The 57,671-nt window shown below is 61.0% G+C and carries 40 protein-coding genes (2 of these 40 cut by a window edge); 13 read left to right on the top strand and 27 right to left on the bottom strand.

From position 1 onward, the window contains the following. Positions 1-1,904 carry the 5' portion of a YgiQ family radical SAM protein gene (locus IPM54_03085; protein MBK9258802.1) on the bottom strand. 61 nt of this gene lie to the left of the window's left edge, so only the first 1,904 of its 1,965 coding nucleotides appear in the window; the start codon lies at positions 1,902-1,904; its stop codon lies off the left edge, out of view. A 359-nt stretch (positions 1,905-2,263) separates the two neighbouring features. Here IPM54_03085 and IPM54_03080 point away from each other — a divergent pair, with 359 nt between their 5' ends. Further along, on the top strand, positions 2,264-2,662 hold the full coding sequence (locus IPM54_03080) for an acyltransferase (protein ID MBK9258801.1): 399 nt from the start codon (positions 2,264-2,266) through the stop codon (positions 2,660-2,662). Next, the gene (locus tag IPM54_03075; GenBank protein ID MBK9258800.1) at positions 2,659-3,090 is read left to right on the top strand and encodes a hypothetical protein; all 432 of its coding nucleotides are present in this window, start codon (positions 2,659-2,661) and stop codon (positions 3,088-3,090) included. Before IPM54_03080 ends, IPM54_03075 begins: the two co-directional genes overlap by 4 nt. A gap of 63 nt (positions 3,091-3,153) precedes the next feature. On the opposite strand, the gene IPM54_03070 is transcribed toward IPM54_03075, so the two are convergent. The 8 genes from IPM54_03070 to IPM54_03035 all read right to left on the bottom strand — a co-directional run bounded on the left by IPM54_03070 (position 3,154) and on the right by IPM54_03035 (position 21,332). Further along, positions 3,154-4,641, bottom strand: coding sequence for a L,D-transpeptidase (locus IPM54_03070; protein MBK9258799.1), 1,488 nt, complete (start codon positions 4,639-4,641; stop codon positions 3,154-3,156). A 112-nt stretch (positions 4,642-4,753) separates the two neighbouring features. After that, positions 4,754-9,721, bottom strand: coding sequence for a hypothetical protein (locus IPM54_03065; protein MBK9258798.1), 4,968 nt, complete (start codon positions 9,719-9,721; stop codon positions 4,754-4,756). 83 nt (positions 9,722-9,804) lie between these two features. Continuing rightward, a complete protein-coding gene (locus IPM54_03060) occupies positions 9,805-12,312 on the bottom strand; it encodes a hypothetical protein (GenBank protein MBK9258797.1) in 2,508 nt (835 codons plus the stop codon). Positions 12,313-12,387: 75 nt separating this feature from the next. Further along, on the bottom strand, positions 12,388-14,982 hold the full coding sequence (locus IPM54_03055; GenBank protein ID MBK9258796.1) for a hypothetical protein: 2,595 nt from the start codon (positions 14,980-14,982) through the stop codon (positions 12,388-12,390). Positions 14,983-15,005: 23 nt separating this feature from the next. Continuing rightward, positions 15,006-16,412: a hypothetical protein gene (locus tag IPM54_03050; protein ID MBK9258795.1), complete on the bottom strand. Its 1,407-nt coding sequence runs from the start codon at positions 16,410-16,412 to the stop codon at positions 15,006-15,008. 117 nt (positions 16,413-16,529) lie between these two features. Then, positions 16,530-17,822 (bottom strand): hypothetical protein, encoded by a 1,293-nt coding sequence (locus tag IPM54_03045; GenBank protein MBK9258794.1) that lies wholly within the window; start codon positions 17,820-17,822, stop codon positions 16,530-16,532. Positions 17,823-17,935: 113 nt separating this feature from the next. Then, complete coding sequence (locus tag IPM54_03040) at positions 17,936-19,750, bottom strand: hypothetical protein (GenBank protein ID MBK9258793.1); 1,815 nt, start codon at positions 19,748-19,750, stop codon at positions 17,936-17,938. A gap of 124 nt (positions 19,751-19,874) precedes the next feature. Further along, positions 19,875-21,332 carry a glycogen synthase gene (locus tag IPM54_03035; GenBank protein ID MBK9258792.1) on the bottom strand — a complete coding sequence of 486 codons (1,458 nt, stop codon included), beginning with the start codon at positions 21,330-21,332 and terminating at the stop codon, positions 19,875-19,877. 120 nt (positions 21,333-21,452) lie between these two features. Between IPM54_03035 and IPM54_03030 the strand changes: the two genes are divergently transcribed. Beyond that, the gene (locus tag IPM54_03030) at positions 21,453-22,586 is read left to right on the top strand and encodes an RluA family pseudouridine synthase (GenBank protein ID MBK9258791.1); all 1,134 of its coding nucleotides are present in this window, start codon (positions 21,453-21,455) and stop codon (positions 22,584-22,586) included. Here IPM54_03030 and IPM54_03025 read toward each other — a convergent pair. From IPM54_03025 to IPM54_02990, 8 genes are all read right to left on the bottom strand, one after another. Continuing rightward, positions 22,531-22,833: a hypothetical protein gene (locus tag IPM54_03025; GenBank protein MBK9258790.1), complete on the bottom strand. Its 303-nt coding sequence runs from the start codon at positions 22,831-22,833 to the stop codon at positions 22,531-22,533. The genes IPM54_03030 and IPM54_03025 overlap by 56 nt on opposite strands. After that, complete coding sequence (locus IPM54_03020; protein ID MBK9258789.1) at positions 22,830-23,651, bottom strand: ParA family protein; 822 nt, start codon at positions 23,649-23,651, stop codon at positions 22,830-22,832. The genes IPM54_03025 and IPM54_03020 overlap by 4 nt, the downstream gene beginning before the upstream one ends. 770 nt (positions 23,652-24,421) lie before the next feature. After that, positions 24,422-25,999: a bifunctional phosphoribosylaminoimidazolecarboxamide formyltransferase/IMP cyclohydrolase gene (gene purH, locus IPM54_03015; GenBank protein MBK9258788.1), complete on the bottom strand. Its 1,578-nt coding sequence runs from the start codon at positions 25,997-25,999 to the stop codon at positions 24,422-24,424. 227 nt (positions 26,000-26,226) lie between these two features. After that, positions 26,227-28,716 carry an endopeptidase La gene (lon, locus tag IPM54_03010; GenBank protein MBK9258787.1) on the bottom strand — a complete coding sequence of 830 codons (2,490 nt, stop codon included), beginning with the start codon at positions 28,714-28,716 and terminating at the stop codon, positions 26,227-26,229. A gap of 103 nt (positions 28,717-28,819) precedes the next feature. Beyond that, entirely contained in the window at positions 28,820-30,076 is a 1,257-nt protein-coding gene (gene clpX / locus IPM54_03005) for an ATP-dependent Clp protease ATP-binding subunit ClpX (GenBank protein MBK9258786.1), read from the bottom strand. A gap of 365 nt (positions 30,077-30,441) precedes the next feature. Beyond that, positions 30,442-31,119, bottom strand: a complete 678-nt coding sequence (locus IPM54_03000) for an ATP-dependent Clp protease proteolytic subunit (GenBank protein MBK9258785.1) — start codon at positions 31,117-31,119, stop codon at positions 30,442-30,444. A 296-nt stretch (positions 31,120-31,415) separates the two neighbouring features. Then, on the bottom strand, positions 31,416-32,681 hold the full coding sequence (gene tig, locus IPM54_02995) for a trigger factor (protein ID MBK9258784.1): 1,266 nt from the start codon (positions 32,679-32,681) through the stop codon (positions 31,416-31,418). A gap of 241 nt (positions 32,682-32,922) precedes the next feature. Beyond that, a complete protein-coding gene (locus IPM54_02990) occupies positions 32,923-33,093 on the bottom strand; it encodes a transcriptional regulator (GenBank protein MBK9258783.1) in 171 nt (56 codons plus the stop codon). A 537-nt stretch (positions 33,094-33,630) separates the two neighbouring features. Between IPM54_02990 and IPM54_02985 the strand changes: the two genes are divergently transcribed. The 3 genes from IPM54_02985 to IPM54_02975 are packed head-to-tail and all read left to right on the top strand — an operon-like array spanning position 33,631 to position 35,924. Next, positions 33,631-34,428: a ParA family protein gene (locus IPM54_02985; protein MBK9258782.1), complete on the top strand. Its 798-nt coding sequence runs from the start codon at positions 33,631-33,633 to the stop codon at positions 34,426-34,428. Further along, the gene (locus IPM54_02980) at positions 34,425-35,327 is read left to right on the top strand and encodes a ParB/RepB/Spo0J family partition protein (GenBank protein ID MBK9258781.1); all 903 of its coding nucleotides are present in this window, start codon (positions 34,425-34,427) and stop codon (positions 35,325-35,327) included. Before IPM54_02985 ends, IPM54_02980 begins: the two co-directional genes overlap by 4 nt. A gap of 51 nt (positions 35,328-35,378) precedes the next feature. Further along, entirely contained in the window at positions 35,379-35,924 is a 546-nt protein-coding gene (locus tag IPM54_02975; GenBank protein ID MBK9258780.1) for a VTT domain-containing protein, read from the top strand. A 6-nt stretch (positions 35,925-35,930) separates the two neighbouring features. Here IPM54_02975 and IPM54_02970 read toward each other — a convergent pair whose 3' ends face one another. Genes IPM54_02970 through IPM54_02960 form a run of 3 tightly spaced genes read right to left on the bottom strand, consistent with a single transcriptional unit; the run spans position 35,931 to position 40,549 of the window. Beyond that, on the bottom strand, positions 35,931-36,962 hold the full coding sequence (locus IPM54_02970; GenBank protein ID MBK9258779.1) for a tetratricopeptide repeat protein: 1,032 nt from the start codon (positions 36,960-36,962) through the stop codon (positions 35,931-35,933). A gap of 6 nt (positions 36,963-36,968) precedes the next feature. Then, positions 36,969-39,698, bottom strand: coding sequence for a [protein-PII] uridylyltransferase (glnD, locus tag IPM54_02965; GenBank protein ID MBK9258778.1), 2,730 nt, complete (start codon positions 39,696-39,698; stop codon positions 36,969-36,971). Next, positions 39,695-40,549, bottom strand: a complete 855-nt coding sequence (locus tag IPM54_02960) for a chemotaxis protein (protein MBK9258777.1) — start codon at positions 40,547-40,549, stop codon at positions 39,695-39,697. The genes glnD and IPM54_02960 overlap by 4 nt, the downstream gene beginning before the upstream one ends. Before the next feature lie 323 nt (positions 40,550-40,872). On the opposite strand from IPM54_02960, the gene IPM54_02955 reads away from it, so the two are divergent. Beyond that, on the top strand, positions 40,873-41,784 hold the full coding sequence (locus tag IPM54_02955) for a hypothetical protein (protein MBK9258776.1): 912 nt from the start codon (positions 40,873-40,875) through the stop codon (positions 41,782-41,784). Positions 41,785-41,814: 30 nt separating this feature from the next. Here IPM54_02955 and IPM54_02950 read toward each other — a convergent pair whose 3' ends face one another. Continuing rightward, the gene (locus IPM54_02950) at positions 41,815-42,102 is read right to left on the bottom strand and encodes a hypothetical protein (protein ID MBK9258775.1); all 288 of its coding nucleotides are present in this window, start codon (positions 42,100-42,102) and stop codon (positions 41,815-41,817) included. Positions 42,103-42,238: 136 nt separating this feature from the next. Between IPM54_02950 and IPM54_02945 the strand changes: the two genes are divergently transcribed. Beyond that, positions 42,239-43,099 carry an ATP-binding cassette domain-containing protein gene (locus tag IPM54_02945; protein ID MBK9258774.1) on the top strand — a complete coding sequence of 287 codons (861 nt, stop codon included), beginning with the start codon at positions 42,239-42,241 and terminating at the stop codon, positions 43,097-43,099. A 6-nt stretch (positions 43,100-43,105) separates the two neighbouring features. Here IPM54_02945 and IPM54_02940 read toward each other — a convergent pair whose 3' ends face one another. The 3 genes from IPM54_02940 to rpsB all read right to left on the bottom strand — a co-directional run bounded on the left by IPM54_02940 (position 43,106) and on the right by rpsB (position 46,078). Beyond that, positions 43,106-44,035 (bottom strand): polysaccharide deacetylase family protein, encoded by a 930-nt coding sequence (locus IPM54_02940; protein ID MBK9258773.1) that lies wholly within the window; start codon positions 44,033-44,035, stop codon positions 43,106-43,108. 43 nt (positions 44,036-44,078) lie between these two features. Further along, positions 44,079-45,017, bottom strand: coding sequence for a translation elongation factor Ts (gene tsf / locus IPM54_02935; protein ID MBK9258772.1), 939 nt, complete (start codon positions 45,015-45,017; stop codon positions 44,079-44,081). 155 nt (positions 45,018-45,172) lie between these two features. Beyond that, the gene (rpsB, locus tag IPM54_02930; GenBank protein ID MBK9258771.1) at positions 45,173-46,078 is read right to left on the bottom strand and encodes a 30S ribosomal protein S2; all 906 of its coding nucleotides are present in this window, start codon (positions 46,076-46,078) and stop codon (positions 45,173-45,175) included. 279 nt (positions 46,079-46,357) lie between these two features. Here rpsB and IPM54_02925 point away from each other — a divergent pair, with 279 nt between their 5' ends. The 5 genes from IPM54_02925 to IPM54_02905 all read left to right on the top strand — a co-directional run bounded on the left by IPM54_02925 (position 46,358) and on the right by IPM54_02905 (position 52,905). Further along, positions 46,358-47,788, top strand: coding sequence for an AAA family ATPase (locus IPM54_02925; protein MBK9258770.1), 1,431 nt, complete (start codon positions 46,358-46,360; stop codon positions 47,786-47,788). After that, positions 47,785-48,168, top strand: a complete 384-nt coding sequence (locus IPM54_02920) for a response regulator (GenBank protein MBK9258769.1) — start codon at positions 47,785-47,787, stop codon at positions 48,166-48,168. The genes IPM54_02925 and IPM54_02920 overlap by 4 nt, the downstream gene beginning before the upstream one ends. Before the next feature lie 117 nt (positions 48,169-48,285). After that, positions 48,286-48,711 carry a PilZ domain-containing protein gene (locus IPM54_02915; GenBank protein MBK9258768.1) on the top strand — a complete coding sequence of 142 codons (426 nt, stop codon included), beginning with the start codon at positions 48,286-48,288 and terminating at the stop codon, positions 48,709-48,711. A gap of 73 nt (positions 48,712-48,784) precedes the next feature. Beyond that, complete coding sequence (locus IPM54_02910) at positions 48,785-50,890, top strand: IPT/TIG domain-containing protein (protein MBK9258767.1); 2,106 nt, start codon at positions 48,785-48,787, stop codon at positions 50,888-50,890. Then, the gene (locus tag IPM54_02905) at positions 50,887-52,905 is read left to right on the top strand and encodes an IgGFc-binding protein (protein MBK9258766.1); all 2,019 of its coding nucleotides are present in this window, start codon (positions 50,887-50,889) and stop codon (positions 52,903-52,905) included. Before IPM54_02910 ends, IPM54_02905 begins: the two co-directional genes overlap by 4 nt. A 51-nt stretch (positions 52,906-52,956) precedes the next feature. Here IPM54_02905 and eutB read toward each other — a convergent pair whose 3' ends face one another. The 3 genes from eutB to IPM54_02890 all read right to left on the bottom strand — a co-directional run. Further along, positions 52,957-55,191 (bottom strand): ethanolamine ammonia-lyase subunit EutB, encoded by a 2,235-nt coding sequence (gene eutB, locus IPM54_02900; protein MBK9258765.1) that lies wholly within the window; start codon positions 55,189-55,191, stop codon positions 52,957-52,959. A gap of 538 nt (positions 55,192-55,729) precedes the next feature. Beyond that, positions 55,730-56,002, bottom strand: a complete 273-nt coding sequence (locus IPM54_02895; GenBank protein ID MBK9258764.1) for a hypothetical protein — start codon at positions 56,000-56,002, stop codon at positions 55,730-55,732. Between the two features lie 320 nt (positions 56,003-56,322). Then, positions 56,323-57,671 carry the 3' portion of a hypothetical protein gene (locus IPM54_02890; GenBank protein MBK9258763.1) on the bottom strand. It continues 448 nt past the right edge of the window, so only the last 1,349 of its 1,797 coding nucleotides appear in the window; its start codon lies off the right edge, out of view; the stop codon is at positions 56,323-56,325.

Raw genomic sequence — 57,671 nt, 5'->3', positions numbered from 1 at the left:
TGCGCTCGATGTCCACGACGCAAAGCAATTGGCAATGCACCCTTGCCCGTAGCAGGCGGAACGAGGCAATGGGGCTTCGAGCCAATGAGATCCGCTCGTCCGGCTCGAACCAGCGCTTCTCGGGCTTCGTCGTGATGGGCCGGGTCCCAATAAAGCAAGAGCGCTTTTTGCAGTCGTTTTTCGTAAAGATCCTTGGCCGTATAAACGTTTTTCTTGGTAAATGGATCGATGCCAGTGTGATACATGCACGTGGCCATCGACATGGGCGTCGGAATGAAATCTTGCACTTGCCTTGGGCGCATTCCGCGTTTTTTGAGCCATAGCGCCAAATCGACCATGTCGGCGAGCGTCGAGCCGGGATGGCCGGAAATGAAATACGGCACGAGGTATTGATCTTTGCCCAGGTCGTCGCTCGCGCACTTGAACTGCTCGGCAAAACGTTCATAGCTGCCCACGGCAGGCTTTTTCATGCGATCGAGCACTTCCTTCTTGGAATGCTCGGGCGCTACGGATAGCTGCCCTCCGACGTGCCATTTTGCCAGCTCACGCACGAATTCCGGTGAACGCTCCGCCAAGTCGTATCGAATTCCGGATGCAATGAGCACTTTGTTGACGCCGTCTTCTTCGCGCACGGCGCGCATGAGCTTCAAAAGTGGCTGATGGTCGACGTTCAAGTTTTCGCAGACTTCGGGATGAACGCAGGAAAGACGGCGACATCGGCGTTCAATTTCGTCATCCTTGCACGTCATCATGTACATGTTGGCCGTCGGGCCACCAAGATCCGTAATGGTACCTCGAAAATCATCCATTCGACGCAAGGCGCGGATTTCACGTAAGACACTTTCCGCTGATCGAGATTGAATGACCCGCCCCTCGTGCTCCGTAATCGAGCAAAATGTGCAGCCACCAAAACAACCTCGCATGGTGACGATGGAATGCTTCACGGTTTCGAATGCGGGAATCGCTTCGGTGTAGGAAAAATGAGGCTCGCGCACGAACGGCAAGTCGTAGAGCTGGTCCATGTCGGAGGTTTCGAGCGGCAGCGCGGGCGGATTGAAATACGCGGCGGCGTCTCCATGGGGCTGAATCAGCGGACGAGCATTGCCGGGATTGGTTTCATATTGAAACTTGCGGCTCATCTCCGCAAATGCGGACTTGTCTTGTAAAACCTCCTCGTAACTCGGAAGCACGACGGGTTTCCCATCCCCCACGTACCTGGATGGCTCGATGTCCTCCCATTCGCCTTTGCGAAGAATGTACGACGTACCGCGCACATCGCGTATCGAGCGGATGTCTTCACCTTTGGCGAGCCTTTGCGCCACTTCCCATACGGGGCGTTCGCCCATGCCAAAAATGAGCAAATCGGCTTTGGAATCGAAAAGAACGCCACGACGAACCTGGTCGGACCAATAATCGTAATGAGCAATCCGGCGCAAAGACGCTTCGATGCCGCCGAGAATGATGGGAACTCCGGGGAACGCTCGGCGGCAGAGGTTTCCGTACACAATCGTGGCGCGATTCGGCCGAAGACCCGTTCGGCCTCCAGGGGAATATTGATCCTGACTGCGCACCTTTTTCTGGGCAGTCAATTTGTTGAGCATGCTGTCCATGTTGCCGGCAGTAATCCCGACGAAGAGACGCGGCACACCCATGCGCAAGAGGTCGTCCGTCGTTTGATGGTTCGGCTGTGAAATGATTCCGACGCGGAGCCCTCGGCCTTCCAGAAAGCGCCCGATGAGCGCCGCGCCAAACGCTGGATGATCGACGTAGGCATCACCGTTGACGATGAGCACATCGAGCTCGGTCCATCCTCGCGCCTCCATTTCGGCACGCGTCGTCGGCAAAAACCGACGAAGATCCCACCCCGATGCCTGCGCGCTTTTTCGAGCTCGTACGAGATTCACGACGACGTCGACACTAGCAATTTTTACTAGGTAGGCCCGTCAAATACGGGTTCGAACCGTTCAGTTCGAATGCAGGCCAAGATTCGAACGATCGCTTCGCGCGTAGAACGCGTCCCCCATAGCCCCCGATCTTGCGTTATTCCAAACTGAACGGTGCTCAAGGTCTTGCAGGCGGGGCGCATTTCAGCCAAACATCGTGCTCTTGAAAAAGCGTGGCATCGTGGCTCGGCACTTGATGTGTGACAGTCGAGCCAGAGCGCCGCGGTGAACGTCAAAAACTCGCCTTCGCCGGGCGATCGCGATAATCCAGGACCAACATGAACCACTCGCGCATCCTCACCGCCCTCTGTGCCGCCGTCATGCCCTTCGCCTTGGCGTTTGCCGTCCAAGGTTGCGAGAAGAAGGAAGATGAAGCGCCGCCGCAACCGACGGCTGCGCCAACGCCGACGCCGGCCCCTTCGGCTGCACCACCGGTCCAATTGCAAACCGAAGAAGATGCAGGCTCCGACGCTGCTGACGACGCGGACGCATCGGATGCCGCACCGAAAGCAACGGGCGGAGGCGATCCGACGGGCGTTCGCAAGTGCTGCGCAGCGCTTCGCCAAAACGCCAACTCCGCTCCGCTCGATCAGAAGGGCTCGTACCTGAGCGCTGCTGCGATGTGCGACGGCCTCGTGAATTCACCGCAAGGGCGCCAGGCTCTGTCGGCCATCCGCGGCGTTCTTCGTGGCGCCAACATGCCCTCGGCCTGCCAGTGAAACTTCACCACCACGCACAGAGCACGTCGGTTCGTCCGCGAACATGCGTGCGTGCGTGGATCGCATCGTCTTTCTTGGCGACTGCCATCGTCGCGACGGCGACGAATTCCTTTGCACTCGAACCAGTTCCTCCGCCCGGCGGCGAAAAAATCAAGACCGGTTTTGCGCTGATGGCCGGTGGCGCCATCGTCACCGGCGTTGGCGTCGCGATCTACGTCGCGAACGAGAACTCGGGGAAGTCGTCGTGCGTCCCCTGCGCGCAGTCATCGTGGGTCTTGCCTGCGGTGCTCATGGGCATCGGCGGCGCAATGTTCGCCACGGGCGGGACGGTCTTCACGATTGGTCTCGTACAGCGCTCGCGAGCTACGGCGCCATCGGCAACGCTGATGGTCGGACCGCTGAGCGTATCGGCACGCCTCTCGTTCTAAACTCCAAACCCTTGCACGAAGGTTTCATCAGGCGTCGCAATGCGCAGCGATCTGACGAATCCCTCATCCGCCGTGCACCCATATCAGGGTGCCGCCTTCTAGATTCACCGCTCCGTGCCATTCGGGGGGCACGACGGGGTCTGTCCAGTCAAACAGCCACTTGGCATCCTGTGGTGCGAGGTTGACGCAGCCATGGCTCCGCGCCTTGCCGAAGTCGTCGTGCCAATACGCGCCGTGCAGGGCGTAACCTTCGTGAAAGTACTGGATGTAGGGGACGTCGCGCAGATCGAAGCTGTCCGATCCTTCTTCGCCGTCCATGGTGCCCGAGACGTGTTTGGCGTGAACGAAGAAGGTGCCGCGAATCGTCGCCGTGGACTTGCTCGGGTCGCTCATTTCACCGCGTCCCGTCGAAACGATCGTCGCGAACACGGGGCGCGTGCCTTCGTACGCGACGAGAAATTGTTTGCGTATGGAGACGTCAATCCATTTTTTACCGCTCTTGGCGTAGCCGTGTTGGTCTTGACGAACCTCGGCGATTTTCATCGCATCGCCGGGGAGCCAATAGCCGTCGACGGTCTCCCACAAACCATGGTTTCCGCCGCTTTTTTTGCCGGTGAGCACGACGCCGGATCGGAACGGAATTTTGCCGTCTTTGCGCATGCGTCCGGTGTCTCCGGGCACGAGCTTCGCGACGTCGTGACGTATGACGATGGCGGGGATGCCGGGTTTGTCTTTGTCGACGACGGCTCCGTGAAGGGTGCTGATCTTGGCGGGTTTGGTGCGATCGAGCGCGATGAGATCGAGCTCGGTGGTGAGGCCGAAGGTGCGGTTTGTCCACTTGAACGCCGTGATGAGCCCAAACGCAGATGCTTCCTTCGCTCGCCCGGCGTGAACGCTGTAATGCAGGGCTTTTGCAGCTCCGTACGGTTTGGGCAAGTCGTTGCCTTCGGCGAGAAACGGCGGCACCTCGTCGATGGAAACATCGGGAACGCGGGCAATGCGTCCCATGACATTGCCTTCGGTTCGACGTTGATCGGCTTCGGTGGGCAAACGGAAGTAGAGGTGCGGCGGGGGCGAACGTGACATCACGTAGCTGTAGGGCAACGTGGCGTTGCGCTCGGGGCCGCGGAGCGCTGCTTGCACGACGTGATGATTGACGTCCAGCGTCGCGCCTTTGCCGACGCAGACGTAGCCGCGCGGAGCGATGCGATACCAGCCGCCTTCGCAACCTTTCGTGCCTGCTGAGGCTTCTGCGCGATCGACGACGGCACCTGCGCGCAGGTAACCGAGCTTCGTGGATCTGTCGCTCGGCGCGACGTAGATCCACGTGCGCATGGCGATGCTGGCGATCTTCGCGCCGTGACCAGGTTCGTCGTCTGGGGCCTTGCGTTCGACCGGAGCTTCGGATGCAGCGGCCTGTGGCGCTGGGAGCTCGAGCTTGGGGACGACGGGCGCACGATCGACGGCTCGGCCAGGAGGGTCTTCGACGTTGCCGCAAGCGGCGAGTGCGAGCGGTACGGAGAGACGAACGGCGCGAGCGAGAGGTGACATCGGGCGAGCTGCGGAGCGATTGCAGCACGGACAAGATCACGCAGCGGCGGGCTGGGTCAAGTTCGCGGGGGCGATTGGAAAGACGAACCAGGATGAGTTTGCTGGAATGGCGTCAGTTGCACATGCCGGCGCCGTCGCAGGTGGACGGGTCGGCGCAATCGTCGTAGGGGTCGGTGTTGACGAGGATCGGGCCGCATATTCCGTCGACGCCGCCGACATCTTGATCTGCGGCCAAGCAGCTTCGGCAGGTGCCGCTGCACGCTTCGTCGCAGCAAACGCCATCGGTGCAGAAGCCGCTCGAGCATTCGTTCATCCCGGCACACGTTGCGCCTTCGCTCAATTGCTCGACGCACACGCCCGCGTCACAGAAGTAGCCCGTGGCGCAATCCGTATCGGCTGCGCACATCGCAAGGCATGCGTCCATGCCGCAGATGTAGGGCGAGCATTCGACGGTGCCGTTGTCGATGCAGGTGCCGCTGCCGTCACAGACATCGAGATTGCTTTGAACGCCCATCGAGCACGTTGCAGGCGAGCATTCCGTGCCGAGGACGTAAAGCTCGCATGCGCCGGCGCCATCGCAGAAGCCGCTGGTACCGCACGTGGCTGCACCTTGATCGGCGCATTCGTTGTCGGGATCGAATCCTGCGGTGATGGGGCCGCAAACGCCGTCGGCTCCAGAGCCTTTCTTGGCCATCGAGCACGCTTGACAGTCGCCCGTGCAGGTCGTGTCACAACAGACGTCGTCGACGCAGCTACCGCTGATGCATTCGGTGCCGGCGCCGCAAGCCTGACCATCGGCCGACTTGCAATTGCCATTGCCGTCGCACGATTGCGCTACGCCGGAGCACGTCATGGTGGCATTGGTATCGTCGTCTCCGACGGGAACGTTGGAACAGGTTCCAACGAATCCCGTCACATTGCAGGCATTGCACGTGCCCATGCAAGCGGTGTCGCAGCAGACGCCGTCGACGCAATTGCCGCTCGTGCATTGCTCCGTCGCGGTGCACATCGCGCCATTGGCGAGCATGCCGACGCAGGTGCCGCCGGCACAGAAGAAGCCGGCCACGCAATCGCTGTTCATGGTGCAAAACGTTTTGCACGTCGTAGCGTCGCAAATGTACGGGGAACAATCGGTGCTGCCGCCATCGGCGCACATGCCCGTGCCATTGCACATGTCTGCATTTTGCTGCGTGGATCCTACGCAGGACACAGCCGCACATTCCGTCGCGGTGTCGTAGAAGGCGCACGTTCCGCCTGCGGCGCAAACGCCCGTGGTGCCGCATGTCGTGGGCGATTGCGCGGCGCAATCGTCGTCGGGATCCGAGCCTGCGATGACGGGTGCACACATTCCCTTTGGTTGTCCCGTGAGGTCATTCGAGCACGCGCTGCAGATGCCATCGCAAAGCGAGTCGCAACAATTGCCGTCGACGCAGAAGCCGCTCAAGCATTCGGCGCCGGCCATGCAGGTTTCACCGTTGATCACTTTGCATACGCCCATTCCGTCGCACGCTTGGTTTGCCCCGGAACAGGTGTCGGCATCGTTTTGGCTTGCCGTCACGTTCGAGCACGTTCCTTGGAAGCCGGCGAGCCCGCATGATTTGCAGGTATCCGTACAAGCCGTGTTGCAGCACACGCCGTCGACGCAGAAATTGCTCGAGCATTGATTGTCGCTCGCGCAGACGACCCCGTTGGTTTTCTTCGGTGCGCAGACCACTCCGGCGCAATAATGGGTCGACACGCAATCGGCATCGCCCGTGCATGACGTCTTGCATGCCGTCGCGCCGCAATTGTACGGCGAGCAATTGGTGGTCCCGTTGTCGACGCAGGTGCCCGTGCCGTCGCACGTATCGGTATTTTGCTGGGTCGTACCGGTGCACGATTCTGCGCCGCACGTGGTGCCGGACGAATAGAGCGCACAGGTGCCCGAGCCGCTGCAGAAGCCTGTCGTACCGCACGTCGCTGCGGCTTGCGTGGCGCATTCGTTGTTGGGATCGGTGCCGGCATCGATGGGACCGCACGTGCCGTTGCTGCCTTGTCCCTTGATTGCCGCGGTGCACGCTTCGCAAATACCCGTGCAAGCCGAGTTGCAACAGACGTTGTCGACGCAGAATCCGCTCAAGCATTCGGCGCCGGTCGCGCAGGTTTCACCATTGGCATCTTTACACGCGCCCAACCCGTCGCAAGATTGGTTTGTCCCGGCACACGTATCGGCATCGTCTTGGTTTGCAGGCACGTTGCTGCACGTGCCAGCCATACCGCTCACGCTGCATGATTTACACGTATCGGTGCACGCGCTATCGCAGCAGACTCCGTCGACGCAGAAGTTGCTCAAGCATTGGGAGGCACTGGCGCACGTTTCACCGTTGACTTTCTTGCACACGCCGTTGCCATCACAGGATTGGTTCGTCCCCGAGCACGTACCCGTATCGTCCTGATTGGCGGGCACGTTCGAGCACGTTCCTTGCGAGCCGGTGAGTCCACACGATTTGCAGGTATCGGCGCACGCGGTATCGCAGCAGAAGCCGTCGATGCAGAAGTTCGACAAGCATTGTGAATTCATCGTGCAGGCAATGCCCTGGTCGAGCTCGCAAGCGCTGGCACCATTGCAGGCGCCGTCCATGCATTCATTGTCGGGATCGGTATTCGTGATGATCGGGCCGCACGTACCGTCCGCTCCCTGGCCCTTCACGATGTTCGAGCAAGCTTGGCACGTGCCGGTGCACGCGGTGTTGCAACAAACGCCGTCGACGCAGAAGTTGCTGAGGCACTGTGAACCGACGGAGCACGCGCTGCCGAGGTCGAGCTTGCATGCTGCGCTGCCATTGCACGATCCATTGGCGCATTCGCTCTGCGGGTCGGTCCCAATGGCGATGTTGCCACAGACGCCATCGCTGCCGCCCCCCTGGAGCGCCGCCGTGCACGCCTGACATATGCCGGAACAAGCGCTATCGCAGCAAACGTTGTCGACGCAGAATCCGGAGAGACACTGCGCATTGACGGTGCAAGGTTCGGCATTCACGCTCTTGCATGTGCCCATTCCGTCGCAGGATTGGTTTGCCCCAGTGCACGAGGGTACACCATTGGCGTCGTCCTGACCGGATGCGACATTCGAGCAAATGCCGATGGCGCCCGCGATATTGCAGGACTTGCACGTGCCGCTGCAAGCAACGTCACAGCAAACGCCGTCGTAGCAATGGCCGCTGAGGCATTCGCTACCGGCGGTGCAAGCGCTGCCGTCCTTGGTCTTGCAGACGCCGGACATATCGCAGGCTTTCGTTCCGGTGCAGACATTGGCCGGAACGTTGTCTTCACCCGATGTGATGGGCGTGCAAATGCCGATGCTGCCCATCAGGTTGCAAGCGCGGCATGCCGTGGTGCATGCGCTGGCGCAGCATATGCCGTCGATGCAGAAGCCGCTTACGCATTCGGATCCGCCCGCGCACCCTTGAGCATCGTCTTTTTTGCACGAGGCTGCGCCGTCGCACGAGTTCGGCCCGGTACAGCCAAAGTCTTCGGTGCCTTTGGGGACGTTGGTACACGTTCCGACGCTGCCCGGCACATTGCATGATTTACAGGTATCGCCGCACGTCGTATCGCAGCAGACGCCATCGACGCAATTGCCGTTCAGGCAGTCGGCTGCCGCCGCGCAAACTTCTCCGTCGGCCTTCTTACATGCGCCCGCGCCGTTGCACACGGTCCCGCCCGATTGATTGCAGGGGAAATTGACGCTTTCGAATGGGTTCGACGGAACGCCTTGCATACTGCAAACGTCTTGCGTGCATTGATTGCCGTCGACGGGTTTGTCCAAGCCATCGACCGACGTAATGATGTTGCCCACTCCGTCGCATTCGACGACCTTGCAATCCTGGGCCGTTTGCCCGTCGGGAAGGTCGGTGCCGGCGGGAGTGAAGTCATACCCGCAGACCTTGTTGATGCAGGTGCGCGTTTTGCAGAAATCGTCGGTACCTTCACATTGATCCGCCGTATTACAACCGACGCATTGGCCCATTCCGTCGCAATACTGATCGACACCGCAGACGAAGTTCAGGGCTTCATCCGGATTGTCGGGCACGCCTGCATTACAAACGTTCATCGTGCAGGGATTGTTGTCTTCGGGGACGTCGGTATCGAGGTTTTCGATGGCCGTTCCGCCGGTGCCGTCACATACGACGCGTTTGCAATCGCCCGTCGTTTGCGCCGTAATGGGCGTGCCTGCTTGCGTAAAGGTTTGTCCGCACATGTGATTGACGCACGTGCGCGTTTGGCAATCGTCATCCGCGGGCAAAAGCACGCAATCTGCGGGGACGTTGCATTGCACGCACGCACTCACGCCGTCGCAGACTTCAGGCTGGCCGACGACGCAGGGCGTACCAGCCGAAACGCCCGGGTTCGACGGAACGCCTTGCATGCACACGTTCTGCGTGCATGAATTCATGTCATCGGGAACGTCGACATCGTCGTCGATTGCTGTATCGACACCATTTGCACAAATCTGGAGCTTGCAATCTCCCACCGTTTGATTCGCACCAGGTGTCGGGAGCCCATCGAGCGGCGCGAAGGTGCAGGTTCCCGCACCCGCATTGCACGAATCCTCGGTGCAAGGATTCCCATCGTCGCACGGCTTGGTCGGGCTGCACTCCACGGTGCAAACGCCCATTACGCAACTGCCTGGCGACGTACCCACGGTGCACATCGAGCCTTCGGTGACCGCCGCATGAACGGGGCTTCCATTGCCGCAACTGTCGGTCGTGCACGGTTCGCCGTCGTCCTCGATATCAGCGTCGTCATTCGTTGGAACGAGCACGCCGGTAGCGCAATCGTTCCGCCTGCAGTCGCCCGCGGTCTGCTGTGCCAATGGACCATCTGGTTCATTCGTACGCGAGCACGTTCCATCAGGAAGGCAATCGTCAATCGTGCACGGGTTCTGATCGTCGCAGTTCGAATCGTCGACACAAGGTGTCGACTGCTCGGGAGGCTCGGTGCCGAATGGCTCGAATGCGCACGAAGCAATTTGCGCAGTGGCGAACGTCAAGCCAAAGACAGCGGCGAGCGCGGAGAGGAAGCGCGGACGAAAAGACATTGGAGGCTCGTTTTCCTAGGTGATGCCATCATGCCACGAGACGCCCCCGACCGTCTCACCAAAAAATCAATTTGGTGTGCGTATCACGGAGTACACATACCCGAGCCGTTGCACGCGCCGTTGGGGCACTCGTCGTTGGATTCACTGCCAGCTTTGGTGAATCCGCACGTGCCATCGGCACCTGCATTGAGCACCGAGGAACAAGACCTGCAGAGCCCATCGCAAATGTTGTTGCAGCAGAACCCATCGACACAGTAGCCACTCAAGCATTGCGATGGCATCGTGCATGGAACACTGTTGAGCGCTTTGCATACGCCAGCCCCGTCACACCGATACGGATTGTTGCAAGGCGTCGTCGCATTCGAATCCTGCTGGTCGTTGGGAATGTTCGTGCACGTGCCCACGGAGCCGGTAACGTTGCACGATTTGCATGTCTCGGTGCATGCCGCGTTGCAACAAACGCCGTCGACGCAGAAGCTGCTCAGGCATTGGCTACCATTCGCGCATCCGGCGCCATTGGGTAGATTGTTGCCGCCACCGCCGCCCGTACAAACGCCGGCACCATTGCATTCGCCAGTGGGGCATTCGTTTTGTGGATCGGTCGCATTCAGGATGAAGCCGCAGGCGCCGTTGTTTCCTCCCGTGAGCATACCCGCGCAGGCTTTGCAAGTCTGATTGCAGATGTTGTTGCAGCAGTAGTTGTCGACGCAATAGCCGCTCAAGCAGTCGCTTGCTTGGTTGCACGTAACGCTATTGAGAGCTTTGCACGCGCCCTTGCCGTCGCATCGATATGGATTGTTGCACGGCGACATGCCCGTGGGATCCACGGTATCATTCGGAACGAACGAACACACGCCGACGGCCCCCACGAGGTTGCACGATTTGCACGTTTCGCCGCACGCCGAGTCGCAGCACACCCCGTCCGCGCAGAAGCCGCTCGAGCATTCCGAATTGTTGCCGCACGGTTGCCCGTCGTCGCGCTTGCACGCGCCCATGCCATTGCACGAATTGGTTCCCGTGCAAAGCGGCGCGTCATCGGTGTTCGCGGGGACGTTGGTGCATGTCCCAAGGCTCATGGGCACATTGCACGCCATACATTCCGCGGTGCATGTGTCCGCGCAACAAACTCCGTCAATGCAGAACCCGCTGGCGCATTCGGTACCGTCCGCGCACCCGCCGCCGAGCGCATCGAGGCACGAGCCGAAGCCATTGCACACGGTTCCACCATTTTGGCTGCACATCGCATTGAGCGGCGCGAAGATGCTCGACGGCATCCCTTGCGCATTGCAGCTCTCCAGCGTGCAATCGTTGCCATCGCTGGGAGCGTCGGCTGCATTGACGACCGTAACGACATTGCCCATACCGTCGCATTGATTCGTCTTGCAATCGCCCACCGCTTGGTCGGTCGTCGCCGTGCCCTGAGGCTGATACGTAATCACGCATTGATTGCTGGCATCGCACGTGGACGTGATGCAATCGTTGGTCGGGCCGCAGTCTTCATCCGTCGTGCATCCGGTGCATTGTCCGGTTGCATTGCACGTCTTCGTGCCACCGCATTCCTTGCCCATTGCTTCGGGCGGATTCATCGGCACGCCATTGGTGCATAGATCCTGCGTGCAAAGATTGCTGTCGAAAGGCACGTCGGCATCGTCGTTTTGCACGGTCGCGCCGCCTGCGCCGTCGCATACGAGCTTTTTGCAATCCCCTGTCTTCGACGGGACTTCGGTTCCAGCCGCGACGAGCATTTCGCCGCACTTGTTATTGGTGCACGTAGGAACTTTGCAGCCATTGTTTGGCATGGGCGTCGGGCAATCCTCTGCCACCGCGCATTCCATACAAACGCCCATGTCATTGCATGCGCCGCTGCCGTCCGGATTGCAGGGTGCACCGGAATTCATGTACGTATACGAGGGCATGCCCATCGAGCAAGAGCCCTTCTTGCAGATGTCGCTAGACGGCAAATCAAAATCGTCTGGAATGGTCGTATTGACACCATTTACGCAGATTTGCTGCGAGCAATCGCCAGGAACGGGCACAAATCCAGGCGTCGGCAAGCCATCCAGGGTCGCGAACGTACACGTCCCGGTGCTCGCATTGCATGTATCCTCGGTGCAGGGCTTTCCATCATTGCAAGGTTTTTGGGGGCTGCATTCCACGGTGCACTTGCCCGCCTTGCAAAGCCCCGCAAGCTCGCCGAGTGTGCATGGCGATCCGTCGACGAGCGGCGCGTGAACGGGTTCGCCATTGGCGCAGCTATCGGTCGTGCACGATTCGAGGTCATCGGGGAGGTCGCTATCGTCATTGATTTGCGAAAGGACCCCGGCAGTACAGGTTCCTTGTCTGCAGTCGCCCGCCATTTGCTCGGGCGCAAGCCCGTCGACCGGCTTGTACTCGCATACCTTGTTCCCACCACACACGTTTTTCGTGCATTGGTCCTTGTCGTCGCAATTGACGTCGTCGGCACATGCCTCCGTGCTCGACGGCGGCTCGCTCCCATATTGATCGAGCGCGCACGATGCGGCTTGAGAGACGATTCCGGCGACGAAAAGCGTGGCAAACAGCGACGGGAGGAGCCTAGGACGGGAGAACATGGGGCGCTCGCAGTTGTTGATGTCGTTGTTGAGCTGGATGGCACCAGAATCGTTTCGCCAAACACCAAAACGATTTCAGGGTTTACACAGGTTGGCGCCTGTACAATTGTTGCTGGCGCATTCGGAATCTTCCATGCAAGGGGCGTCGATCTCTTTCAGGCACGCGCCCATACCGTTGCATGTGTTCATGCCCGTACACGCCGGATTGTCATCATCGGTATTGAGCGCAATGTTGGTGCATGTCCCCATTGCGTTGTTGCACGTTTTGCAAATGTCCGCACATTCACTATTGCAACAAACGTCATCCACGCAGAAGCCGGTTGCACATTGGCCTGCCGCGGTGCACGCCTGGCCAGCGGCTATCTTGGGAATGCACATCATCGAACTGCAATAGTGCGTGGACATGCAATCGGTATCGCTCGTGCAGGACGTTTTGCACGACGCCGTGTCGCATACATAAGGCGCGCACGAGCTCGTCGTTCCAGCGACGCACGTTCCGGAGCCATCGCATTTGGACTCGGCCGATTGCATGCCATTGGAACATGACGCGGCGGCACATTGCGTATTTGCCGCATAAATCTGACACGCACCCGCTGCGCAGAATCCGGTCTTGTCACACGAGGAGACGGGGTCCGTTGCACAATCATTGTCCGGATCGGTGTTCGTCGTTACGTCCGCGCACATCCCATCTGCGCTGCCTGTTTTCGTCATGGTACACGCCTGGCAGGGCGCACCGCATGCCGAGCTGCAACAGACTTGATCGACGCAGAAGCCACTCAAGCATTCCGAGGTGCCGCCACATGGTGCACCGGGAACTTTCTTGCAAACACCATTGCCGTCGCATTGATTCGTGCCCGTGCAAATGTTCGATGGGAAGTTGTCCTGTTGTCCGGACGCGATATTGCCACACGTGCCGACGTTGCCCGTCAAATTGCACGCCTTGCAAGCCGCGTCGCACGCAGTGTTGCAGCAAACCCCATCCGCGCAGAAGCCGCTCAAGCACGAATTGCCACCATTGCACGATTGGCCATTCTCATCGTCACAGTCGGCCCCGGTGTTGCACGAAACGGTGGGTCCAGTACACGTCCCGTCATCCGTCCCCTTGGGGACATCGGCGCACGTGCCCACGCTACCGGCCACATTGCATGCGCGACACGTGGTCGTACACGTATTGTTGCAACAAACGCCATCGACACAATTCGTGCTCACACATTCGCCGCCCGCGGCGCACGTTTTGCCGAGGGACTTCTTGCACGCGCCACTGCCATCGCACGCGTCATTGCCGTTCACGTTGCACGGCGAATTGACGCCTGTCGGCGGATTCGATGGGACGCCCTGCGCATTGCAAAGATCTTGCGTGCACTGATTGCCGTCCACGGGTACGTCGCTCTGGAGAACCGACGTGATGACATTCCCCGATCCGTCGCACTCCAGAATCTTGCAATCGCCGGCGATCTGCCCCATGGTCAAATCCGTGCCCGCCGCCGTGTACGAAAAGCCGCATTCGTTGTTGTTGCACGTCCGCGTTTTGCAGAAATCGTCGGTCCCTGCGCATTGGCTGGCCATGTTGCATCCAACGCACGTGCCCGTGGCATTACAAACCAATCCGTTGCCGCATCCCGTATTTTGCGCCTCGGGAGGATTCGACGGCGTTCCATTCGTGCAAATATCCTTGGTGCACGCATTGCCATCCACGGGAAGATCCGCATTGTCGTTGACGCTCGTCGTGCCGCCAGCGCCGTTGCAAACGACCTTCTTGCAATCGCTCGGTACCTGCTCCGTCTGGCTCGCGAGCGTTTCCTGCCCCATGTACATCGGCACGCATTTGTTCGCCACGCAATTACGCTTCGTGCACTCGTCTTCGACGATGTTCACGCAATGCACGGGTTCGGTGCATTCTACGCATGCGCCATTGCCATCGCATACGTTGGTGTCGCCAACCATGCATGGAGTCGCCGCGGCTTGCGGGGGATTGCTGGGAATTCCGTCGGTGCACACGTCGAGCGTGCAGGAATTGCCATCGACGAATACGTCGGCATCATCGTTGATGATCGTATCCATCCCATTCGAGCACAGGTGGAGCTTGCAATCACCGGCAAGCTCTGGCGCCCCCGGCGTGGGTACGCCATCGAGGCTCGTGTACACGCACTTGGCCGTGGCTGGATTGCAAAAATCGTCCGTGCACGGCAGGTCATCGTCGCATGGATTGTTCGCGTCGCAGGAAATCTCGCAAACCCCCGCCTGACACGTCCCCGTTTTCGTGCCCTGCGCGCACGTCGCTCCATCGGGAGAAACGTCATTGGTCGGCATTCCTGCCACGCAAACGTCCTCGGTGCACGGATTGCCATCATTCCGAACATCCGTCGCGTCGTCCTGCACCACCGGATTGCCGGCGACGCATGCCACGGTCTGACAATCGGACGCGATCTGCGCCGCGGCAGGTGCCGGACCATCCATTTGCGTCGTATATTCGCAAACCTTGGATTCCGCGGGACAAACGCCGGTCGTGCACGGAAGCCTATCGTTGCAATTGGCGTCGGTCGTGCAGGCTTTGCCGGTTTGCACGACGGTCGTTCCCTCCTGATCGAGCGTGCAAGACGACACCTGCGCGGCAAATACGCCGGCAAACAGCGCAACCAAGAGTCCGGTGACGATACGAGGACGCAGCATGACACTTCTCCCGCTGGGATCACTCAGCCGCAAACACCCATGAGGCACTTCGTGCCGCCCACGCAATCGTTATCCACTTTGCACATTTTACCCGCGGCGCACTTTGTTGGACACCCCCCGCCGCAATCGACGTCGGTCTCGGTGCCATTCTTGACCGTGTCCGTGCACGTCGGCGCCGAACAGAGCTTCGTCCCTGCATTGCAAACACCCGTCGTGCAATCAGCACCCGTGTTGCACGGCTTGTTCACACCGCACGTCGCACCACACACGCCGCCGCAGTCGATATCGGATTCGTCCGCGTTCTTGATGCCATCGAAGCAGCTCACGCACACCGTGTTGTCGCACGTGCCATAGAAGCAATCGGCATTGATGGTGCACACCTTGCCGTCCACGCACTTCGTGGCGCAATCGGCGCCGCAATCGATGTCGGACTCGGTGCCGTTCTTCATGCCGTCGTTGCAATCGAAGCACATGTTCATCGAGCACGAGAAGTCGCCCATGCAATTGCCCGCGGTCACACATTGCACGCATGCGGCTGCGCCATCGCAAACGCCCGTCGCACACATCGTCTCGGCCGCCGCCGGGTCATTTGCCGGTACGCCGGCAGTGCACGTATCCAACGTGCATTCATTGCCGTCGTCCGGCAAATCGGCATCGTTCGGATTCATCAACAACTGCCCGCCCGAGCATGTCGGAAGCTTGCAGTCCCCAAGCGTTTCGTCGGGCAAATCCCCATCGGGTTTGGGCATCGATTGGCAAAGCGTCGTCGCAAGATCGCAATAATGGTCGACGCACGGTTCGTCGGCAGGGCAATGCGCATCGTCAGTGCAGCCTTTGCAGATCCCATTGCCATCGCACTTGCCCACTCCAGTTGGTCCACAGGACGTATCGACGGGCGCGTTTTCGTGCAGCTCGACACCACCCGAACACGAATCAATCGTGCAGTCGTTCTTGTCGTCGTAATTGGCCGGATCGTCCACAAATGTGCACGTCATCGCGGCGGTATCACACGTATCCGTGGTGCACGAATTGTTGTCGTCGCAATCCGTATCCATCGCGCACGTGACCTTGCAAGCGCCATCGATACACGTACCCGCGACGCCCCCCACGTCGCATGCGCCCATCGAAGGAGCATGCTGCGCCTGACCATCCATGCACGTATCGGTCGTGCACGGGTTGCCATCGTCCGGAATCTCGGTGTCGTCAGCTTGATTGACAAACGTACCGTTTTGACAAACGCGCTGCTGACAATCCTTGTCGTCCGGATCTTCGATGGCTCCCGCCGTGCAGTCGCCCGGCAGAGGTTGCGGCGTGGGTTCGTCCGAACAGCCCGGAACCGGCAGAATCGCCGCGCCCAAAAGCACAAAAAGCGATGCGATCCCAAGCGAGCGAGTCGTGCTCGACGAAAAGGAAGGCGAGCGTGAAGTCATCTGTAATCTCCCAAGTAAAACTCTATGGTTCGGGCGCTCGAAGCACTGCGCTACGCTGCAGTTTCACCCATTTCGGGGCGCGCAGGCGTAAAAAAATGGCGCCCGCCACACGCACGCTCACTTGCGCTGAAATAGCGTAACCGTCCGACCCCCCGTCGCTCCAACAGCAACGAGCCCGCCTTTCGCCGTCATCGCCAAAACGTGTGACCCCTCCCCCGTATCCACAGACGATTCGACCGCAAGCGGCTCGCCAGCAAGCACCACCGTCGTCGCCCCACGTCCCGTTGGCCCCCCACCAAGCGCCGCGATGACCACGCGCCGATCCGGCGTCGCAACAGCCGCCGACGGCACTCCACCCAGCGCTACCGTCGCCTGCACCTTGCGATGCCCAAGCGACACGACCGTCGCCTCTCCCGCCGCCCCAATCACGACCGCACGATCGCCCACCCAAGGAAACGCCGCAATCGGCTGAGGCCCCGACGGCGCAACGCGTCGCTCGGCTCCCACCGAAAAATCGACGACCGTTGCCGTCGCAGTGTCGAAAAGAAGCGACCTGTTCGACCCCGCACGCAACGACGCTCGCGGCTCCGTCATCGCGGTCCACACAGCGCGAGATCCACAGAACGGATCGATTGCCGGATCGCAAACGATCACGGCACCAGAATCGGCCGGTGGCCGGCCGGAAACGAGCATCACGAGCCGCTCGGCATCACCCACTCGAAGCGTTACCAACGTATGAACCGGAGGTACCGAGACAAACTCGGCGTCGATGGTCGAAAGATCCTTCGACAAACGCACGACACGGCCCCCCTGCCCCGTCGCGGCGATCACGACGTTTGGATCGCCCAATGCCGCGACATCGATCACGTCCCTCACGCCGATTCGCTTCAGAATGTCCGACTCGGCTCGCCCCGCCTGCCACGCAGCCTCGTCAATGACCACGAGCTCCGCGGGCAAACCCAGCACGGCCAAGCGCGATCCGGGCAGTGATTTCAAGGACTTGCCACGGCCCGGCAATTTCATCCGTCGCTTCTCGGCCCCCGCCTCGACGTCGTGAGCCCTGAGGGTACCGTCTTGCGCAAGCACATAGAAGAGCGACTCATCCGAAGAAAATTGAACGTCGATCGGTGGTACGTCGAGACGAACCTGGTACGTCTTGACGAACTTTCCCTCCGCAGCCGGAGGATCCACGACGTCGACCGGTGGAGACGAAGCGGGCGAAGCAACGGACGAAACGGGCATTGCCGACGCAGATGTTGCCGGCGCGGAATCGGCAATTTCGATGTTATTTGGTGGATGAGCGACGCGCGGAGAAGGCCGTCTCTGCACCATCACCGCCGCAGCCACTCCAGCCACCATACCGACGACGCATAGCCCCGCTGCAAAACACACGACCCCGATCGGACTCAATCGAAGTCGTCGTTTCGTGAGTCTCGGCGGTTGCACCCACGCCTGGCAAGACGGGCACTTGGTCGCCCCCGACCGAATCGACAACGTACCGCATGCGGGACACTTCGACTTGCTCACTCGAGCACCCATACGCGATGTGAACGCGCGGAATACGCGGTGGCGCGCCTGGCATCTCCGCCAAACGCCACGCTCGTCATTTCATCCGAAACCGGCACGCGACGCGTGGCCCCCGCAGGCAAATCCACGACAAAAAGTCCCGGCGTTGGAGCTCCGGTCGCAACGAGCACCTGTCCACCGGAGGGCGAAACCTCCATCGAAACGACGGCTCCACCAAGCTCGATACGCGTGTCCTGTTCGAGTGTTTCCGGCAGATGCAGCGCGAGCGCACGCCCAGCACGACACCCAACCACCACCATCGATGGTGTTGCCCGGACAAACGCCGGTTCGTTACATGTCTCCGCCGAGCGTGATGGTTTCGCGGGAATTGCCGCTCCGTCGAGGTCAACGCTGGCCAAACGCGCCCCCGCAAGCGCCGCGTAAACACGACCACCACGCACGGACAGGGCAACGACTGCGTCGCCCATGGCCGTACGTCGAACGATTTGCGCATTCGGCGACAAGCGAGGAGAAAACGCTGCCACGGCATCGATGCGCGTGCGCGGATCGCCCACGGCAGCAGCAGCCCACGTGCCCTCGGGATCAATCGCCACGATGCCCGGGACATCGTTTGGCAAGCGAAACCTGGCCATTTCGACGTGATACGGCGATCCGACCACGATCACACTGCGATCGAGAACCGACGGGAACACGGCAAGGTCCCCACTGGCCGCTCCTGGCAAGAACGGACCCCGCAAGTCGATGAAACGCGCGAGGCGCCCGCCTCCCGCGTCGAGCGCTGCGATCCGCGAAGCGCCGATCGCATAGAGCGCATCCTTCATACGCGCGAGCTTGCGAGCACCACCGGCGTCGCGCGTGCTCGTGACGACTGCGCCATTTTTGGGCTCGACGATATCGAGCCCCGAACGCCGTGCGATCGCGACGTGCCCACTGCCAAGCCAAAGCGCGTCTTCAGCGTCCGTAGCGACCGCGAAATCCGCGAGCACTTTGCCTTGCAGCGCCGCTGCGTCGGGCGCCGCGGATGCAGCCGCTGCAGAAGTCGGCGGGGCGGCCGAGCTCGAGGCCGACACGCTCGATTCAGGGTCGGGCGAATCCGCCGACGCGGCACTGTCGACGCTAGCCGTCTGCGCCGGTGGGGGCCGCACGGCGCGAGCACTCGATCGAGCCGAGTGCGCGCCGACGAGAAGCGGGACGATGACGAACGCCACCGCGCCTGCAACGAGAAGCGCTGATTGGCGAAGGCTGAGGCCAGGTTCGCCCATCGCAACGTTTTCGTTGCACATCAAACAGTTTGTGCTCCCAATAATCACCGGCTCGAGGCAATACGGACACGAATACGACCCAAGCGGGCGCATGCGAATTTCCGTGGCCCCTTCGAGCGCTGCGGGAAAAAGCGACGTCGCGCGAATCCAGCCGGGAACGCTGACGAGTGCAACCGCAGCCGTGATGGGAATGCGCCCCGTCATCAACCCGCGAGCGACGAACGCACCCGTAACTGGCCCCATGACGCCGTCGGCATCCTCGACAAACCACAAGAGTTTGTCGCGAGCAGCCGGATCGAGCGTGGCGAGATCGCGAGGAGGTTTTTCCGTTACGACCCCATCGGGCCGATCGGGGGCACTGGCGGCCGAAAAAAGGTCCGACAGCGGGTCCCAAGCAGTCCCGGGCAAGAACCGCTTGCACCCCTCCATGCGGAAAAGAACTTCCTTATCGTTGGTCCCCGTCTCGAACTCGCGACGAATCTGTTCCAGCCGCACGGGACCGCGGATCTTTCCGTCCTCGGATACGAAAAATTCGATTTTCTGAGCCACAAGAGCCCGCTCTGGGTGAAACCACTCTACTACGAAGCCAGGTCTCGAGGGCAACAGAGCGGCGCACTTTGCGGGCGATCACGGTCGCCCCGCCGCTCGATCAAGCAGGTTCACCGCGGGATCGTCAGGCGAGCACGTTTGACATGACCGAACGGTAGACGTGCACGTACCTACGAGCGGGCCGGTCCCAACCCAAGTCCTGACGCATCACGCGCCGTCGCAAGGCAGCCCATCGAGAGGACGTCGTTGCGGCAATCGCACGCTGAACGCCGGCGAGTAGCTGCGTGGCCGTGGGTTTGTCGTACAGAAACCCCGTGCCCGTCTCGAGCGCCGCATCGCAATCGACGATCGTGTCGATGAATCCACCCACGCGACACGCGACGGGAATGGCTCCGTACCGCTGCGCATACAGTTGCACGAGCCCCCCAGGCTCGCTGCGTGACGGAATGACGACGATGTCGGCCGCTGCAAGTAACCGATGCACGACTTGATCCGACGAATGACCAATCACCTGAAGCGATTCCGGATGCTTGGTCACGAGCGATTCGAGCTTGGTGGCGATGGTTTCGTCTGCCAAACCCGCCACCACGACCGATGCGTTGCTCTTCAGAATTTTCGGCAGCGCCGAGACGAAAATGTCGCCCCCTCGTTCGTGCGTGAATGGCCCAATCGACACGACCAAAGGCCTGGTCGGATCGACGGGTAACCCGATGTTCGCAAGAAGCGCGCTCTTGCAGATGCCCTTGTTGCTGGTGTCCTCGGCGTCGTAACGAGCAGGCAGTGCGGGATCGGTCATCGGATTGTAGACGGCGTAATCGACTCCGCTGACGATGCCGATGATCTCCTTCTGCTTCGAACGTGCAGCCAAAAGCCCTTCGAGACGATGACCGTTTGGAGGCGAAAGAATTTCCTGCGCGTACGTGACCGAGCCGGTCGTGATCGCATCGGCGGCGAGAATGCCGCCTTTCAAGAAATTCGCCTTCCCGTAAAACTCGAGCAGCTCTGGCTGGAAGTGCTCATCGCCAAGGCCGAGCACGCGGAGCACTTCACGCGGGAAAATGCCCTGACGGCCGACATCGTGAATCGTGAGCACCGACGGCGGACGACCGACGCCTTCACGCTCGCGGAGCATGTACGGGACCATCGCAGTCGGCCAATCGTGCGCGTGCACGACATCGAAAGGCGTGCCGGCCAGAGCGCGCTGCCGAACGAACTCGATGACGGCCAGGACAAACAGCGCCACCGGACGCGCGGTCGCTACGTCGGCATCGACGATGCCACCAACGTTCCACGGGCCGCTGGAAAGCCCCTCTGCATCGAAAAGGATGAGATCGACACCGGAACTGAGGCGCCCATCGAAGACCGTCACTTCAACGCGTTCGCTGCCCGACGTGACGACGAGCGGCGTCAAGCGTCGAGCGACCATCACGCCCGATGCCTCGATCGCGGGATGACGCGGCAAGGCTAGCGTGACTTTGTGCCCAAGCAGGCGAAGGGCCTTCGACAGAGACGCCACGACATCGGCCGAAGGCGATGCCTTGACCATCGGCGCGAGCTCCGAAGCGACGAAGAGGATGTCCATGCGCGGGCGGGTGTAGCACGACTCGCGGCTGCGACGTAGAGCGAGCAGCGGCGAATGAGCACGAGAACTTGCCGCCCGCACGCTGGCCAGGTGGCTCGACCGCTCCTACGATGACCGCGCATGACGCGCATCAACGCGCGAGAACTCAGCGGAACCGAAGGACCTTTCGGTCGCGGCATGACGATCTCCCGTCCGGCGGAAGTCCCGGAAGGGTCGGTCGTGTCCATCCTGCGCGTTCCACCGGAAGCCACAGGCATGCGCCTCGATCGGTTCGTCCAGTCGCAGCTCAAACGAACGAGCCGCACGCGAGCCCAGAAAATCATCGCGCATGGTGCGTACTCGCCCGATGCTCGGCGACTGAAAGGCAACGACCGCGTTCACGCCGAACAACTGGTGCTGCTCTGGCGTCCGCCGTGGGACGAAAAGGCTCCCGACGTGACGCTGAACGTGCTGTACGAGGACGAGCACCTGCTGGCCGTGGACAAACCCGCCGGCATTCCCGTGCATCCGACGGCGCGGTACCACAAAAGCACCGTGGTCAAGCTGCTCGAATACGCACGCGATGGCGAACGGCTGATGCTCTCTCACAGGCTCGATCGCGAGACGAGCGGCGTGCTACTTCTCGCGCGAACGAGCGAAGCAGATCGGCGCATCAAGGTGCAGTTCGCCCAGGGCGCGGCCGCCGTGGGCTCGAACGAAGCGCGGTCGGTGCACAAGGAGTACGTCGCGATCACGTGGGGTGCGCCCGAAGAAGATGCGTTTCGGGTCTCGCTGCCCCTGGAGCTTGATCCGACGAGCCGTTACGCCGTGAAGATGCGCGTTGCAAAGCCGGGTACGGGGCTCCCTTCGGCAACGCAGTTCCAAGTGCTTGGACGTCGAACGAATTCATCGTCGGGGCGTCCGTACGCGCTGCTTCGCTGCATCTTGGAAACAGGACGGCAGCATCAGATTCGGGTGCATCTGGCGGCGCTTGGAATGCCCGTCGTGGGGGACAAACTGTACGGGCCGGATGACGGTCTGTTCGGGCGCGGAGCCGATGGCGAATTGACCGAGGAAGACGTGGTCGTGCTGGAGCTCGGTCGGCACGCGCTGCACGCGGCGGTGCTGGAGCTGGAGCACCCGGCGGTAGCGAATCAGCGGCTGCGCATCGAAGCGCCGCTACCGAGCGACATGGCGAGCTTTTGGGAAAGCCTTGGCCTCACATCCCCCGCGGAACCTTGTCCAGGTCCACCTGCGAAAGTGCATGACGAATGAGCGCGCTGCGGTTCGCCTTGGTCAAACCACGCGCCTTGAGCGCATCGACCATCTCGTCGAGCCGCTCGATGTCATCCGTGTACATCGAGATGCAGATCACCTTGTAATGCGTCGGCCGCGGAAGCGGCGGTTTGTCCGCGACTCGACGCGGAATCGGTGAGTAAAACGCTCCCGAAAGAACGCCCTCGACCTCGTCACGATCGAGCAGCGAGCTCGCCGCCTGCGAGAAGTCACCTTCGTGATTCATGCCGATACTCCTCCCGCAACCGCAGCGACCGCACGCGCCGCACGAGGCGCAGATGCTGCCGGTGAAACTCCGTCGCGACTCTGAATGATGCGATCGACGAGCACGTTGTAGTCGTCCGCCGCTGGGCTCCCCGCCGCGTACTCGAAGATGGTTTGTCCCTGCGCGGGAGCTTCCTTCACCTTGATCGCACCACGCACCGGCGGCAAACACCGCTCCGCGAAGTGCTGCTTCAACGTGGATACGGCCTCGTGGCAAATCTTCGCACGCGCATCGAACAGCGTCGGAAGGACACCCCAAATCTGCACCGGATGATGCAGGATCGAGTTGACGTTCTTCACCGTCTTGATGACCTGACGAACCCCCACGAGCGACAAGTAATCGCACGCCACCGGCACCAGAACACTGTCCGCAAACACGAGCGCGTTCTGGTTCATGAGCGACAAACTCGGCGAGCAGTCGAGCACCACGTAGTCGTAATTCGACGCGGCTGCGCTGAGCCGATCGGACAAGACCCGATCGCGATTCTGACGGCCCGCCAAGTAAAGCTCTGCCGCCGCGAGCGTTTCGTTTGAGGGCAAAAGGTCCAGGTGTGGACGAACCGTCTTCACGGCATCCGATACACGCAAACCCATCACGAGCACGTGGTACAGCGACCGTTCGACTTGAGCGCCGAGCGATACCGCCACGTTTCCCTGCGCATCCGTGTCCACGAGCAGCACACGCTTTCCGCGTGCAGCAAGCCCCGCGGCCACCGACACCGCCGTCGTCGTCTTGCCCGTGCCTCCCTTGTGGTTGAACACCGCAAGGTATCGCGGCACGGCAGTATCTGCAGCGGGCGCCGCGGCCGTCACCGACTCCGAAGTAGCCACCTTGCTCGGTGCCGGCGTCGCCTCCCCATTCGCTCCGTTGGCCTGCTTCTTCGTCCCCATACGCGGAACGACCGGCACTGCAACAGCCGTCGATGGCGCTGCTGAACGAGTCGCCCGAGGCGCCCCAGGCTCCTTCGCTCGCGCGGACGGGGCAGGCTGCACGGGCGCAGCCTTGGGCGCAGACGCCTCCGCAGCAATTTCACCAAGACGAACCCCGCCCGCTTCACGCAAAAGCTGGCTCCGACAAGGCATCGAACACGCGTACGTTCGGCGCCCGGCCACGTACATCACCTGCGACGCGAGCTCGGGCGCAAAACGTTTCGCGCACGCATCACACGTTGCGAGGTTGTCGCCCTGATCTGCGCCCGCGACCTGGCTTTTCTCGAGGCATTTCTGCGAGCAGTAGAAGGAAAAACCGCCGTTGCGTTCCTCCATTTGATAGCGGAACTGAACGTCGAAGTCCGTTCCGCAAACGCTGCACGCCTCCCGAATCCCAGCCACCTGCATGCTCCTTGGTGTTGTCCGCGTCGCTCGACGACGCGGACGACTGAGCATCAGCACAGGTTCGAAACGAGGGCCAAGTTTTTTTCAGAAGCGGCGTTCAGTGCCGCCCCACCAGACTGGATCGGCCAGGGACCACCGCTTCGAAAAAATGCGCGACGTCATGCGCGCTCGGGGGCAAACGCAAAGGCTGCGGCGAACAGCCAAAAATAGCGAGATCAATGGCGGAAGTGACGAACGCCCGTGAAGATCATCGCAGCTCCAGCCTTGTCTACGGCCGCAATGACATCCGCGTCCTTCACACTTCCACCCGGCTGCGCGAACGCCGTCACACCCGCTTCGAGCGCAAGCTCCACGCCATCCGGGAACGGAAAAAACGCATCCGACGCAAGCACGGATCCCGCAGCATCCGCGCCCGCCTTGCGAGTCGCAATGCGTACGCTTTCGACACGCGACATCTGACCCGCTCCCACGCCCACCGTTCGGCCCGGTTTCGCCAGGACAATCGCATTCGATTTGACATGTTTACAAGCGCGCCACGCAAGATCGAGCGCTTCCAGTTCTTCCGGTGAAACACTTCGCTTGGAAACGACGCGACCCGCCGCAACTTCACCATGCGCCGTCGCATCGCGCGATTGCACGACGACCCCGCCGCTGATCCGCTTGAACACACGCTCGGGAAGATCCGCACCAAGCATCACGCCCGTCGCTAGGAGACGCAGGTTTTTCTTGGTACGCAGCACCGCGAGCGCTTCATCGCTGAACGATGGAGCCACGACGCACTCGAGAAACGTTTCCACGAGAATGTCCGCCGTGCGCTTATCAACCGCACGGTTCAGCGCGACGATGCCACCAAACGCGCTCGTCGCATCCGCGTCACGCGCAAGTCGGTACGCCGCTGCAAGCTCGTCCGAAACGGCCACACCCGCCGGATTCGCGTGCTTCACGACGACGGCCGCCGGCTTGTCGAACTCGCGCACACATTCGAGCGCCGCGTCGACGTCGACGAGATTGTTGAAGGACAGCTCCTTGCCACCTGCACCAAGCGATTCGGCAAAACCAAGCGCCCCCGGGACGACTTCACGTTCCCGGTAAAACGCACCCGTTTGATGCGGGTTCTCGCCATATCGCAAACCGTACGCGCGATCGTACGCAAGCGTCAGGTAACGCGGATACGCGTCACGTGCAGGAGGAGCCGATGCCTCCGCATCACTTGGATCGCCAAGCGACGACAGATACGCCGCAACCGCTCCATCGTACGCGGCGGTGTGAGCAAACGCCTTGGCCGCAAGCTTGCGCCGCGACGCTGCAGACACGTCACCGGATGCCGAAATCTCCGCAGAAAGGGCATCATAATCGCTTGGATCACAAACGACCGCCACACGCGTGTGGTTTTTCGCGGCCGCTCGAATCATCGACGGCCCGCCAATGTCGATCTGCTCGATCACCTCGGCCAAGAGCGCTTCCGGCCGACTCGCCGTCGCGACGAACGGATAAAGGTTCACCACGACGAGGTCGATGGGCGTGCCTCCAAGCCGCTCGAGGTCGAGCGCATCGACGTCACCACGCATCAGGATCCCTCCATGCACGCGCGGATGAAGCGTCTTGACGCGACCGCCCATCACCTCGGGCGAACCCGTGTACGCCTCGATGCTCGTCACATCGATGCCCGCATCGACGAGCGCTTTCAGCGTGCCTCCCGTGGAAAGCAGCTTCACCCCGCGCTGCGCAAGCAGACGCGCGAATGGCAACAGACCAGTCTTGTCGTAGACCGAGAGAAGGGCTTGTCGAATCATGACGGCGAGCGACTAGCGCGGCCGCGAGACAATGGCCAGTGGGAGATGACGAGGTAGAGGGGACGGACCCCGTACAAGGTCAGCTTTGGGAGCTGCTTGATTTCACGGCGCCGCGGCGGGGGCCCCGCTGTTCGAGCCCGCGAAGCGGACGAGTTCGGGGTGCCGCGGATGCCGTGAAATCAAGCCTCCCAAAGCACACCCCATGCAGATGCCAGACTCGGGCAGACTCAGGCGCCAACCGGTTGCTGCGCAGGCATGAGCGGCAATGCCGGAGACGCAGCCGGCACCACCGTGGGCGTAACGAGCTCGCCATCGCGATACTCGAGCGGCGCGTGCGGAGTGCCAAACACAGCTTCGGGATCCGGCACCACGAGCGCTTCGCGAAGCACGTCGTCGACGTGATCCACGAGCACCAGCCTGAGCGATCGCAACACGCGCCGCGGCACGTCACGCAAATCTTTGCGGTTTTCCTTCGGCATGACGACCGTCGAAATCCCACTGCGATGCGCCGCAAGCAGCTTCTCCTTGACGCCTCCAATGCCGAGCACGCGCCCGCGCAACGTGATCTCCCCTGTCATCGCCAAGTCCTGCCGCACAGGCACCCTCATGAGCGCGCTGCACACTGCCGTCACCATCGTCACGCCCGCGCTCGGCCCGTCCTTACGCACGAAGTCGGGGAAATGCACGTGCACGTCCACCTTCTGATAAGCGTCCTGGGACAAACCCAAACGCTCGAGGTGCGAACGCACGTAACTCATCGCCGCCTGAGCGCTCTCTTCCATGCCCTTTTCCAGCAAACCCGTCACCACGAGCTTGCCTTTGCCCGGCACGACGACCGCTTCCGCCGCAAGCAGATCACCACCCACACTCGTCACGGACAAACCGTTGACGAGCCCCACTTCGTCCTGCTCGGCACGCTTCCCTAGACGGAACTTTGGTACACCAAGGAATTTGGGGATGCTCTTCGCCGTGATCTCGATGGGTTTGTCTTTCCCTTCAGCCACGACTTTCCGCGCAACCTTGCGACAAACGCTGGAGATCTCCCGCTCGAGCGACCGAACACCACTTTCCTTCGTGTAGTGGTGAATGATCGTGCGCACCGCGCCTTCCATGAAGTCCATCGGCACCTCTTCCAAACCGCATTCCTTGCGCTGGCGCGGCACGAGGTACTTCAGGGCGATGTTGAGCTTCTCGAACTCCGTGTACCCCGAGAGCTGAATGATCTCCATGCGGTCCTGAAGCGGCACGGGGATCGCTCCGAGCGTGTTCGCCGTCGTGATGAACATGACGTCGGACAAGTCGTAATCGAGGTCGAGGTAGTGATCGTTGAACGTGTGGTTCTGCTCCGGATCGAGCACCTCGAGCAGCGCGGCCGCCGGATCACCTCGAAAATCGGTCGACATCTTGTCGACTTCATCCAGCAGAAATACGGGGTTGTTCGTGCCCGCTTTCTTCAGGCTCTGAATGAGCTTGCCCGGAAGCGCACCAATGTACGTGCGGCGATGTCCCCGAATCTCGGCTTCATCGCGCACACCACCGAGTGACAAGCGGACGAACTTTCGCCCCGTCGCTCGCGCAATGCTCTTGGCAAGGCTCGTTTTACCGACGCCCGGAGGACCAACGAAACAAAGCACGGGGCCCTTGAGCTTCTTCGTCAGCGCCTGAACCGCCAGGTACTCGAGGATGCGCTCTTTGATCTTTTTGAGCCCGTAATGATCTTCATCGAGGATCTTTTCAGCCTCGACGAGGTCGTGTCGTTCTTCGCTCTTTTCGTACCAAGGCAGGTCGAGAATCCAGTCGATGTAGTTGCGTACGACGGTCGCTTCGGCGCTCGTCGGATGCATCATCTTCAGCTTCTTGAGCTCTTTTTTGACCTTCGCGGTGGCCTCTTTGCTCATCCGCTTGGTCTTCAGAGCCTCTTCGATTTCCTGGATCTCGTTCTTGAACTCGTCGCGCTCGCCGCCACCCAGCTCCTTCTGGATCGCCTGCATCTGCTCGTTCAGGTAGTACTCCTTCTGCGTCTTCTCCATCTGCTTCTTGACGCGAGAACGGATCTTCTTTTCGACCTGAAGGATTTCGATCTCCGACTGCATGAGCTCGATGAGACGCTCGAGACGCGCTTTGGCGTCGGGCGTTTCGAGCAAGCTCTGGCGATCGGCGAGCTTGATGGTGGGCAAGTTGGCGATGATGGCGTCGGACAGCCGGCCCGGATCATCGATGGCTTGCACGGCCATGAGGACTTCGGGCTGCACCTTCTTGTTGAGTTTTACGTAGACCTCAAAGGTGCCCTGAACGCTGCGCATGAGCGCTTCGATTTCGACGCTCGATGCGGTCTTTTCGGGGATTTCTTCGTATTCGACCAGGAAAAACGGTTCCGATTGGACGAACCGATTGATCTTCGCGCGCCGTTTGCCCTCGATGAGCACTTTGACGGTGCCGTCGGGGAGACGGAGAAGCTGCATGATCGTGCCGACCGAACCGACGGTGAAAATGTCCTCGGCCGTGGGCTCGTTCGTCTTGGCGTTACGCTGCGCGGAGAGAAAGATCTCCTTGCCGCGATTCATGGCTTCGTCGAGCGCGGCGATGGATCGTTCGCGCCCGACGAAGAGTTGCGAGACCATGTAAGGAAAGACGATGATGTCTCGAAGCGGCAGGAGAGGTGCGATCCCAGAGTCCGGAGCGGCTTTGCCACGATCGCTGTCGTTCTTGAAGAACATCCCGACGTCTTTCTATGCTCGGATGACCGAGCACGAGAGGGTGATACGTGATTGCTCGGACGCATGGCGCCCGGCTGAGGACATTTCGCAGGCGTAACAAACGCTAGGCGAGTTCGGCTTCTTTCGCGTAGACGATGAGCGGCGCGTCGTGCTTGACGATGACGTCCTCACTGACGACCACTTCCTTCACCCCCGCGCGTGAAGGAATGTCGTACATGATGTCGAGCATGGCAGATTCGAGGATGGCGCGCAGACCTCGAGCACCACTGGCACGGTCGAGCGCCATACGAGCGACGGCCGTGAGTGCGCCCTTGGTGAACTTGAGCTTCACCCCGTCCATGTCGAGAAGCCGCTGATACTGCTTGACCAAGCTGTTTCGAGGCTTGGTGAGAATGTCGATCAGCGCGTCTTCGTTGAGCTCGTGCAGCGTCGCAATGACGGGCAATCGGCCGATGAATTCAGGAATCAGCCCAAACTTGAGCAAGTCCTCGGGTTGCACCTGCGAGAGCACGTCGCCGAGCTTGAACTCTTTCTTGGACTTGATGTCGGCACCGAATCCGAGCGTGTTCTGACCGACTCGACGCTGAATGATGTGGTCGAGCCCGACGAATGCACCGCCGCAGATGAACAGAATGTTCGTGGTGTCGATTTGCAGAAAATCCTGCTGCGGATGTTTCCTGCCGCCCTTTGGAGGCACGTTGGCCACGGTGCCTTCGATGATCTTCAAGAGAGCTTGCTGAACGCCTTCGCCCGAAACGTCACGCGTGATGCTGGGGTTGTCGCTCTTGCGGCTGATCTTGTCGATTTCGTCGATGTAAACGATGCCGCGCTGGGCCCGTTCGACGTCGTGATCAGCATTTTGCAGAAGCTGAACGATGATGTTCTCGACGTCTTCACCGACATACCCGGCCTCGGTGAGCGTCGTGGCGTCGGCAATGGCGAAGGGAACGTTGATGATTTTCGCCAGCGTTTGCGCGAGCAGTGTTTTTCCGGAGCCGGTGGGCCCGAGCAGCAAAATGTTCGACTTTTGCAGCTCGACATCGTCCGAATGCACGCGGCTGTCGATGCGCTTGTAGTGATTGTGCACCGCAACGGCGAGAATCTTCTTCGCCCGATGCTGTCCCACGACGTACTCGTCGAGGATGCTTTTGATGTCCGACGGCTTCGGAATGGGCGCCGAACCGGTATACGGTTCGTCCTTCTCCACTTCCTCCGCAATGATGTCGTTACACAGCCCGATGCACTCGTCGCAGATGTACACCGTCGGACCGGCAATGAGTTTCTTCACTTCCTTTTGCGACTTGCCGCAAAAAGAGCAGCTCAGATTGCCGTTCGAGTGTTCGTCCCGCCTTCGCTCCACTTCGGTCCTCTAACCTCTCTCGCCTCGTCGATGCACTAGCGCTGCATTTCGATCGTGGTCCCGCCCGATCGGTTCTTAACGCACGATCAAGCTTGAAATACAGCGTATTTCGAGCGCATCGCGGTGAGCGGATTCTAGTCCCCTACGTTCTCACTCGCAAGTTCACACGCTCGTTCTTGGCGCAATCACTTCGCGCGGCGGCAGGTGTCAAACTGCGCCGCACCCGAAACCGTCGGTCGACGTCGCTCGAAATCCTGCCGGATTCCTCGCTCGGTCGCCCCAGCTTTCGGGCGCTCGCGACGTTTGACATCAGCCACCTAGGTACACAACTCGACATGCGCGGATGAACGGAAGGCAATCTACTATCAAGCAGCCGTCGGCGGCTTGATGCGCTTGGGCAAAACCTCGTCAATGAGGCCGTATTCTTTGGCTTGCGGCGCGCTCAAGTAGAAGTCGCGCTCGATGTCCTTGGCGAGCTCGTCACGCTGTTTGCCCGTGGCGTCGGCAAGGATGTCGATGAGCGTTTCTTTCATCTTCTTGATTTCGCGCGCTTGAATTTCGATATCCGTCGCCTGACCTCGCGCGCCACCAAGAGGCTGGTGAATCATCATGCGCGCATGCGGCAACGCATAACGACGACCCTTGTGCCCGGCAGCCAAAAGCACCGCGCCCATCGACGCCGCTTGACCAATGCACATCGTCGACACCGGGCAGCGCACGTACTGCATCGTGTCGTACATGGCGAGGCCCGAAGTCACGATGCCACCAGGGCTGTTCACGTACACCTGGATGTCTTTGTCGGGGTCTTCGCTCTCGAGAAACAGGAACTGAGCGATGACGGCGTTGGCTACGAAATCGTCGATTTCAGTTCCAATAAAGACGATTCGATCCTTGAGCAACCGACTGAAGATGTTCCATTCGCGTTCGCCGCGATGAGTAACTTCGGTGACGGTGGGCAGGATATAGGCCTGCTCGCGGATGGTGGACAGGACAGACGCCTGCTCCCTTTCCACGAATGTCTGCTCCCGCTCGAGCAACTCCATGGCTTGCTTGCGTGTCTCGACTCGTCGGATCATCCAGGGGCTCCGGTGTGGTTTGGCAAAAAGGTGCCGCGAGGCCCTAGTCCTGATCCAGAAGGAGACCGATCGCAAGTCTTGATGCTGCCAATCCTGTGAAGAAATGCAGCGGCCGAGCGTGCATGCAGGATGCGGTCAATCACGGATGAGGTTGATGCGGATGAGGCCGTGCGGGAAGGCGTGCGAGAAAGCCGAGCAAGCGCCGGCGATCGTGCGGAATGACAATCGCGACGGATCTTGGCCGTGTGGGGGAACCGCAAGAATCAGGCGGTCTTGACGCTCGCCGCCGCCTCGATGATGTCGAGGATTTTGTCTTCGAGGATCATGCCGATGAGCATCTCTTGCTTCTTCGCATCGCGATACTCGGCCTTCACCTTGGCGACGTTCTTGCCCGTCTGCTCAGCAAGCTCGTGATAGCCACGCTCGATGTCTTCTTGCGTGACTTGAACCTTCTTGGACTTGGCGATTTCGGCCATGAGCAAGCCGGCACGAACCTTCGTTTCCGCATCGGCACGAACACGCGCACGCACGTCGGGGTTCATTTCGATGCGCTGGCCCTGACGACGGGCGGTCGCAATGAGCTCACGCTCGCTGAGCTGCGCCTGCTGCTCGACGAGCGACGAGGGCACGGGGATCGGGTTTGCCCTGCACAACTCGTAGACGAGCTGTTCTGCAACAGTGTCCGTGGCTCGCTGCGTGATCTCTTTTTCGATCTTCGCCGATAGCGCAGCACGCATGGCTTCGAGGTTGTCGTGTCCGCAGTCCTTGGCGAACTCGTCGTCGACCTCGGGGAAGTGACGCTCGCGAACTTCCTTGAGCGACACGTGGAACGTGCCCGTTTTTCCGCGGAAAAGTTCGTTGTTGTGGCGGTCGGAGAATTCGACGACGGCGTCTTTCGTTTCACCGATGTTCATGCCCGTCAGGATCGTCTCGATCTCTTTGAACACCTGACCCGAGCCGATCTCGGTCTCGACCTCTTGCTCTTTCGTTTCGCGCGCAGCGCCTTCGATGTCGAGCGTGAAGCCGATGCGCACGACGTCACCCGCTTGCGCCGCGCGTTCGGGCTCGGGAACGGAGAGCGTGGCGTGCTCGCGACGAAGCCGAGCAACTTCGGCGTCGATCATGTCCGCAGTCACCTCGGTCTTGGGCTTGGAGACTTCGAGTCCCTCCCACTTGACTTCGGCGATCTCGGGGCGCACTTCGACGCGCGCTTTGTACGAGAACGGTTCTTCGGGCCGAAGCTCGACGGGCGCAACTTCCGGCTGCGAAAGAGCCTGGACTTGTTGCGCCGCGAGGGCCTTGTTCAACGTCGCATCGACGAGCTTGCGAGCGACGTCGGCGTGAATGCTGCCCGCGTACAGATGGGCGAGCACTTGCCGCGGCGCCTTGCCGGGCCGATAGCCCCGCACGCGTGCGTTTCGTTGAAGGTTCGCATATGCCTTGTCGATCTCGGTCCGAACCTGGTTCGCAGGAATTTCGACGTTGAGCTCGACGAGAACCGGGGAAAGCTTTTCGACGGTGACTTGCATGGGCGTCCGTGTTGGGAGGCAGCCCCATGCCACGCGAAGCGCAGGGGGTCAAGCCGAGGTAGTCGGGCAGAAAAAAAAGAGCCCCGACGGAGAGGCGCCGTCGAGGCTCAGTCGGGGTTCGGCCTGATCATTCGAGGTATCCGGCGTAGTGCCGCACACCTTCTCGGAAGGCTTCTGACGATATGAAGAAGCTTCGCCCCGAACTCTGTTCGCGATGGGCCGGTCGAAACAGGCCCTTTCGCTAAAAATCACGCATGGCTGAGAACGGATCGTCGTCGTCGTCGACCACGATCTCGGCCTCGAACGACGTGTCCTCGACCATGTCCTCGAGGCTCACGTTCAGGCGGTAACTGGCGCGCACGATCTCGCGCTCGAACTCGGCAAAGCTCTGGAAACTCGTGGGCAGAGACATGGGGCGTTCCTCGTCGGTGGAAGTGAGCGCGCTGCGCAAGCGCAAAATCAGTCGCGACCTTGGGTAATTTTTCGTCCTTCGTCAGTGAACAGCGGTAGCACTCGCGCGCACGAACCAGCGGCGGGGAGCGGCGGGGCCCAGAAGGCTCGAGCAAGCACGCGTTCGGAACCCGCCGACTCGCGCGCTGGTAGAAGCGCCGCGGCGAGCGAAAACCGCGACGAAACAGCACCACGTGCCCGAGAACCACGCCCTGCCCGACCCCCCGGATGAACAACCGTCAACCTGGGGTGCGAACTTTGACTACATGTGCCCACTGAGAGCGACATGTGAGTCACTGTAAACAGCAGTGTGTGGAGGGCCAAAAAAAAGGTGCATCTCGTGCCCTCGACGGAGCGGCCTGGGTCGTGTAAGCAGCCGCTACTCGACCGAATGGCTGGGGCGCGGGGGCGTCACGAACTCCCTTTGCTCCAGCGTTGCAGCGCATCCTGCAACGGAGCTCTTTCCGCGCCTTTTGGCGCATCGGTTCCGGCACGCTTCATGGCCCGTACGCCCATCATCTATGCCGTCGCCAATCAAAAGGGCGGCGTCGGCAAGACGACAACCTCGGTCAACCTGGCCGCAAGCCTCGCTGCCGCAGAAAAGGCGACGTTGCTCGTCGACTGCGATCCGCAAGGCAACGCGTCGAGCGGCAGCGGTGTTCGACGCGCAAACGTCGAACGATCGCTCTATGACGTGCTCATCGGTCGATCGTCACTGCGTGAAAGCATCGTGTCGACGGCGGTTCCACGCCTCGACATCGTGCCCGCGACGCAAGACCTCGTCGCGGCAGAGCTCGAGCTCGTCGATGCGCCCGATCGTGCGCTGAAGCTTCGAGAAGCGCTGCATCCGCACATCGGCGGCTACGACTTCGTCATCCTCGACTGCCCCCCGAGCCTCGGGCTGCTGACGCTGAATGCGCTGACTGCGGCGCACCGAGTGCTCGTGCCGCTTCAGTGCGAATACTACGCGCTCGAAGGATTGACGTACCTGATGGCGACGATCGATCGCGTGAAAGCTGCCTACAACCCGCAGCTCGAAGTCGAGGGCATCGTGCTGACGATGTACGACGGGCGCAATTCGCTGACGCACCAAGTGGCCGACGAAGTGAAGGGTCACTTCAAGGTCTTCGACTCGATCATTCCGCGCAACGTGAAGCTCAGCGAAGCTCCCTCCCACGGCAAACCGGTGCTGCTCTACGACATCTCGTCGAAGGGCGCGCAGGGGTACTTGGGCCTCGCACGAGAGATCCTCGAAGCGAACCGGCCGAAGGGTAAGTCCGCGAGGACGCGGTCATGAGTGTGGACCCGAAAAACCAACGTCGCGCGCTGGGCCGAGGTCTGGATGCGCTTCTGCCGGCGCCCATCACGACGACGCCGAGCGGCGCATCGTACGGCGACAAGAGCGTGTTCTTTTGCCCAATCGAGCGGCTCGGTCCTCAACCTGGACAGCCGCGGCAACACTTCGACGACGAAGCGCTCGAAGAGTTGACCGCATCGATTCGCGAGCACGGGCTCATCGAACCGCTCGTCGTGCGTCGCACGCAACCGGGCACGGATCGATACGAGATCATCGCGGGCGAACGACGATGGCGCGCGGCCCAACGCGCGGGGCTCAAAGATGTGCTCGTCGTGGTCAAGGACGTCTCGCCGAAAGACGCCTTCGAACTGGCGCTCGTGGAAAACGTTCAGCGCGAAGACCTGAACCCGATCGAGCTTGCAGAAGCCTACGAGCGGCTCCTGAAAGAACACGGATACTCGCCGGAATCGCTGGCCGAACGCGTCGGAAAAAACCGATCGACGGTGGCCAACAGCCTGCGGCTTTTGAAGCTGCCTCCGCGCATTCGGTCGATGGTGATTTCGGGCGATCTCACCGAGGGACACGCACGCGCAATCCTTGGTGCTCCAAGCGATGACGCGATGTCGGACATCGCCGACAAGGCGGTACGTGGGCGGCTGCCCGTGCGCAAAGTCGAAGAACTCGTGCGGACCGCTCGAAGCCCGAAAGACGCGGCGAGCAAGGACAAGGGCAAAGACGGGGCAACGAAGTCACCTGGCATCAAGGACCTCGAAGCCCGCCTGATGCGAAAGCTCGGCACGAAAGTCGAAGTTCGTGATCGCGAAGGACGTGGTGAGCTCGTGGTCAGTTATGCGTCTCTCGACGAGCTGGACAGGATTCTCGCTGCCATCGGCGCTTAATCCGCTCACTGCCCTTGCTTGGTGCGACCGACTGGTCGCAGGATGCTGGTAGTGCCCTCTCCTTTCCGAGAGCTCGCGCTCTACTTCGCTTTCATGCTCGTGGCGTTCAGCGTCGTGCCTCAACCGCTGGCACCGGCGACGCTATTCACGGCAAAGCTGGCGCCGCCCTGGGCCGTCGCACTCGCAGCTGCCGTTGCGGCTGCCATCGCGGCGGTCGTCGATCACGTCGTCGTGCGACGAGCGTTTTCGCTGAAGCGGCTCGCGGATATCCGACAAACGCAACTCTTCCAACGAGCCGAAGGTTGGGTGAAGGTCGCACCGTTTTTGACGACGACGAGCTTCGCTGCGTTTCCGCTGCCGTTTCTCATCGTGCGCGTGCTCTTGCCGCTGAGTGGTTACCCCATGGGCAAGTACGTCGCCGCCGTCGCCATCGGACGGTTCGCGCGCATCTTCGTCATTGCGATGGTAGGTCGAGCGCTCGACATCCCGACACCGCTGCTCATCGCGATGTATGGCGTGAGCATCCTGGCGATGCTTTGTGCTGCAATCATTCGGCGGCGGCGCAAATCGGCTGCATCGGCCGCGAAGTCACCGTGATCGAGATCATTGCCCGCGTTGTAGCTCGCGCAGCTTCTTGGCTGCGAGCTTTCCGATGGGCGTGTCCTTGCCGTACTCGACGGCTTTTTGCAGCGAAAATTCCGCACTCTGCAGCTTCTGTTGCCGGCGCTGAACCACCCCACTGTAGAAGTATCCTGCGGCGAAGTCGGGCTTTAGCTTGATGGCCGCCTGAAAGTCCTCGAGCGCAGCATCTTCGTTGCCGAGCTCGTCCTTGCACCTTCCGCGGCGCACGAACCAATCGGGTTCGTCTTTCTTCAACTTGATGGCGCGGTCGAACGCCGTCACGCATTCGGCAAACGCCCCGCCATACTCGAGAATGAAGCCCACGTTGACGAATATCTTCGGGTCGTCCTTGGCCATCTCGAGGATCTTTTTCGCGTGCGGGACAGCCTTTTCGACCTGCTTCGCATCGGCGTAGACGTTGGCAAGCGCGAGCCGCAGGTCGACCGAATCGGCCTTCGCGATGGCTGATTGAAACGCCTTCGCGCTACCGGCGACATCTCCCTTTGCCGCACGCGCGTACCCGAGGTTTTGCAAGAGCCCAACATCGTCGGGTACGAGCGCCACGGCCTTCTCCAGGTGCTTGATCGCGTCATCGACCCGCGGAGGTTGCGCCGTGAGGTAGATGGCCGCGAGGTTTTGTGCGGCTGCAGCTAGCCCAGGTTTGCGTTCGAGCGCGGCCAGGTACGACTTTTCAGCGCCCGCGAGATCGTTCTCTTTCTCCAAAACGAGCCCCATGTACGCGTGAGCTTCTGCGTTTTCTGGCGTCGAGCCGATGACGCGCGCGAGCAGCACTTTGGCTTCGGCCCAATGCTCTTTGTCGATGTACGCAATCGCTCGCTGGTAGTCGGTTTTTGCCGCACCGTTTTCGATGTCGGATTCGTCGCCGAGCGGCGGATCCGCAACGAGATCCGGATCGCGCTGCTGCTGCGACGAACCTGCACACGAAGCGCACGCGACGGCCATTGCACACGCAAACGTCCAGCGATTCAGCGCTCGAAGCGACATCTTGAACATGTTCACTCACTGCCTTTCTTGCTCGAGCGCCTCGAGCACGGACGCAACGCGTTCACGCACTTCGGTCGTGCGTTTTCCTGGAGCGACCTTCTCGCCATTCGCTTCGCTAACATAGAAGACGTCGGCGACGCGCGTCCCCTCGGTGTTGATTTTCGCAACCGCAATCACGAGACCAAGGCGATACAAAGCGTCGGAGATGGCGTAAAGCAGTCCCGGCCTGTCTCGCGTCATCACTTCGATGACCGTGTGCCTCGGTGAAGCGCGATCGTCGATACCAATCTGCGTTCGAACCAGCGGCGTCGCCCGATCGGTCCTCCAAGCGCGTAGACGTCTATCCGCCAACTCCTGAGGTTCGATACGACCTGAAAGCACGGCGTCGAGATCTCTCACGAGTGACGCAAGACCTCGCGCAACTCCATCGACACCTTCCGTTCGATCGCGAACCCAGAACAGATCGACAGCTTGGACCGAGCCATCGGGCAGCACGCGAGAATTGATCTGCGCCGCATGCACTTGGAGGCGCGATGCGGTGATCGCCGCTGTGATGGACGCCAAGAGGCCAGGTTTGTCCGCGGCAATGATGCAGAGCTCGGCCGCTTGCGGATGGCGCGACGGAACGAGGGCCACGCTCGCCGAGCGGTCTCGATGCTTTCGCGCGAGCTCGGCGTGCGCAGCAATCGCAGCAGGAGCATTCGACAGCACGTACCTGTCCGGCATCGACGCGAGGTAGCCCGGGACAAACTCACGCCTGGCTTCACGCTCGTCACCCGATGCTGCCGGTAGCGCAAGCGCGGCTTCGAGCGCCGCCGCTGATGCTCGCGCCAAACGTTGCTCGTCTCCGGGATTGCCTCCAAGCGCACGAGACGCCGCATGATAAAGCTCCTCGAGCATGCTCGCTTTCCACGACGTCATCGACGTAGGACTCGTCGTCGAGAGGTCTGCAACGGTGAGCAGATACAGCTCGGTGAGCGTTTCGCGATCTTCCACGACGCGCAGAAAATCTGCAATCGTGCCCGGATCGTCGAGGTCGCGGCGCGTGGCGAGTTGGTACATGACGAGGTGCTGTCGGATGAGATGACAGGCTGCCGCGACATCGTCCGCGCCAAACCCTAGACGACGAAGGATGTCGTCGGCCATGTCGGCACCACGTTGACTGTGATCCTTGCCTCCGATGGCCTTGCCGACGTCGTGCAGGAGCGTCGCGAAAAACAGCATCGGTTTGCGCGTCGTTTCGGCTGCCAAACAACACGCGAGCGGATGCTCCGCCGTCAACTCACCGCGAACGAGCGCTGCAAGTCGATCTACCGCGGCCACCGAGTGAACGTCGACGGTGTACACGTGGTAGACGTCGTGATGCACGCGCCCGACGACGGGCAAAAATTCGGGAATCATCGCCAAAAGCAGCCCGAGGTCGTGAAGCTCGGCGACGGGACTTCCCTTCTTGAGGCGCGTTTCTTCGCAGCTCGATACGAGCGCACAGAAGAGTCGCGCAGCTTCGGGGCTTCGTCGCAATGCTTCGGAAAACACCGGGTCGGCTGCAGCTCGCGCGATCTCGTTGCGGGCCCACGGCAAAATCGGTGCGTGCCGATCCACGGCCGCAACAACCATGCGCAGTGCGACCACGGGATCACGCACGAGCAGCTCGCGTTCACTCATCGTGATGCATCCGTCGAACATGCGGACGCCACCGCCCAAGTCCTCTTCACGAGGTTTCTTGCGACCAAGGACGGGCAATGCACGCAAGAGCATCGTCTCGCGTGCGCTGGAGATGGTCCGCGCGCTTCGGTAGTACGCGCTCATCAGCTTTTCGACAGCCTCGTTGCCCTCGCCGTGACCAAGCAGCGTGGCGATCGTTTCTTGCTCGTCGAACGTCAATCGATCACTTCGACGTCCCGCGTGCGCGTGAAGCAGGTTGCGAATGCGCCACAAAAGCTCGCGCGCTGACGCCATTTCAGCCGCTTCACGCGGAAGCAGCGCTCCCACCCGCACGAGATCGTCGAGCTCGATGGCACCGAATCGAGCTTTGCCCGCCCAGCACGCGATGTCGAAATCACGCAAGCCTCCTGCCCCGTTTTTCACGTCGGGCTCGAGCAAGTACACCGAGCCACCAAACCGTGCGTGTCGCTCGCGTACTTCATCTTCGATGCGGGAAAACAGGCGCGGAATCTCGCTGTGCGCGAACAGTCCAGCGCGCGAACGTTGTTCCAATTCATTGGAAAGCAAACGATTGCCGGCGATGTGGCGATAGTCGAGCAAGCTCGTCGCCGCCTTCAGATCGGTACGAGCACTGTGGACGAGATCTTCGACCGTGCCGACCAAATGCCCCACGGGCACGCCCATGTCCCAGAGCGGATAAAAGAGCGCTTCGGCAACCACCGTCGCAGCACTCGCATCACGCGCGACGAGACGCACGTCGAGGTCGCTGCCAAGCGCCAACGCACCGCGCCCATACCCACCCACTCCACCGAGCGCGACGGCATCGAATGCATCGCGAAGGTTCGTAGGAGTTGCCCCTCCCGGGAGGCAAAGGCGCCCGGCCTGCGCTTCACGTGCGCCGTATTCGAACAGCGACTGCAATAGCCGATCGCCCAGACGAGCGTGCCTTCGGCCAAGTGAAAGTCCCGCCTCTTCGAGCACGACGGAGCGCCCAGGTGCTGGGACCAACTGTTCGAGCTCGGCGCGACCTGCGATGTAGTCGCGTCGAAGCGCCTCGAGAGCCCCCATTTCGGTCGTCATTGCCGCTGTGGTGAACCGTGCTTGCGCGCACGACGAAGTGCAGTCACGCCGTGCGCCATCCGATGGGACACGAGCCCCATGCTGCGTAGTCGCAATACCTCGCTCGCGGCAGCAATCAAGATGCCACCTTCCTCGAGCTCGTTCGCAAGTCGCGTGGCCACCTGCTCACCCGCAGGCTCGGCGAGATAGAGAAGTACGTTCTTGAAGAAAATGAGGTGGAAAGGCCCCTTCGGGACGCGCTTGACCAAGTCGCACACTTCGAATTCGACGGAGTTGCGCACGAGCATGCCGATGCGCAGGCGCCCCTGATGCTCGTCGCAGTAACGCTCGACCCACGCTGCAGGGATGTCTTCGGCGGCATCGCGTGGATAGGTCGCATCACGAGCAACGGCGATCGCCGAGGCTGAACGATCGACACCGAGCACCTTGAAGCGCCTGCGTGCCGCCGTGAGGAGCATACCGATCGTGTACGCCTCTTCTCCGCTACTGCATCCAGCCGAGAGCACGGAGAGCTGAACGTCGGGTGGGAAGAGCTTGTCGAGGTTTTCTTCCAGCGCTTTCCACTGTGAAGGGTCGCGGTAGAAGCGCGTTTCGCCGACGCGCAACGAGCCCACGATTTCTTCGACCACGCGTCGATCCTGGAGCAGTCGACTTGCAACGTCAGTGATCGATACGGCATCCTTTTTCGCCGTGAACTCGAGATAACGGCGCACTCGGTCACGCACCCATGCCGGCGTCGTGCCGCTCGAACCGACACCAAAGAGCTCTTCGGCAAGGCTCAGCGCCAGATCGACCGCACGTTCACGGTTGGGATCCGGCGGAAGTACAGATGAATGCTTAGCGCGCGCCATCTGGACCGAGCCCACCGAAAAAGTGCTCGCATGCCGCGCCTACGGAGGCTCGCACACGGCGCGTATGGAACACGAACGCACCGACCATCACTGACGCCGCTCGCCGCTCGGGCTCCATCGTTCGACGCAATGTACCACCAGGTCCAAAGTATTCGCTCCCCACATTCGTGCTCGCGTGGTCAGTACCGCCGTGAACGCCAGTCCACGCCGGGTCGTACCGAACCCCGCAACGCATGGCGGATCCTGCGTCAATCTCCGCTCGATTGCATCCAAACGGCATGCGGTAAACGCCTGGCCAAGAAATTGCTTTACACTCGTGAACCATGAGCAAGTCGACGTGTTTCTCCGTGACGACGCTCGCGTTTCTCCTGGTTGCAGGTGGAGCGTCCGCGCAAGAGCCACCGCCGTGGTTCGAACCTGCACCGCCGGATACGCCCTTACCGCCAAACATCACACCAAACCCCGACGGTACCGTTTCCGTCACGCGTACGCCCGAAGCGGGCGTCGATGTGCACGCCACGACGAGCGCAGGAACCGTTCACGGCTACGGATGCAGCCGCGTCGATGTTGATCCCAACGCTCGTTCGAATGCGCCTCACGGCCCCTGCCCTCTAGCGCACTTGCCCCCGGCTCCGCCACCACCGCCGGTGTACATGCCGCCGCCTCCGCCGCGCTTCATGTACCCGCCCCTGAAAAACCCAACGCAAGCGATGAAGCCTCGTTGGGCACCCGACCCGGCACGACGAAATGCCCTGATTGCGTCGAGCATCGTCTTCGGCCTCGGCACGATGCTCTCCGGAACGGCCTACACGGTCTCCGCGATGACGTCATCCATGTGCAACGAGTGGTCCGGAGTGATGTGCTCGGGTCCGTCGAAACCCGCGCTTTATGCCATGGGCACGTTCCTCACGATCACACCGAGCATTCCGCGGTTTGTCGTGGGCGACTACGGCAAGGCCATTCTCTACACGGCACTTCGTGGAGGATCGTTTGCCGCAGGAGCGTTTGTCGATTGGAACGATCCGACCTACCTCGTTCCCATCACGCTGTCGTTCATCGCGCCACTTACGCTGGGCATCATCGATCTGGCCACGACACCGCACCGCGAGCAGCTCGAAGCGCCAGCGGCACGAACCGCAGCGAGCGACTTCCAGCTCCTTGGCCTCGGGCCCACGGTCGCCATGGATTTCCGTGGCCAGTCGATTCCCGCGTTCGGAGCGATCGGAACATTCTGAACCCCGATCGCTCCGACAAACCGTCCGCAATCAGCCCAGAAAACCCGCCTTGCGGCCAGCTTGAATTTGCTTGCCGCCATCGACGCTCATCGCAAACAGGTCCTCGCGCGCGATGAAATACGATTCGCCCTTGGACGACCACGCTCGAACGACTCCGTTGTTGATGCGGAGCGACTCGACCTTGGCAACGGTGAGCGACACGCCGTCGTGTGCAGCGTAGAGCGTCATGAGCTGCCCTTCGGGCAACTTGATAATGCCTTCGTCGTCTCGTTTGGCGCCGATGTCGTCGAGCAGCGAGCGGAACATGTCTTCAGTCATGACGGCACATTTCCGCTCCCCAGCCCCGCGCGTCAAGCGTCGATCCACCTCGGCATTGGACAGCAGGTGTCATGCACGAAACCGCACTCCACGCCGCCCGTTTTCTGCTCGCGTGCGTGCTACGTTCGAGCGACCAATGCAGGGTGCCGCGAGCTCGAAAGTGCCGCAAATTCCGCCCGAGGATCACGTCTTCGTCGACGACGTGAAAAAGTCGTTCGGAACGACGAGCGTCTTGAAGGGCATCACGATGCACCTGCGACGCAAGGAAACCGCCGTGATCATCGGTGGTTCGGGTGCGGGCAAAACGACGCTCTTGAGGTTGCTCATTGGCCTGGAAAAACCCACGTCGGGGCACATCTGGGTCGACGGTGAAGACATCGGGCCGCTCGGCGAACGCGACATGAATCGCGTGCGCCAAAAGTTCGGCATGGTCTTTCAGTACGCCGCGCTCCTCGATTCGCTCAACATCCTCGACAACGTCGCCTTCCCTTTGCGCGAGCATCGCAAGCAGATGTCGGAGGCCGATATCCGCGACAAAGTCGTCAAGATGCTCAACATGCTCGGCCTCGAAAACAAAGAGCAGCGCATGCCGAGCGAGCTTTCGGGCGGTCAGCGCAAACGCGTGGGCCTCGCACGAGCGCTCATGCTCGAACCGAAGATCCTCATCTACGACGAACCCACGAGCGGCCTCGATCCGCAAACGAGCCGCATGGTCGACGATCTCATCGAAGAGACGCGAGACAGGTTTGGCGTGACGAGCGTCGTGATCTCGCACGACATGGCGAGCACGTTCCGCATCGCGCACCAAGCGTTCCTCGTCATTCAAGGGCAGGTCGTCGCATCTGGACCGCCGGACGAGCTTGCGTACGGAGACAACCAAGTCGCGCGCGAGTTCATCGCTGCATCGGGTGTCGCGCCGGAACGCATCTCGCGCGTCAATGGCCTGAAGCAAGGCACGCCCGAGACAAACGCCGTGCGGTATCACCCGACGAGCTAGCGGGCATCAGGCAAGCTCGAGAGCAGCTTCGTCGAGCCGCACGAAGCTCGCTCCCTTGCGCCGCAGCTCATCGACCACGGCTGACAGCGCATCGAGACGCCGCGCGAGCGGCACTCGCAATTCGGATTGATACGGCACGAGATGCTCGATGCCGTCGGATGCGTCGAGAAAGTCGATGCCGTGCAGCTCGATGTTCACGAGCGGCTCGTCCGCACACGCACGCGCAAGCACACGCGACGCGGTAGGGCCCGCAAGCGCGATGAACGTGCCTATCAGCGGAAGCCTTAGCCGCGGCGTGACTTGAATGGGCAGCTCGACGAGGGATCGTTCACCCGCGACGAACCACGGTTTGCCCGGGCGATACGGACGCGACGGCGCAACGACGACCCTCGGTGTGTCGAGCACCGATGCGCTCGTACGACCCACGAGACGCATGGCGCCCATCACGATTGCTTTGGCGCCGTAATAAAGTGGGCAAGGAAAAACGGATGAATCGTACCGAAAAGACAAACTTTCGAGCACATCGAGCACGGTGTCGTTCACGGTGTATCCGGGTGCGCGAAACCCGAACGGGCGGCGTCCTGTCGCATGGGTGATGGCAGCCTGAGCCGCGTCGATGTCGCCTCGAATGGCATCTTTCGACAAACGCGACAGGTCGTATCGATGCGAAAAGGAATGATTTTCCACGGCATGCCCGCGATCGGAGAGACCACGAAGCGCTTCGCCGTTCGCCGTGCGCTGCAAGTCCGAGCCGATCGCGAACAGCGTCGAGGCCATCCCGTGCGCGCGACAGAAGTCGTCGATGCGACGAAGCGCGATGTCGTAAACGGCATGCCGTGCTGGCGCGTCTTCGGCGAGCGGCTCGAGGCCGTGAATGTCGTGGTAGTGAGAGATGCCGTCGAGGTCGACGGATATTGCGGCGAGGCGACGGGGCACGGAACGATTCTAGAAGAGAACGGTCACGCGCCCCGCGTGCGGTTCAACCACCGGCCATCTTGGCAACTTCGGAAGCGAAGTCGGGGCCCTGGGGCTTCACGACGCCTTCGCCGCGCTCGTAACGAACGAAGCGGAGGATCTCGACTTTGCCGCCAGAAGCCTTTTCGGCTGCTTGGCGGAGCTTGTCGATCGTTTGTCCAGGAACAACGACCGACTCTTGCTCCAGAAGCGCCACCTCGGAGAACCACTTGTTGTACTTGCCCTCGATGATCTTGGGCCAGGCGCTCTCCGGCTTCGGCTTCGGATCTTCGCGGAGTTGACCTTCGAAGATTTCCTTCTGCTTGACCTTGAGCTCGTCGCTGATGTCGTCGCGGACGAGCGCGAGCGGGTTCATCGCGGCGATCTGCATCGCCGTGTCGTCGATGAACTTGATGACTTCGTCGTGGTTCTTGGTGGCTTCGCTGTCGGTCTTGACGACGAGAACGACGCCGATCTTGCCGCCAAGGTGCACGTAGGCATGAGCCGCGCCGGCCGAGCCTTCCGGTACTTCGAGGCGATCCCAGCGACGAACCGCAACCTTCTCGCCGATTTTCGCGGTGAGCTCGGTGGCAATGTCGTTCACGGTCTTGCCGCGAAGAGCAAGCGTTCCGATGTCGCTGCCGACGGGAGCGTTCTTGGCCACCGCGAGCACCTCGCCGACGAACTCGCGGAACTGATCGTTGCGCGCAGCGAAGTCGGTCTGGATGTTGACTTCGACGATCGTTGCAGAGCGCAAGTCCGACGACACGATTGCGCGAACTTCGCCCTCGGTGGCGACGGCGCCCGCGCGCTTGGCGCTCTTGGCGAGACCCTTCTTCAGGATGATCTCGACCGCCTTTTCCATGTCGCCCTCGGCTTCCACCAGGGCGGACTTGCAATCGCTCATGCCCGCTTGCGTTCGCTCGCGGAGTTCCTTGATTGCCTGCGCGTTGATGCCGGACATGGCTCTATTCCTCCAGAATGTGATTTGCTGTTCTACGTAGAAAAACCAAGACGAGAGGGCAACTCCTGCCGAGTTTTACGTGCAGAACTGCCCTCGATGTACGGGAATCAATCGAGCCGGCCTTGGGGTGTTACGTCGTGGCCGGCTCGGATGGGTCACTGCGGCTGATCGCTGCTTCCGCCACCACCGCCGCCGCGACGACCACCGCCACGACGACCACCCTGGTAAACGTTGATTTCATCGCGACGTCCGCCGCCACCGCCGCCTTGAGGCGCGCCAGCACTCGGACGCTCCTGCTCGCGCTCGGTATCCTTGCGTCGCTGCATCCCCTCGATCGCCGCGTCGGCAATGCGCGCGGTGATGAGGCGGATCGAACGGATGGCGTCATCGTTGCCGGGAATCACGAAGTCGATCTGATCCGGATCGCAGTTCGTGTCCGTGATGCCGATGACCTGGACGCCGAGCTTGCGTGCTTCGTTGACGCCGATCGCTTCCTGATGCGGGTCGATCACGAAGATCGCGGCGGGCACGGCTGCCATGCCCTTCAAGCCGCCAAGGTACTTCTCGAGGCGCTCACGCTCTTTCTCGAGACGCGACACTTCCTTCTTCAGGAGCTGTTCGTACGTCCCGTCTTCCTTCATGCGCTCGAGCGTGCGGAGGCGGTCGAGGCCCTGCTTGATCGTGCGGAAGTTCGTGAGCGTTCCACCGAGCCAGCGGTTCGTCACGAAATACATGCCGGAGCGACGAGCCTCTTCCTGGACGATGTCCTGCGCTTGGCGCTTCGTCCCGACAAACAGGATGTGGCCACCACGAGAGACGGCATCGACGACGAAGTCGTACGCTTTCTTGAAGAGACGCACGGTTTGGTCGAGGTCGACGATGTGGATGCCGTTGCGAGCGCCGTAGATGTACTGGCGCATTTTCGGATTCCAGCGCTTGGTCTGGTGACCGAAGTGCACGCCTGCATCGAGCAGCGAGCGAAGCGGGAGCGGGAACTCACCAGCAGCCGGCGGCACGAAGGCACCGGATGCGGCGGCGTTGGACATGGAGATATCAGTCATGACACGCAATCCTTTCGGTTGTTGCCTCCGCTCCCCATCTTCGGAACAACCCTTCTTGAAGCGCTGGCTTCATGAAGAGCACCGGTCCCGAAGTCCCAACGTCGTGGGCGCATGTCGGGGGAGCGTGTGGATTCCGCTTGCCCAGTACCGGGCAAACGGGGGCGCGCATCCTGCCTTGCGAAGTGCACCTTGTCAACGGAGCGCGCCGCTTTTTTCACGTGCATCCCAAGGTGCGATGCGTCCAGGCCATGCGGCATCGAAACATGCACCTCATAAACCATGCACGACGGCGGACCACCTCAACCCAGCATCGAGCGAGTTGCCACTGGCATTCGCGGCGTCGACACGATCCTCGGCGGAGGCTTCTTGGCAGGAAGCGTTCAGCTCCTGCTCGGCAGGCCCGGCAGTGGAAAAACCATCTTCGCCAATCAAGTGGCCTTTCATCACGCATCGGCCGGACACACGGCCGCGTACGTCACGCTGCTCGCCGAGTCGCATGCGCGCATGCTTTCGCACCTGGCAAGCTTCGCGTTCTTCGATCCGCAGCTCGTTTCGCGGCGAATCATCTACATGAGCGGCTACAGCGTGCTCGAACAAACCGGCCTCGACGGCCTCCTCGACCTGCTCACGCGCACGATTCGTGAACAAGGCGCGTCGCTCTTGGTCATCGACGGGCTGAGCACGGCCAAAGAGTTTGCCCCGACCACCACCGCCTTCAAACGGTTCCTCTTGCGCCTGAGTACGTCCGCAAGTTTGACCACGTGCACGATACTGCTCGTGTCGCCCATGCTTCGATCGAGCAGTTCCCAACCTGAAAACGCCACCGTCGATGGCATCGTCAGGATCGACAAACGGGCGTGCGGAGCTCGAGTGATGCGCGAAATGGTGGTCGAAAAAATGCGCGGCACCGACTACGCCCTCGGTGTGCACGCAATCGACATCGACACTCGAGGCATGCACGTCTATCCACGCATCGAGTCGCTGCCGATAAGACCGACAGTCACGGTTGCGCACAGGCGCCGCTTGGAATTTGGCATTCCGGGACTGGATGCAATGCTTGGAGGCGGAGTCCTCGAAGGCTCGACGACAGGCATCGTTGGACCCACGGGGACCGGAAAAACACTTTTGGGCTCGAGCTTTCTCGCACGTGGCCTCGAACAAGGGGAACGGGCGATCTATGCGGGACTGCGCGAGATGCCCGAGCAAGTGATCCAACAAGCTGAAGCAGTGGGGCTGCGTCTGGCCGAACCGATGGCACGAGGAATGCTCGATGTCTTGTGGTTCCCAGCCAAGGAGATTTCGATCGACGCGATAGCGTGGCGGCTGCTCGACAAAATCGAGCAGGGCGGGATAAAACGTGTCGTCATCGATGGAATTGACGGCTTTCAAGCAATGCTGGCGTATCCCGAACGTCTCCTGCGGTTTTACACGGCGCTCGTCACGCGACTCGCAGCACTCGGTGCGACGACCGTCATGACGGAAGCTTCGTGGGCTGCACCGACCGGACTGGAGACGGTTGCGAGCACGTCGGTGAACAACCTGCTCGTGCTCGACGAAGCCTCGAGTGGTCGGCACGTTCGTCGAACCATCGAGACGCTCAAGGTGCAGGCGGGACCGCACGATATGGCGCCGCGACGCATTCACATATCGAACAAGGGTTTGTCCGTCGACCGGCCATTGCGCGGTCGACTCCGCGGGGACAAACCGTGAGAACGATTCTGATCGTCGATGACGAGTTCGACATCGTGGACGTCCTTGGTGACCTACTCACGGCGGAGGGATACCAAGTCGTCACCGCTTCGAATGGTCGCGAGGGACTCATGCGTCTGCGCGATACGCAGGTGGATCTGGTGCTACTCGACTGCATGATGCCGGTGGTCGACGGGCCGGAAATGCTGCGCATGATGCGTGAAGAAGAATCGCTTCCCAAGATCCCCGTGGTCATGATGAGCGCCGCCGAAGTGCGACGGCAGGTGCAAGACCTCGGATGCAGCGCCTTTCTCAAGAAACCATTCGACCTCAACACTCTTCTCGAAACGGTGGCTCGGTTGGTCGACGACGGAAACAAGAAAAACCCTGCTTCGCAGTGACGTTGTCGCGAGCATCGACACTGCATCGTTTGCGGAGCTCTTGTCAGAACGCCCGATCGCGCGGGATGATGTCGCCGTGCGCGCTGCTTTCCGAGTGCGCCTGCCAGGGTGTTGCTCATGAGCGACCAAGAACATGAAGTTCGCGCGACGGCCTCGGACCTTCCTCCTCCTTCCGCATCGGAACGGCGCGTCGCGTTGCGACACCAGGCGTTTTTCCCAGCGGAAGTCGATGTAGGAAACGGCATCAGACGCACCGCCTTGATCCGTGACCTCAGCGTCACCGGCGTGCTCATGTTGACGCGGGCGCGCGTGAACATCGGCGACGACATCACGCTGCACCTGTACCTCACGGGTGATCCGAACAAATCGCGTGACGTCAAAGGACGTGTCGTACGCGACGAACGACGCAGCTTCGATGTGTCCGACGTGTGGCCCTATGCCGTCGCCGTACATTTTTCGGAACCGTTTCCCGAAAACGAGCTCGCGGACGTGAGAGCACTCGCGGAAAAGCAGGCACGTCTCACCGGTTCCAAGAGCGGCTGAAGCGCTCCAAATCGCCCTGCGTGCTCCTTGCTTGGGGGTCGCATGATGGCCGCTGCGCGCGTACACTCGACACGTGCAATCGACCTATCTTCACTTCTTGAAAATCGCCGTTCCGACCGCCGCGCCGCTGCTATTCGTTCTTGGTGCGTGCATCGCGAGCGCCCCGGAAGGCGTCCGGCGACAAACCGATCAAGACGACGAAGACTTGATCAATTTCGATGGTGGGTCCTTCCCGATCGACGCGACGCCCGACGTAGGCGCCACCGATCCGTATGCCGTCATCGGCGCAGACCCGGCGCACGGTCCGTTCACCGGGGGTCAACGAGTTCTCATTCGCGGCAACGGCTTTACGTCGAAAACGCGCGTATGGTTTGGCGCGGTCGAAGCGGACAGCACCACCATGGTGCCGATCGATCCGACTCGACTTCAAATCACCGTTCCCCCGGGAGACGCCGGACCCGTCACGCTCGCGGTGCAAAAAGGCGACGATGATTCGACGAGGCGCACGCTTGCAGGTGGATATGCGTACGATGCCATTTTGGCGAACCCTTCGAGCGGTCCCGTTGCAGGCGGTACGGTCATCGAAATCAATGGGCAAGGGACGAATTTCACGGGCGCTAGCATTGCCAAGATCGGCGGCAAACCCTGCTCGACGCTCACCGTCAATTCGCCAACATCACTCACGTGTACGGTGCCCAAAGGCACACCTGGCGCCAAACCTCTGTCCGTCGATCCCGGCGACGGACAAACCATCGTCGTGCTCGATGGATACACCTACGAAGACAGCACCGATGGCTTCAAAGGAGGTCTTTCGGGCGCGCCTTTGGCTGGCAATCTCAAGGTGCTCGTTTTCAATAACTTCACGGGGGATCCCGTCGTCGGTGCCTACGTCATCGTGGGAACCGACATGGCTACGGGACTCGTTTCGCAAGCCAATGCGACCGGCGTTGCCGTCTTTTCGGACCCGTCGCTCAATTCGCCACGCACCGTGACGATTGCGGGCCGGTGCCACAGCCCCATCACGTTCGTCGACGTCCCGGTCGATACGGTCACCGTGTACCTCGATCCCGTGCTCAGCCCGCTGTGCATCGCGGATGGGGATCCTCCACCGGTCGGGGGCAAACCGTCCACACCGAGCGCCATTCGCGGAGAATTGGTTTGGCAGGGTGGAAGTGAATTCAAGAAGGCAGCTTGGCTCAACATACCTGCACCTGGCCCAGGCGAACGGGAAGCCGCCTACGTGTTCCACGCCATGTCCGATCCGGCGATGAATTTCCAGCTACCAGCGGCGACATCTGCGGTTTTACCGGATTCGCCCGGAGACATCGGTTATGAATTTCAATTGACGAGTTATGCGGGAAATCGTGCCCTGTACGCTTTGGCTGGGATCGAGACGACCAATCCGGCGGCGCGCAAATTCACGGCCTATGCCATGGGCACCGTCAAAGGCGTCAGTGTCCTGCCCGGGCTCGTGACGGACGACGTGTACATCACGATGGACCGCACGCTCGACCAAGCCCTCACGATGGACATCACGCCGCCTTCACCCGGTCCGAAAGGCCCCGATCGCGTGCGCGCCACGGTGTCCGTCATGCTCGGCAATGACGGGTTCGCGATTTTCCCCGCGGGTCAAAAGTCACCCCTTTTGCCGCTTTCGCAGCCCATTTCATTCGTCGGTTTGCCTGCACTCGACGGGTCGCTCGCCGGATCCGCCTATTATTCCACGGCACGCGCGGTCACGGGTTTGCAAGGTTCGGCGCCCATGTCCGTCGTGGGTCGCGTGCTGACGACGAGCACCTCGGTCAATCCCATACTCGAAGGATTCGTCGGCATTCCGCTGCTCGAAACCCCCGCAGCAGGTAGCGGTTGGGACGGGCGCCATTTGGCCGTCAAGTACGGCAGTGGTGGATCGGCCATCGACTTGTCGGTGTATGAAGTCGGCAGCGGCGATGGGCTGATTGAATGGACCATCGTCGTACCGAAAGGTGCCAACTCCATCGAAGTGCCGGATTTGTCGGTCTTTCCCTTCCCGGATGGGGGTTTGCCCTCCGGCCCTGTCACCATTGGCGTTCATGGAGCTCGCGTCGACGGTTTTTCGTACGGAAAACTCAAATATCGTGACATCCGCCCTGCGGGCATGACGGCCTACTCGCTCGACTACTTCAATTCGTTCCTATGACCACCCAACGCAAGCACCAAGGCCGCCGTCGTCTTGCGCGACGTACCGTGACCGCATTCTTCATCGTGGCGGTCGCGAGCTGCTTCGACAAATCCACACGGTGGGAAGAGGTCGATCCCAAGGCGCCTCCTCCGCCTTTGTGCGAGCTGGGTCAAAAGCGCTGCACGCAAACGGGCATCGAAGTCTGCACGGATCAAGGCTCGGGCGCCCTTGCATGGACGGTCTCTGACGATTGCGCCGCCGCCGGGCTGCTTTGCGTGCCCACCATTTTCGAATGCAAGAAGTGCATTCCCAATACGACGTCGTGCGACGGACAGGACGTCGTGAGTTGCGACGAAAGCGGCATGGTGACGACGTACGTCGACACGTGCGACGCGACCAATGGCATTGCGTGTCGCGCGGGATTCTGCACGGATCTTTGCGGGCGCGCCATCATCGAAAAAAGCAACGTCGGTTGCGAATATTGGGCCGTCGACCTCGACAATGCGATGATCGACCCTACGAGCAATGCGGCGGGGCAACAATTCGCGGTCGTCATTTCCAATCCGCACCCGGACGTGCCCGTCTCCATTCGCATCGCGCAAGACGATGGCGCGCCGGGGAGTGCCCCCGCGCCTTATGACATCGCAACCGCCGTCATCGCCCCGCTCAACCTTGCCGTTTTCAAATTGGGCCCGCGTGAAGTCGATGGTAGCCCCGAAGGCCAATTCAACACCGGCACGCATACGGCCCTGACACGCCACGCATTCCGCATTCGCGCCGACTTCCCCGTCGTTGCATACCAATTCAATCCGCTCGAAAACGTCGCGGTTTTCTCGAATGACGCATCCCTGCTCAAGCCACGAGAAGCCTTGTCATTCGGCAACGAAGGGAGCCTCATCACGTCGTATGTCGTCGTCGGTTGGCCTCAAACCATTGCCATCACCGATGATCCCGACACCAATTTCAGCTCGAATTACCCGATCAACCTTCGATCGTTCTTGACCATCGTCGGGACCGCGCCATCCACCACGGTCCGCGTGCGAACGAAAGCTCGCGTCGTGGGCGGTGGTCCCATTCCGGAAACGCCCGTCAATGGCGTCATCGAAGCAAAACTAAGCGCATTCGATGTCCTGAACCTCGAAACGGCGGACTTCAATGCAGACTTTACCGGATCGCTCATCGAAGCCGACGCGCCGATTGCCGTTTTCACGGGCGGCGAAGCGTCGGACGCGCCGCATTTCCCGAGTTTGTCCCAGCGCCGATGCTGCGCCGATCACCTCGAAGACCAGCTCGACCCCATTCGAACCGCCGGCAAGACGTTTGCCATTGCGCACAATCCGAGCCGCACGAAAATGGTGACCGCGGCCGGCGCGCTGACGGCGGAAATCCCGGAACCCGATTACGTGAGATTCGTCGCGGCATCGAAACACGGCGCCAAAATCAAGACCACATTGCCCGCCCCGGACAACCTCATCGAATTGAAATGGCTGGGCGATTTTCGCCAAGTCACGGCCTATCGCGATTTCATGGTGGATAGCACCGAACCGATCATCGTGGCCCAAGTCATGGCCAGCCAGGATGCCGTCGGCGTGAAACGCGGCATTCCCGGCGGCGACCCCAGCTTGCTCATCGTCCCACCGCTCGAACAAGCCCGCCCCGATTACGTATTTCTCACGCCGGACAAATACGCATTCGATTACATCTCCATCGTCGCACCCGCCGGTGCCGGCGTTCTGCTCGACGGCGAGCTCATCGGGCCCCACATCTGCGAATCAGCCCCCGCCGACGGCCTCACGCCCGAAGAACGCAGCGGAGAGCCGCCAACGCATTTCGTCTATCGCTGCCAGCTCAGCTTCCCCTTCATCGATGCCTTGGCCAATCCACCCGTCGTCTACCCCGGCCTGCAAAACGACGGCGTCCATAGCCTCGTCGCTACGGCGCCGATTCTCGTGACGGTGGGCGGATTCGATTCGTACGTGAGCTATTCGTACGCGGGAGGAACGGAGCTGCGTGCCATTGCGCTGCCGCAGTGAAGCGCCTCACCCCCTAGCCCGGGCTGGGGGTGAGGAGCGAAACCCAATCCATCACGGAAGAGCAAACAGCTCGCCGAGAATTTGGAGCGTTTGATCCGCCGCCGTCGTCGGCAAGAGCGCCGTATCGGCAATACCCGCCACGACCTTCGTGATGTCGTGGTCGACCGTGCCCGGCACCGACCAAACCGAAACCTTCGGCGCCGAAATGTACACCGAATACGAATGGTGCTCGGACCCCGGCCTTTCGCCAATGATGTGCAAAATCGCGCGCTTGCTCTGTTTGTCCGCGATCTGCCCAAAAAGAATCTCGCCGGCATGATATCCCGCACGCACGCGCCCCGACGTGCACACGATATGCTCCGGAGCAACCTTGTAACCAGCCGCTTCGAGCTTCGTGCGAACGTCCGACAAGTACGGCGCAAGATGATCCTGATCGGTGATCGCATACGCGTTCAAACCATCCGAAATCATGATCTGCACATTGTATGCGCCAGCCTGCTTGTCACGCAGCGTTTCGAGCGCCATGACGGCGTCGTCCTTGATCTTTTCACCCGTCGGCGGATGCAGGATGTAGTCCTCGCGATCCTTCGACCCGGTCCATACCGTCACGGCATTGGCCACCGTATTGACGAACTCCGAAGGCAATTCGGCAAAAATACTCTTCTTGCCATCTTCATAGAGGAAACGGATGTACGCATCCATCGTGGGATTGAGGTCCCATGGATTCGCGCCGTGCCCCTCGGCAATGAAGACGCCTCGCTTTTTGATGTCATCGAGGATCTGCTGCGTCGCCGCATCCGCCATGATCTCGTCGACGGTGCGCATGTCGCCTTTTGCCTTCAAATACTTGGCGTACACATACTTGACGTTGCCGAAGTATTGCGTGGGCTTTCCCATTGCATCGATCACACCGAGCGTCTGGAAAAACTGCCACATCTTGTCTTCGACTTTGTAGCCGAAGTTTTCCCGAATGCGGACGTGATCCTGGAACGCCGTCGTGAGGTACGAAAGCATCGGATCGTTCTTCGTGGGCAAAGCCATGAGATACGCCGGATTCGCCGGCATGATTTGCTCGATGCACCAATCCAAATCGTCGAGCGAAACGCTCATGTGCAGCGTCGAGCAGATGTCGAGACCAATGGGCAAACCGTGCAGTTTGCCCATGGCGATGTCCTCCAAGCAGCAGCGGACGAGCTGTTCCTTGTCGCGGAAAATCTCGGGGCCGATGAAGCCTGCCACGTCGTTCAAATGCACCCACGGCGCGACGGGATTGCCCGCCTTGGCCTGAGCTTCGCCGACAGCCTTGTGTAGCGCTCGGGCAAACCCGTACTTGCGCGCTTCGTGGACGACCATGTCGAACCCGTCACCATGCCCGTTCGTCGCGTCCGCTCCCTGCCCCGTCTCGAAGTACAAACCGTACTTGCCCGTGCGCGTCGCAGCGTGCGCCAGCATCTTTTCCGCCGTCACATCGAACGTCGCATTGGAAGGATCGGTGCTGCCCAAGCTCTGGAACCACAGCGCGGTCGAGCCGGGGAATTGCTTTTCAACCTCGGCCTGCACGTCGATATGCGCCAAACAGCAATGCGGTAGAATGTCCTGAACACCAAACGTTTCGAGCACGTCCTTCAGCGTCAATTCAATCTGATGCACGCTCGACACGAGGCTCGAAACAGGGTTGTTCCCGAGCACCACATCGCCCACGGCAAACGCCCAGCCATTGAAAACCTGCCAAAGGATGTCTTCGGGATGGTCCGTGGGAGAATTGGGCTGGATACGCGCGCCCATGTAACCCTTGGCGCCAATGTTCGTCCCAGGCAACGGATTGAATACCGTTTGTCCAATCTTGATGAGCTCGTCGTTCGTCATGAGCTTGACGATCATGCCAATGATGTCGCTCGGCAAACCCACCATCAGCGCCTTGATGTCCGCTTCGGGCTTCGTGAGCAAAAAGTCCTTGAGCGCCGCCATCGTCATCTCGCGATTCGCATCGAGAACCGCGGCGTCAGTGGCACCCATGACGAGCTTGTAGACTTCGTCGCTCACCATGGGTTTGTCCGCGAGCGCGCCGATCTTCGTATTGGCGAGGAGCGTTCGCGCATTGTCTCGCGTCGTTTGGTTGTCCGCGGAAATCCCGAGCGCGTCGTCGCCTTCCTTGTATTCGTTCGCGGCACCAATGACGGCCTTGTAGAACTCGTGATGGAACGTGCCCTTTCTGCGCTCCACGTACGCAAAAACGTCCTCGCCAGGCAGAATTTCAGGAATGCATACCTTGCCCGCAGTGCACATGATTTCGCCCCCACTACTGCTGCTACTGCTGCTGCTCGAGCTTCCCAACACGCCCCCCTTGGGACCATCACACGCGGCCATGACCGCGGATACGCCGCCCAAGAGCGATAGGACAAACGTCCGTCGACGCAAAGCAAGCGGCGCCTTCTTCGGTTCACTCACGAGCGCGAGTGCAGGACGGTCCTTCTTCATGGTTCGAGATCGAGCGGATTGCCGAGCCAGCGTCTTCATCGTGTTTGCTCCCGAGCAAGGTAACCAAAGGACGAGTTTGCCGTGACGAAGCGCCCATCACCTGCGACGTGCTCACGACGACAAACGGCGCCCTCCGCGAAGTTCACAACATCGATCGTACGAGATTGTGCACGAGCCGCGCAACGCCCACGTGAACTCGATCGTCGCCGAGCCCTCACCGCCCCCCACTCGCTCACTCGGAATCAACTCGCCACTGATTAACGTTACCAAACAAACATCGAACCGCCGTCATCAATAGGACGGGCCACGCAATACTTATTTACGTCAATGACGGATAAATGAAAATTCAGGAAAACAGGGTGGGCAGCAGGCGATTCATCTGTTCGACCTGAGCTTCGGCACGCACGCGACACGCTTCCAAACGCGCTCGCATAGGCCCTCGAGCATCCCGGGCTCCTTGGCGAAATACCGCCGCGGCGCGTTCATGCGTCAATTTCAATAGCGGCGCGAGGGTTTTCTGCTCCACGCGAAACGGCGCATCGAGGAGCACGAGGCACGCTTCAGCAGCCTCGCGCAAATCCGCCGCACCAAGTGCATCCGCAACGGGAAGCAATTCCACAAGCGAGCGCCGAAGATTGGTACGACCGTCCCTAGGAATTGAATTCGATTGCTGCATGAAAGGTGCCGAGGCATTTGCTAGCAGCGTCCAGGTCGGTCGGCCAAGAAAACTTCGCGCAAGTGATTTATTGGTTAGAAGCGAAAAAAAAACGAGCGGGGGTCACGGCATCCGTAACCCCCGCTCGCGAGCACATCGGCGTCCCCCCCGAGCCACCGAGAGCGCTCGTAATTCATATGACACATGACTCCGCAGGGCGCTCGTACTACCAGCAGGCCGCGACACCAAAATCATTTATTCGGCGGCCGACGGAATCGCACGAATCAAACGGATGCCGCCCGAGACGAAGATTCATGGTCGTCGGACGTAACCGGCTCGTCATCGGACGCCGTATCGCCCGCCGATAACGGTTCGAACACAGCGGGAGCGTGCGGAACGTCGACGCGAGCCGATGCCGCAAACATGATTGCCGCCACCATCGCCGCCGCACCGGCCAAGAGCGTCGCCGCGTAACCCCAGGTCATCGACAAGAGCGTTCCGAGCAGCATCGCGATGGCTGCCATGACGCCCGCCTGCGCGATGGCATTTGCACTCGCGCGCACGCCCCAGGTCGATGCGGTACGAACGGCAAGCCCGAGACCTGCGCCCAGACCAGCTCCGACGAGGGCGATGATCAGGGTCGGAATGCCGATGCGCGCCAAGAGCGGCAGATCCACGACGACGGAAAGAATGGCATCGAGCCCCATCATGAGCGGCGCGAAGAAGAAAGTGGTCGCGAGCAACCACCTTTGAAGCCCCGCACGAAGATCGTCCTCGTCGAATCTTCGAGCAAAACCGGCACCCAGGCCGATCGCCAAGAGAAACGCGAGCGGAAACAAAAGAACTGCGGCATCCGGGCGACCGACAATCGGAGTCATGCGGCCCACGAATGCGTGACCAAAGAGAACGATCGATGCTGCAATCAAGCCGAGCGTCATCGAGCTTCGCGTCACGGGAATGCGCGACTGATAACCCCAAAACCGCGACGGCAACGCGAGCGATACGAAGAGGGCCAAGAGGCCCACGATGGCAGCCATCGCCGCACCAGCCGCAAGCACGAGGAGCGTGCGGTGACGTTCGACCATGCCCCGAACATCGCGCAACGTGGCGACGACGCGGCCCTGTGGCACCGCGTGAAACCAGAATGGACGGTCTTCGGTCGGGGGACGTAAATCGGAGGTTTGTCCAATCGGCAATCCGGCCGGATTCAGGCCCGACATGAGCGCTCGGCGCGCTTCGTCCTTGACAGCATCGGGCGAAAGGATTTCGGCAAACCTGTGCCGCCGGCAATGGGTTCGCAATGTCGAAAGTTCGTCCGATTGCAATGGAGTGCGCTTGACGAGGACCGTCGACAATTTTTCCCGCGAGCAGCCGAACATATGCGCCCCAGGCGCGCGCGAGCCCTGCGCACGAAGCGCATGGGCCACGAGAGCAATGACGCGATCCACCTCGGCGTCGGGACGCATGATGGTGAGCGTGCCTTCGGGGACGAGGGCTGCCAGCGTGTCCTGCACGAAGTCCGTGGTGAACACGGCATTGGGGATGGCCGCGAGAGAGCCGGACGGCGAGGCTGCTTGCGTGTCGTAATAGCCGACGAAGATGCGCTGGAAGGTTGCCTTGTTGTGGCGAACGT

The organism is Polyangiaceae bacterium, assembly GCA_016715885.1.
Classification (GTDB): domain Bacteria; phylum Myxococcota_A; class Polyangia; order Polyangiales; family Polyangiaceae; genus Polyangium.
This window is presented reverse-complemented; position numbering and strand designations above follow the sequence as displayed.

Coding starts and splice junctions, on each gene's coding strand:
- IPM54_03055 (MBK9258796.1), bottom strand. CDS start 14,982: ATGCTGCGTCCTCGTATCGTCACCGGACTCTTGGTTGCGCTGTTTGCC.
- IPM54_03035 (MBK9258792.1), bottom strand. CDS start 21,332: ATGGACATCCTCTTCGTCGCTTCGGAGCTCGCGCCGATGGTCAAGGCA.
- IPM54_02915 (MBK9258768.1), top strand. CDS start 48,286: ATGAGCGACCAAGAACATGAAGTTCGCGCGACGGCCTCGGACCTTCCT.
- IPM54_03000 (MBK9258785.1), bottom strand. CDS start 31,119: ATGGAGTTGCTCGAGCGGGAGCAGACATTCGTGGAAAGGGAGCAGGCG.
- IPM54_02945 (MBK9258774.1), top strand. CDS start 42,239: ATGCAGGGTGCCGCGAGCTCGAAAGTGCCGCAAATTCCGCCCGAGGAT.
- IPM54_02925 (MBK9258770.1), top strand. CDS start 46,358: ATGCACGACGGCGGACCACCTCAACCCAGCATCGAGCGAGTTGCCACT.
- IPM54_02955 (MBK9258776.1), top strand. CDS start 40,873: ATGAGCAAGTCGACGTGTTTCTCCGTGACGACGCTCGCGTTTCTCCTG.
- IPM54_03065 (MBK9258798.1), bottom strand. CDS start 9,721: ATGTCTTTTCGTCCGCGCTTCCTCTCCGCGCTCGCCGCTGTCTTTGGC.
- IPM54_03060 (MBK9258797.1), bottom strand. CDS start 12,312: ATGTTCTCCCGTCCTAGGCTCCTCCCGTCGCTGTTTGCCACGCTTTTC.
- purH (MBK9258788.1), bottom strand. CDS start 25,999: ATGATTCGACAAGCCCTTCTCTCGGTCTACGACAAGACTGGTCTGTTG.
- lon (MBK9258787.1), bottom strand. CDS start 28,716: ATGTTCTTCAAGAACGACAGCGATCGTGGCAAAGCCGCTCCGGACTCT.
- IPM54_02960 (MBK9258777.1), bottom strand. CDS start 40,549: ATGGCGCGCGCTAAGCATTCATCTGTACTTCCGCCGGATCCCAACCGT.
- eutB (MBK9258765.1), bottom strand. CDS start 55,191: ATGTGCACTGCGGGCAAGGTATGCATTCCTGAAATTCTGCCTGGCGAG.
- IPM54_03050 (MBK9258795.1), bottom strand. CDS start 16,412: ATGACTTCACGCTCGCCTTCCTTTTCGTCGAGCACGACTCGCTCGCTT.
- IPM54_02970 (MBK9258779.1), bottom strand. CDS start 36,962: ATGTTCAAGATGTCGCTTCGAGCGCTGAATCGCTGGACGTTTGCGTGT.
- IPM54_03030 (MBK9258791.1), top strand. CDS start 21,453: ATGACGCGCATCAACGCGCGAGAACTCAGCGGAACCGAAGGACCTTTC.
- IPM54_03070 (MBK9258799.1), bottom strand. CDS start 4,641: ATGTCACCTCTCGCTCGCGCCGTTCGTCTCTCCGTACCGCTCGCACTC.
- IPM54_02980 (MBK9258781.1), top strand. CDS start 34,425: ATGAGTGTGGACCCGAAAAACCAACGTCGCGCGCTGGGCCGAGGTCTG.
- IPM54_02985 (MBK9258782.1), top strand. CDS start 33,631: ATGGCCCGTACGCCCATCATCTATGCCGTCGCCAATCAAAAGGGCGGC.
- rpsB (MBK9258771.1), bottom strand. CDS start 46,078: ATGACTGATATCTCCATGTCCAACGCCGCCGCATCCGGTGCCTTCGTG.
- IPM54_02950 (MBK9258775.1), bottom strand. CDS start 42,102: ATGACTGAAGACATGTTCCGCTCGCTGCTCGACGACATCGGCGCCAAA.
- IPM54_02905 (MBK9258766.1), top strand. CDS start 50,887: ATGACCACCCAACGCAAGCACCAAGGCCGCCGTCGTCTTGCGCGACGT.
- glnD (MBK9258778.1), bottom strand. CDS start 39,698: ATGACGACCGAAATGGGGGCTCTCGAGGCGCTTCGACGCGACTACATC.
- tig (MBK9258784.1), bottom strand. CDS start 32,681: ATGCAAGTCACCGTCGAAAAGCTTTCCCCGGTTCTCGTCGAGCTCAAC.
- IPM54_03080 (MBK9258801.1), top strand. CDS start 2,264: ATGCCCTTCGCCTTGGCGTTTGCCGTCCAAGGTTGCGAGAAGAAGGAA.
- tsf (MBK9258772.1), bottom strand. CDS start 45,017: ATGTCCGGCATCAACGCGCAGGCAATCAAGGAACTCCGCGAGCGAACG.
- IPM54_03025 (MBK9258790.1), bottom strand. CDS start 22,833: ATGAATCACGAAGGTGACTTCTCGCAGGCGGCGAGCTCGCTGCTCGAT.
- IPM54_02990 (MBK9258783.1), bottom strand. CDS start 33,093: ATGTCTCTGCCCACGAGTTTCCAGAGCTTTGCCGAGTTCGAGCGCGAG.